This is a genomic window from Streptomyces shaanxiensis (assembly GCF_039537145.1).
Lineage (GTDB): Bacteria > Actinomycetota > Actinomycetes > Streptomycetales > Streptomycetaceae > Streptomyces > Streptomyces shaanxiensis.
Map to the genome: position 1 here is coordinate 75,407 of NZ_BAAAZY010000003.1, position 57,671 is coordinate 133,077.

The window sequence follows — 57,671 nt, forward strand, 5'->3', positions numbered from 1 at the left end:
TCGTGGTCGCGGCGCCGCGACCACGACAGGCCCACCCCGATCCGGGATCCGGTGACGTCGGACCCCGTACAGCACCAGGGCGACTCAGCCCCACACCGCACCGGGTTCCAGACAACACAGGGCCCCGGAACCGGCGCAGGGGTCCCGGGGCCCGGTCAGGGGGCGACGCCCTTAGGCGTCGCCCGCCGCAGCCGTCACACGCGGCGCAGCACGGCCACCACCTTGCCCAGGATGGTCGCGTCGTCGCCCGGGATCGGCTCGTACGCGGAGTTGTGCGGGAGGAGCCAGACGTGGCCGTCCTCGCGCTTGAAGCGCTTGACCGTGGCCTCGCCGTCGAGCATCGCGGCCACGATGTCGCCGTTCTCGGCGACCGGCTGGCGCCGGACCGTGACCCAGTCGCCGTCGCAGATCGCGGCCTCGATCATCGAGTCACCGACGACCTTCAGCACGAACAGCTCGCCGTCGCCGACCAGCTGCCGGGGGAGGGGGAAGACGTCCTCGACCGACTCCTCGGCGAGAATGGGGCCACCGGCGGCGATACGGCCGACCAGCGGGACGTAGGACGCGGCGGGCTTGCCCGCGGTGTCCGTGGGCTGCACGGAGGCGGCCTGGTCGGAGCCGCGCACCTCGTACGCGCGCGGGCGGTGCGGGTCGCGGCGCAGGAAGCCCTTGCGCTCCAGTGCCATCAGCTGGTGAGCGACCGAGGACGTGCTGGACAGGCCGACCGCCTGGCCGATCTCCCGCATCGACGGCGGGTAGCCGCGCCGCTGCACGGAATCCCTGATGACCTCGATCACGCGGCGCTGCCGGTCCGTGAGCCCCGAGCTGTCCGCCCGGATGCCCGGAGGTCGGCCCGGTAGGGAGCGCTTGTGTCCCTCGGGATTCATGGTCTCGTTCATCGCATGCACCGGCTCGAGTCGGCCCTGGGAGCGGTCCTGGGCAGTGATGGTGGCACTGTCTGCGGTGGTGGTCACGTCGGCCCCTCTCGATGGTCTCCCTGCTGCACAACGGTAGTTGCTTTCGAAAGGTTGCGCCAAACACACGTTCGAGTGAAAAATCGCGAATCGCCTGACGCGATCATGTGTCTGGGTGTATAGCTAACGCGCTTCCCGGCGGATAAAAGGGCCCATTGTTGTACTCTTCACCGTCGGTGAACGACCTCGTGGGTCGTTGCCCCAGTCTGCCATCCGGCATCGGATCGACCGTGGAGTGACCCCTATCTGTGCGGGAGTCCCACGTCCCCTCCGTGTGGCGCTCACGGTATCTCCGTATGTGTCGCAGCGATACGGCCGTGCACGCACGCGTGCGGCGCGGCGGTATGGCAGTACCGCACATAGCTGTGCGCGTGCGACACGCGCGTAGGGCGTGCGTGTATGAGCCAATCCCCACATCTAGTGGTTGGATTGCAGCAGCAGCCCAGAAGTTGTGGTCCCCCCGGTCTTCGGACGCTCGGAGATCGCCTATGCTTGGGGCTGCTTCGAGGGGCCCATGAGGCCCAGCGAGGCTATTGAGTCTGCTGTGAGGAGGGTTGGAGTAATGCACTGCCCCTTCTGCAGGCACCCCGACAGCCGTGTCGTCGACAGCCGTACGACCGACGACGGCACGTCGATCCGCAGGCGCCGCCAGTGTCCTGACTGCTCCCGTCGTTTCACGACCGTGGAGACTTGCTCGCTGATGGTGATCAAGCGGTCCGGAGTCACCGAGCCGTTCAGCCGTACCAAGGTCATCAACGGTGTGCGCAAGGCGTGCCAGGGACGGCCTGTCACCGAGGACGCGCTCGCCCAGCTCGGCCAGCGGGTCGAGGAGGCGGTGCGGGCCACCGGAAGCGCCGAGCTGACCACCCATGACGTGGGGCTGGCCATACTCGGCCCGTTGCAGGAGCTCGACCTCGTCGCATATCTGCGATTCGCCTCTGTCTACCGGGCGTTCGACTCGCTCGAGGACTTCGAGGCCGCGATCGTGGAACTGAGGGAGACGACGGGACGCCCCGCCGCGGACGACGACGACCGCGAAGGCGACGCAGAAGCTGTCGCGGGGGGCCGGGAAGACGATCGCGGGTCCGGCGGGGCTGCACAGGTCCCCGTGCCCGCCAACGCCGCCGACTGAGGGTGGGCCGGTTCCGGTCCTCGGACTCCGGATCCGGCCGCGAGGCGGCGACACAAGACCTGCTGCGGGTGGCGATCAGAGGGTGCCCGCAGCACCAGACAGAACACGTGCCACGGGGAACATCGGGGCACTTCAGGGCGTTTTGCCCGTAGAGGGAGGCGGCATGACAGAGACGGCGAGCGGTCCGGCACGGAGTTCCCGCGCCAAGGGCACCAAGGCGACCAAGGGACTGCGTATCGAGCGCATCCACACCACCCCCGGCGTACACCCGTACGACGAGGTGGCCTGGGAGCGCCGTGACGTCGTCATGACCAACTGGCGCGACGGCTCGGTCAACTTCGAGCAGCGTGGCGTCGAGTTCCCCGACTTCTGGTCGGTGAACGCGGTCAACATCGTCACCAGCAAGTACTTCCGCGGTGCGGTCGGCACCCCGCAGCGTGAGGTGAGCCTGAAGCAGCTCATCGACCGCATCGTGAAGACGTATCGGAAGGCCGGCGAGGACTACAAGTACTTCGCCTCGCCCGCCGACGCCGAGATCTTCGAGCACGAGCTGGCCTACGCCCTCCTGCACCAGATCTTCAGCTTCAACAGCCCTGTCTGGTTCAACGTCGGTACGCCGCAGCCCCAGCAGGTCTCCGCCTGCTTCATCCTGGCCGTCGACGACTCCATGGAGTCGATCCTCGACTGGTACAAGGAAGAGGGCATGATCTTCAAGGGCGGCTCCGGCGCCGGCCTGAACCTCTCCCGCATCCGCTCCTCCAAGGAGCTGCTGTCCTCCGGCGGCAACGCCTCCGGTCCCGTTTCCTTCATGCGCGGTGCCGACGCCTCCGCAGGAACGATCAAGTCGGGTGGTGCCACCCGCCGCGCCGCCAAGATGGTCATCCTCGACGTCGACCACCCGGACATCGAGGACTTCATCGAGACCAAGGTGAAGGAAGAGGAGAAGATCCGCGCGCTGCGTGACGCGGGCTTCGACATGGACCTGGGCGGCGACGACATCACGTCCGTCCAGTACCAGAACGCCAACAACTCGGTCCGCGTGAACGACACGTTCATGAAGGCCGTCGAGACGGGCGGCAAGTTCGGCCTGACGTCCCGCATGACCGGCGAGGTCATCGAAGAGGTCGACGCCAAGGCGCTGTTCCGCAAGATGGCCGAGGCCGCCTGGGCCTGTGCCGACCCGGGCATTCAGTACGACGACACCATCAACCACTGGCACACCTGCCCGGAGTCCGGCCGTATCAACGGCTCGAACCCCTGCAGCGAGTACATGCACCTGGACAACACGTCCTGCAACCTCGCCTCGCTGAACCTGATGAAGTTCCTGAAGGACGACGGCAAGGGCAACCAGGCCTTCGACGTCGAGCGCTTCGCCAAGGTCGTCGAGCTCGTCATCACCGCGATGGACATCTCCATCTGCTTCGCGGACTTCCCGACGCAGAAGATCGGCGAGAACACGCGCGCGTTCCGTCAGCTCGGCATCGGCTACGCCAACCTCGGCGCCCTGCTGATGGCGACCGGCCACGCGTACGACTCCGACGGCGGCCGCGCGCTCGCCGGTGCCATCACCTCCCTGATGACCGGCACCTCGTACAAGCGCTCCGCCGAACTCGCCGCGGTCGTAGGCGCGTACGACGGCTACGCCCGCAACGCCCAGCCGCACCTGCGCGTCATGAAGCAGCACGCCGACGCCAACGGCGTGGCCGTCCGCATGGACGACCTGGACACGCCGATCTGGGCCGCCGCCACGGAGGCCTGGCAGGACGTGCTGCGTCTTGGTGAGAAGAACGGTTTCCGTAACTCCCAGGCGTCCGTCATCGCCCCGACCGGCACCATCGGTCTCGCGATGTCCTGCGACACCACCGGTCTTGAGCCCGACCTCGCGCTGGTCAAGTTCAAGAAGCTGGTCGGCGGCGGCTCGATGCAGATCGTCAACGGCACCGTGCCGCAGGCGCTGCGCCGCCTGGGCTACCAGGAGGAGCAGATCGAGGCGATCGTCGCCCACATCGCCGAGCACGGCAATGTCGTCGACGCCCCGGGCCTCAAGCACGAGCACTACGAGGTGTTCGACTGCGCCATGGGCGAGCGCTCCATCTCCGCGATGGGCCACGTCCGGATGATGGCCGCGATCCAGCCCTGGATCTCCGGCGCCCTGTCCAAGACGGTCAACATGCCGGAGTCGGCGACCGTCGAGGAGGTCGAGGAGATCTACTTCGAGGCCTGGAAGCTGGGCGTCAAGGCGCTCGCCATCTACCGCGACAACTGCAAGGTCGGCCAGCCGCTCTCCGCGAAGACCAAGGAGAAGGAGAAGACCGAGATCACGGAGAAGGCCGAGGCCACCATCCGTGAGACGGTCGAGAAGGTCGTCGAGTACCGCCCGGTCCGCAAGCGCCTCCCGAAGGGCCGTCCCGGCATCACCACGTCCTTCACCGTCGGCGGCGCCGAGGGCTACATGACCGCCAACTCCTACCCGGACGACGGTCTCGGCGAGGTGTTCCTGAAGATGTCCAAGCAGGGCTCGACGCTCGCGGGCATGATGGACGCCTTCTCGATCGCCGTCTCGGTGGGTCTGCAGTACGGCGTGCCGCTGGAGACCTACGTCTCGAAGTTCACGAACATGCGCTTCGAGCCGGCCGGCATGACGGACGACCCGGACGTGCGGATGGCGCAGTCGATCGTCGACTACATCTTCCGTCGTCTCGCGCTCGACTTCCTGCCCTTCGAGACGCGCTCCGCTCTTGGCATCCACTCGGCCGAGGAGCGTCAGCGTCACCTGGAGACGGGTTCGTACGAGCCCGCCGACGACGAGGTCGACGTCGAGGGTCTGGCCCAGTCGGCGCCGCGCGCCCAGGAGCTGAAGGCAGTCGCCGCGCCGAAGGCCGAGGCCTCGGTGGCCAAGCCCGCTCCGCAGCAGGCCCACACCAGCGCCGAGCTGGTGGAGATGCAGCTGGGTATCCAGGCGGACGCCCCGCTGTGCTTCTCCTGCGGCACGAAGATGCAGCGGGCCGGCTCCTGCTACATCTGCGAGGGCTGCGGCTCGACGAGCGGCTGCAGCTGACCGCGGGCAGGGGCTTGGCCCCGATCGTTGGGTAGCCCTTGAGGTGACCTGACGGAAGGTCCCTAGGGAGGGGCGCCGATCACATGTCGGCGCCCCTCCTTGCTGTATGTCCCCGCGCGCGTGGAGCAGCGTGGCTCCACGCGCGCGGGGACATACAGCTACACGCGCGCGTGGAAGCGGCACTCACGGTTGGCGAGGCCTGCCCATGGTCGCCGTGAACGTCGCCGGATCGTCCTCGAATCCGAGGATGTCCGGGCGGAATTCCCATGTGCCCGAGTCCTGGCGTACGAACTCCGCGACCGTCGTCGCCGTCGAACCGAGCACGCCGCCGAAGTCGTCCTCGGCCAGGACGGTGTAGTCCTCGCGGATGCGCAGGGCCGGCTTGATGACGCTGACGAAGGTGCGCTTGGCAGGGCGTTGCTGTATCACCACTCCGACCATCACGCGCGCGTACCGGCTGTCGAGCCGGTTGAGCTCCAAGGTCATGACCTCGTCCCAGCCGAAGCCCTTGCCGTCCTTGCTGTCCCGGTTCAGATAGATGGTGCCGTCGGGAGAGCGGCTGTCGAAGTGCACCACGTAGGCGGGATCGCCGTACGGGTCGCTCGCGAGGTAGGTCGCGGCGACGATGTCCAGGTCGGTGGGCGGTTGCCCGGCTGGACTGGGATCCCACTTGACCGAGATCTCGACTTTCCGGATCCCCTTGTTGATGGCGCTCACCAGGCTTCCCCTTCCCCGTTTCGCGTATGCCCTCAGCCTGAACTGCCCAGCAGAAGAGGCCGGTTGTCCATCCTGCCACGCGCGAGGGATCGTGCGCCGGGATGCTCTGCGGTCGAGAGTGACCGACGCCACGCTCCGTGGCCTTACCATGGCGCGGTGCTGGTCAAGTGGATTCGCTGCACCGTGGTGGACCGCCGCGGCTTCGAGCGGGGGCAGCGAAAATGGGCGGGGCTTCTGGGGGAGCCGGGATTTCGGGGGCAGGGGGGTGGCTGGAGCCGGGGGCGCCAGGGGGTGGTGCACGTCTTCTCGTTCTGGGAGAGCCGTTCCTTCTACGACTCCTTCATGGCGCGCTCCCATGACAGGCTGGCGGCGGCCCAGTCGGGCACCTACAAGGACATACAGGTCAAGCTCTTCGACTACCGCTTCGACGTGAAGACCGGCTTCGAGCCGCGCTTCACCGACGCGGACCTCGTCAGAGTGGCGCACTGCCGTGTTCACGAGGATCGCGCCGAGCACTTCACGCTCATGCAGGAGAAGGTCTGGAACCCTGCGATGGCCGGCTCGCCCGGCATGGTGCGCGGACTGTTCGGCGAGGCGCCGGGCCACGAATTCCTGGTGCTGTCGATGTGGCACTCGGCCGCGGAGCACGGCAAGTACCGCACGGAGCGAGTGGAGCGACTGGCGCTGCGAGCCCAGACGGAGGCGGACGTCGCAGCTCTCACGGGTGACATCGTGGAGCTCGAACCCACGTGGACCGTTTGACTTCCGGACCTGTTGAGCGTGCTCCCTGACGGGGCCAGTGGTGCAGGAAATGTGTGACCTACGCCGTATAGGGCCCGTACGAGTGCTCGATCGGCCTTCACCCGATCTAGGGTTTTGGCATGGCACGACCACGGCGCATCGTCCTTGTCCGGCACGGCGAGTCAACGGGCAATGTTGATGACACCGTCTACGAGCGTGAGCCCGACCATGCGCTTGCCCTGACCGAGCGGGGCTGGCGGCAGGCCGAGGAGACGGGAAAGCGGCTGCGGGAGGTGTTCGGCCGTGAGCGCGTCAGCGTGTACGTCTCGCCCTACCGCCGTACGCACGAGACGCTGCGCGCCTTCCATCTGGACCCCGAGCTCATACGGGTGCGCGAAGAGCCCCGGCTGCGCGAGCAGGACTGGGGAAACTGGCAGGACCGTGACGACGTACGCCTCCAGAAGTCGTACCGGGACGCCTACGGCCACTTCTTCTACCGCTTCGCACAGGGCGAGTCCGGCGCCGACGTGTACGACCGGGTCGGCAACTTCCTGGAGAGCCTCTACCGCAGCTTCGAGGCCCCCGACCACCCGCCGAACGTGCTGCTCGTGACCCACGGCCTGGCCATGCGGCTGTTCTGTATGCGCTGGTTCCACTGGACCGTCGCGGAATTCGAGTCCCTCGCGAACCCAGGGAACGCGGAGATGCGGATGCTCGTTCTCGGGGACGACGGCAAGTACACACTTGACCGGCCTTTCGAACGCTGGCGGAATCCGGAACCGTACGGGATCACCGGATAGAGTGGCAGAGCGATGACCGCTGACTCCTCTACCGACGGGCGCCTGGAGCGCGCCCTAGCCAGCCTGCGCGCACTCGCGGTGGGGGACGCGCTGGGCTCGCAGTTCTTCGTGCCGGTGAACTACCCGCTGCTCAAGCGCCGCGAGCTGCCCTCCGGCCCCTGGCAGTGGACCGACGACACGGAGATGGCCTGCTCCGTGGTCGCCGTCCTGGCCACTCACCACCGCATCGACCAGGATGCTCTGGCCCACTCCTTCGCCGAGCACCACGACTTCGACCGGGGCTACGGTCCCGCCGTCAACCGGCTGCTGCGCCTGGTCCGGGAGGGCGGGGACTGGCGCGAACTCTCGGCCGCGCTCTTCAACGGACAGGGTTCCTGGGGCAACGGCGCCGCAATGCGCATCGCACCCCTCGGCGCCTGGTACGCCGATGACCCGGAGCAGGCGACGCACCAGGCCGAGATCTCGGCCTACCCCACGCATCAGCACCGCGAGGCCGTGGTCGGCGCCATGGCCGTCGCCGCGGCTGCCGCGCTGGCCGGCTCCCCTGGCGGTCCGCCCAGTCCCGAAGCGCTCCTCGACGACGTCATCGCCCTCGTCCCGAAGAGCGCGGTCGGAGCGGGTCTCCGGCGCGCCCGGGACATGCTCGACTACGGCGACGCGGGCACCGTCGCGGCCGTGCTGGGCTGCGGTCGGCGTACGACGGCCCATGACACCGTGCCCTTCGCGCTCTGGTCGGCCGCGAGGGCTCTAGGTGACTACCAGCAGGCCTTCTGGACGACCGCGCAGGTCGGCGGTGACGTGGACACCACGTGCGCCATCGTGGGCGGCGTGATCGGCTCCGGGAAGGCTGGGGCAGTGCCGACCGAATGGGTGGAGCGGACCGAGGCTTTCCCGGAGTGGATGCCGACGTCGGCGTAGCACGGCGCCTCGGACCTGGTGGAACCTCGACCTCCGGCGACTCTCGATAACTTTCCGTGCCCGCCGGGAACTCTGCGTGACCGTCAAGCCGTTGTCGTGGCAGTCGGTGTGCGACCGCTGGGGCCGCACATGCCAGGTGACACGCGAGGGGCGCGGGGGTGTGGAGTCATGGGGATCATGTCGGTGCTGGGTGCGCTGATCGTCGTGGCGGCTGCCGCGTGGGGCGGGCTTCGGCTTTCCTGCCCTGCCGTGGCCTGCCCGACGTCGGTCGCCGTGGGGGTGGTGCGGATGGCCGGCTCGTCGTCCTCGCCGTTCGTTCCCCGGACGCGATCCGGCCATCCGCTGCCCTTCGTGGGCCCGGCCGGGTCAGCCGGCCATCGGGCCCGCCGTTCCGGCGAGGGCTTCCAGGTCGCTCTTGCGGACCCGGATCACCAACCACGCGGTGACTAGAGCGAGCACGGCCATCACGGCGGCCGCCACGAAGCCCATCGAGATGCCCTGCGTGAGCACGTCGTGACCCCACGGGCCGGGCAGCTGCTGTGTCTTGGCGAACTCCGCCTTCTGCTCGGGCGACGCTTCGGCCAGGAACGCCGGAATCTGCTTCTCCGCCTCGTCCTTGCTGGCCGACCCGAACACCGTCGTCAGGATGGACAGTCCGAGCGAACCACCCACCTGTTGCGTGGCGTTGAGCAGCCCGGACGCGGCACCGGCCTCGTGCTGTGCGACGCCCGAAACCGCTGTGATCGTCAGCGTCACGAAGTTCAGGCCCATGCCGAAGCCGAACAACAGCATCGGCCCGAGCACCCCGCCGACGTACGAGCTGTCGGCGCTGATGAGGGTCTGCCAGGCCAGCCCGATCGCCGTGAGTGCAGAGCCCACCAGCATGAACGGCTTCGGGCCGAGCACCGGCAGGAAGCGCTGCGACAGGCCCGCGCCGAGCGCGATCACGACCGTCACGGGCAGGAACGCGAGACCGGCCTCGATCGGGGTGTACTGCAGCACGTTCTGCACGAACAGCACGATGTAGAAGAACATGCCGAACATCGCCGCGGCCAGGCTGAGCATGATCACGTACGTGCCCGAGCGGTTGCGGTCGGCGAACATCCTGAGCGGGGTGATGGGCTCCTTGGCCCGCGACTCGATGAACGCGAAGGCCAGCAAGAGGACCACCGCGGCGCCGAAGGAGCCGATGGTCAGGCTGTCCCGCCAGCCCTCGTCCGCCGCGCGGATGAAGCCGTAGACCAGGGACGCCATGCCCACTGTCGAGGTCAGGGCGCCGGCTATGTCGAAGCGCCCGCTGTGCCGTTCGGATTCACTGATGTACAGGGGGGTGAGCACGGCTATCAGGATGCCGATCGGCACGTTGACGAAGAGCACCCACCGCCAGTCGAGCCACTCGGTGAGCATTCCGCCGGCCAGCAGACCGATCGCACCACCGCCCGCGGATACGGCGGCGAAGACGCCGAACGCGCGGTTGCGTTCCGGGCCTTCGGGGAACGTGGTGGTGATGAGCGCGAGCGAAGTGGGCGACGCGATCGCGCCACCCACGCCCTGGAGCACGCGGGCGGCCAGCAACTGCCAGGGTTCCTGGGCGAGTCCGCCGAGCAGCGAGGCCAGGGTGAAGAGCAGGATGCCGGCCATGAAGACCCGGCGGCGTCCCAGGATGTCACCGGCGCGGCCGCCGAGAAGCAGCAGACCGCCGAAGGTGAGCGTGTAGGCGCTGACGACCCAGGTGAGGTCGGTGGTGCTGAACTTGAGCGCGTCTTGAATGTGCGGGAGTGCGATGTTCACAATCGTCGCGTCGAGTACCACCATGAGTTGGCAGGCCGCGATGACGGTGAGCGCGATGCCGGGATGCCCCTCCCGGCGGGCCGCACCTGGTTTCTGATCCTTGATCAACTGAGAGGTTGTCACTATGGGTCCCCCACAAGAGCCTTAGTGAACGCTCGCGTTCACTGTCGCGTCAACCGTAGTGAGTCCCCGGTAGTGAACGCAAGCGTTCACTCGTGTCGTCACCGCGCGGTGCGTCCCCCGCAGTTGCCGCATGGTGGTGGTCCCGTGTTCCCCGTAAGCTCCGCTTCCCTTGTTCGTTGGAGATGCTCAGATGGTTACCTCGCGCTGGACGGCCGCCCCCGCTCAGGCGGCCTCCCTCCGTCGGCGCGGCGCCGTACTCGAACGCGCGATCCTCGATGCCGCACTGGAGCAGCTCAGTACCGTCGGCTGGAACGGTCTCACCATGGAGGGTGTCGCCGCCGGTGCCCAGACCGGCAAGGCCGCCGTCTATCGGCGCTGGCCGTCCAAAGAGGACCTCGTCGCCGATGCGCTGCGTGCTGGACTGCCTCGCTTCGAGTCGGCTCCCGACCTGGGGAGCGTGCGCGAGGATCTCCTCGAGCTGTGTCGGCAGGCGCGGGAGGCGATGTACTCGCGCCCTGGTTTCGCGCTGCGCTCGGTGATTCACGAATGCGACAGCCTGCAGGCCGAGCGCTTTCATGGCGTGATCCTCAAGGGGGTCGTCGAGCCGACCATGGCCTTGCTCCGTGAGGTGATCACCCGCGGGATTGAGCGTGGGGAGGTGCGGGCCGATGCGGCGAACGGCTATGTCTTCGACGCCATCCCGGCGATGATGATGTACCGGTCAAAGATGTGCGCGAGCGAATGGGACGACCGGGATCTGGAGGAGATGATCGACCAGTTGATGGTTCCTCTGCTCCGTCCGACGGGATCCTGAGGCTCAGTCCGACGGTGCCCTGAGGCTCCGCCCGGCGGGGCCTTGACGCTCTGCGCGACGGCTCTGGGCGATCACTTCACCTGCCCGGAGGTTGCTTCGGTGGACCGGGGTGTCGAAGCGGGTTCCGGGCGGCGTACGCTAAGGGCGCCATGCCGTACGAACCGCCTACTCACACCGTCGAGCGCTCCCTTCGAGCCACGACCGGAGCGAAGATCATTGCCGGTGTCGACGAGGTGGGGCGGGGTGCCTGGGCCGGGCCTGTCACCGTCTGTGCGGCGATCACCGGACTGCGTCGACCTCCCGAGGGTCTCACCGACTCCAAGCTGCTCACCATCAAGCGGCGCACCGAGCTCGCCGGCGAGCTGCGGAAGTGGGTGACCTCGTACGCCCTGGGGCACGCCTCTCCGGAGGAGATCGACCAGCTGGGGATGACGGCCTCGTTGCGGCTCGCCGCGATGCGTGCTCTGGAGACCCTGCCGGTCCGTCCCGACGCGGTGATCCTCGACGGGAAGCACGACTATCTCGGGGATCCCTGGAGGGTCCGTACGGTGATCAAGGGTGACCGGTCCTGCGTGGCCGTCGCGGCGGCCTCGGTGATCGCCAAGGTTCAGCGCGACAAAATGATGGCCGAACTGGGTATCGACCATGCAGACTTCGGTTTTGCGGACAACGCCGGGTATCCGTCGCCCGTGCACAAGGCCGCACTGGCGGAGCGGGGACCCACCCCGCACCACCGGTTGTCGTGGGCGTATCTTGATGCGCTGCCCCAGTGGCGGCACCTCAAGAAGGTCCGCACCTGGGTGGAAGGAAGCGCTCCGGAGATCGAGGGACAGCTCGGCTTCGATTTCTGACGATTCCGATCGCACTTGTGTGCCACCCGCTCGTGCGAGTCGCACCAGCGTTTGATAAACATCAGCTCATGCCTCTCATTCCCGAGGAGCCTCAGATTCACGAGAGTGCCCAGGGTCCCCGCGCCACCCCGGCCAGCGGCCGCACCGCGCCGACCCCTCGTCCTGTACCCGGCCCCCGCCCCGCGGCTTCGTCGCGCCCCGGCCGACCCGGGCCCCCGCGGCCCGCGCCGCCGGTGCAACGTACGCCGCGCGACGTAGCCGTGACCAAGCCCGGCCCCTCGGGCCCGGCTGCCCTTGCCGCCTCCGCCCCCGCTGCGGCGGCTCCACAGATCCAGCTGATCCCGGCCTCGCCCGAGGGTGCGCTCGACGCTGCTGAGGAGGCTGTCGACCTGCTCCTGGAGTCCGGCCGCGCCCCCGGCGACGTACTGGTGATCACCACGGGCGAACAGCACCCGTGGGCCGCCCACGAGCTGTCCTTCGGCGAAGCCGCGTATTGGGCGCAGCACGATGCGGGCGACGACGTCTTCTACGCCGACGCCTCCGCCGTCGGCCGTGCCGCGTCGCGTCCCGTGGTCGTGGTCGCCGTCAACGGCGGTCCTGACACCGCTGCCGCGACCGCCCTGCCTCTGGCCCTCGGCCGGGCGAGTGCCCTGCTGATCGTCTGCGGCGACCCGCAGCGGATCAACTCGGTGCTGGGCGCGGGCGTCTGAGCCGGTTCCGGCTCGTCCGAGGGACATTCCGCAGGACACCAGGAGACGGGACGCCGCCGTGGCGTCGTCTGCACGGCGGGGGATTCGGTGTGCGCGGATGTACGGGGAAGGCGTGCGGGGCTCGCCGTGCGCGCTCCTTGGCGGAGGCCGTTGTGCGGTCCTCGTCGGAGTGGGACGCGGCTCCCGGACGTACGCGCGCACGCATGCGTCGTCATGGGAGGCGTTCGGACGCGTGACGGCTTCGGTCGTCGCGCCAGGGGCTGTCTCAGGTCGTCGCACCGCATGCGCAGGGCGCCAGGACCGCTCCCTCCGGGGCCGTGAACTCCTGTCGGTGTTCTCAGCGGGCCGCCGCGCGGCGCAGGACCTCCGAAGCCGCGCCGCCGGTGCGGGGCAGCGGGAGCGGTGCCTCGGAGGTGGCGAAGGGCTCCGGTGACGAGTCGGTGTTGGGGCGGCGGCCGCCGCGGCCCTCGCCGAGGACCTGCCAGCCGTCACGGGTCAGCGTGATGTACGCGCCACAGCGCAGGCCGTGCAGAGTGCAGGCGTCACGCAGGCCCCACATCCAGGCGCCGTCCTCCTCCGTCCAACGGGCGTCGCCCTCGCGGCAGTAGAGCAGCACCGCGGTCCGTACCGGGGTGCGGCGGCGAAGGTCGTGCGGGATGACGCGGCGCAACTGTGCGAGCAGGGCGTTGCGGAACATCCAGCCGTCGGCCGGGGCTTGGCGGCGGGTGAACGAGGCACTCGCCCGCAGCCGTTCCTCCGAGTCGAGTACGGCCACGATCGCAGTGGCCGGCTTGGGGTGGTGCCGTGAGTGCAGACCGCTCACGACCTCCCGCGGGTTGCGCAGCAGGGGGATTCCCGCGGCAGCCCACTCCGCGGGTTCGAGCATGCGGGCCAGAGGGTTGGCGGGTGCGGCGGACAGGTCGGCTGACGTCGACGTGGATGCCGCGGAGGACGGAGCGAATCCGAAGGTCACGGTCCTCCCTTCGGCTACGCGCCCACACTGCGGGCGGGGTCGGAATCGGGGGAGCGCACGCCGCAGCAGAGCCCTACCGGATCACGGGCGAGCCGTGCGGGGAGCGGACCTCAATTCTTCCTGGCGAACTGGAAAGCGGCAACGAGCAATTGGGGCCACCGTCCGATATCTAATGGTGTGCGGGTTATATCCCTACCCAGTGCGTCACTCGGCGACGCATGCGGCGACGGTGCACAACCGGGTCGTACGGCTTTGCTGCCGGAGGAACCCGGGGCGCGGCGGTGTGGGCCGGGACGTGTGCGGCACCGAGATCACGGTCGGGCGTCCCGTGCGGCCCCCGGAGGCCCGACCACTCGGTCCGTGGGCAGGTCGAGGATGGTCATGAGCAGGCGCTCCGTGTCGACGCGCGGGGTGAAGTGGCCGATTGTCAGTGCCGTCGGGTTGCATGGGGGCATGGACGTTCTGGAGCTGCGCGCTGAAGCCGATGCCATCCTCGCCGAGCTCGTCGGTGCCCCCGGTGGGTCGGCGCGGCTGCGGGAGGATCAGTGGCAGGCGGTGGCGGCCCTGGTGGAGGAGCGTCGGCGCGCCCTGGTGGTGCAGCGCACCGGCTGGGGAAAGTCGGCGGTGTACTTCGTGGCCACCGCCCTGCTGCGCCGGCGTGGCTCCGGGCCCACCGTGATCGTCTCGCCGTTGCTGGCGCTCATGCGCAACCAGGTCGAGGCGGCGGCGCGGGCGGGGATCCGGGCGCACACGATCAACTCGGCCAATCCGGAGGAGTGGGAGTCCATCCACGAGGAGGTGGAGCGGGGAGAGACCGATGTTCTCCTCGTGAGCCCGGAACGTCTCAATGCCGTGGATTTCCGCGAGCAGGTGCTGCCCAAGCTGGCCGCCACGACCGGACTGCTGGTTGTCGACGAGGCACACTGCATCTCCGACTGGGGCCACGACTTCCGTCCGGACTACCGGCGGCTGCGCGCGATGCTCGCTGAGCTGCCCGCCGGTGTGCCGGTCCTGGCCACCACCGCGACCGCCAACGCGCGCGTCACCGCGGACGTGGCCGAGCAGTTGGGCACCGGTGGCGGCGAGGCCCTGGTGCTGCGCGGCCCGCTGGACAGGGAAAGCCTGCGGCTCGGAGTGGTCCGGTTGCCGGACGCCGCGCATCGCCTGGGCTGGCTCGCCGAGCACCTGGACGACCTGCAGGGTTCCGGGATCGTCTACGCCCTCACGGTCGCCGCGGCCGAGGAAGCCACCGCGTTTCTGCGGCAGCGTGGCTTTCGGGTGGCCTCCTACACGGGGCGCACCGAGAACGCCGACCGACTGCAGGCAGAGGCCGACCTGCAGCAGAACCGCGTCAAGGCGCTGATCGCGACCTCGGCGCTGGGCATGGGCTTCGACAAACCGGACCTGGGCTTCGTGGTCCACCTCGGCTCGCCGTCCTCGCCGATCGCCTACTACCAGCAGGTGGGGCGCGCGGGGCGCGGCGTGGAGCACGCCGACGTGCTGCTGCTGCCGGGCAAGGAGGACGAGGCCATCTGGCGCTACTTCGCCGATACGGCCTTCCCGCCCGAGGCGCGGGTCCGCGAGACTCTGTCGGCTCTCGCCGGTGCGGGACGGCCGTTGTCCGTGCCGGCCCTCGAAGCCGTCGTCGACCTCCGGCGCACCCGGCTGGAGACCATGCTCAAGGTGCTTGACGTGGACGGAGCCGTCAAACGCGTGAAGGGCGGCTGGATCTCCACGGGAGAGCAGTGGGTCTACGACTCCGAGCGGTACGCCTGGGTCGCCCGGCAGCGGGCGGCCGAGCAGCAGGCCATGCGGGACTACGTGAGCACGACCCAGTGCCGGATGGAGTTCCTGCGCCGTCAACTGGACGACGAGGGGGCGGTACCGTGCGGCCGTTGCGACAACTGCGCGGGCCCTTGGGTCGATTCCGACGTCTCGGCGGAGACGTTGACGGGAGCGGTGAAGGAACTGGACCGCCCGGGCGTGGAGATCGAGCCGCGCCGCATGTGGCCGACGGGGATGCCCGCGCTGGGCATCGACCTCAAGGGGCGCATTTCGGCCAAGGAGCAGTGCTCCACCGGGCGTGCCCTGGGGCGGCTGTCGGACATCGGCTGGGGCAACCGGCTGCGCCCGCTGCTGGCCGAGAACGCACCCGACGGCCCGGTACCTGACGATGTCCTGCAGGCCGCGGTGGCGGTCCTCGCCGACTGGGCGCGCTCCCCGGGTGGCTGGGCGCCCGATGTCCCGGATGCCTCTGCCCGGCCGGTGGGAGTGGTCGCCGTACCGTCCGTGACCCGCCCGCAGTTGGTCGGTTCCCTCGCGGAGGGAATCGCGGCCGTCGGTCGGCTCCCGTTCCTCGGCACACTGACGTACGGCGGGCCGGGCGGCGCACATGCGGCACGCCGCAGCAACTCCGCCCAGCGGCTCAGGGGGCTGTTCGGCGCGTTCACGGTTTCCGAGGAACTGGCCGGTGCGCTGGCTCGATCTCCCGGCCCCGTCCTGCTCGTCGACGACTACACCGACTCCGGCTGGACGCTCGCGGTCGCTGCCCGGCTGCTACGCCAGGCAGGCGCTCAGCAGGTTCTCCCGCTGGTCCTCGCGGCCGCGGGCTGATCCTGGGGGTGGCCACGGAGAGGTGCCGGGCCTGAGGCCGTCGAGGGGGATGTGCGAGCGGCGTGCATCGATCCCTGTCCGTGCGCCCTGCTTGGTGGTGCATCCACGGATGACCGCCAGGCGTATGGAGCACCAGGCAGGGGGCAGGACCGGTGGGGCGACCAGGGTCGGGTTCACCTGGTTGAAGCCCGCTGCGGTAGGCCCGGCCATGGGCCATACCGACGTCGTGGCACGCCTCTTCCGGGTCCAGCGACGCTCCGGCCAAGGGGTTGTCGTGTCCCTGGTCGGACTTATCCACAGGCCAAACCGGAGCCTTGCGATCCGCGAGATCGTCTTCGCATGACGAATCACAGCGAAGCGACTGGATCTCCCGACGACAGGGCAGGCGACGACTCCGCCGGCAACGACGCCGTAGGCAGCGCACAGCATCGCCGCCCTGGGGCAACTGAGTCGAATGGCGTGCCTGAGGTACGCGAGGTGACTGAGGGATCCAAGGCGATTGAGGCATCCCGGACGCCTGAGGCCTCTGAGGTGCACGGTGTGCGGGGTGGGCACGACGAGCACCGAGGACGCTCGCGGGAAGCGGATCAACTCGACTGCACGTCGTACGACGGCCAGCCGGCCGAGCACCAGGTCACCCTGCGCACCCCGGACGAACTGGCCGACGCGCTGCCGTATCTCCTCGGGTACCGCCCCGAGGACAGCATCGTGCTCGTCGCCCTGCACGACAGGGATGGGCGTGGCCGGTTCGGCGGCCGTGCGCGGCTCGGCATTCCCGCGAGCGCGGACGACTGGGAGTCCGCCGCCAGGCAGTTGGCCGACGGACTGGTCAGGGGCAGCGAGCGCAGGGGAGCCCGGCCCGAGCAGATGGTCGCCTTCCTCTGTCAGGAACCGGTGAAGGGGGAGACGGGCCGACAGGTCATGGAGCGGCTGCGACCACTGGCGCAGAGGATGCGTGTCGCATGCGGCAGCTTGGAGGTGCCGGTGATCGAGGCCCTGTGCATCTCGGACGGCCGCTTCTGGTCGTACTGCTGCGACAGGGAGGAGTGCTGTCCGCGTGAGGGTCGGCCGATGGGCCTGCCGGGTACGTCCGTGCTGGCCGCAGCGGCCACGTACGCCGGAGTTCAGGTGCGCGGCACGCTGCGCGAGTTGCGGGCCAGGCTGCTGCCCTGGGAGACCGCAGCGGCCCTGGAGCAGGAGATCGCCCTGGATACGGCAGGGATGACGTTGGTCCCCAGCATCCTCGACGAAGCGACACGCACGGGCGTGGCAGAGGAGACGCTGAGGCTGGCCGAACGGCTCATGAGCCGGTTCGCCGCGGCACCTCCAATGTCCGGGACGCTCACCGCTGATCTCCGCGACGACGAGCTGCTCGGACACGACGAGGCCGCGAGGCTCATTCTCGGCTTGCAGGACCGCGCGACCCGCGACCGGGCGGCCGAGTGGATGGAGGGCGACGAGGCCGCTCCCGCCCTCCGGCTCTGGCGAGCGCTGGCTCGTCGCTGCGTCGGACCGTACCGCGAGCACGCCGCGGCGCCCCTCACCCTCGCCGGCTGGGTCGCCTGGTCCAGCGGCGACGACCTGGAGGCCCGAGAAGCCCTTGCCATGGCACTTGGCGCCGACTCCGACTACCTCTTCGCCCGTCTCCTGCACCAGGCCTGCAACGAGGGTTTGGACCCCGAGTCGATCCGCCGCTGCCTGCGCGCGGAGCGTTCGGGCCGCGAGCAGCCGGACGCCGGGCGGCTCGACAAGCCGGAGGTCGGTGTCGATCAGCCGGTACCCGGTGAGGCGGTGAACACCGGGCCGACGTCTGACGCGGGTGCCCGTCGCCGGGCTCGGCAACCTGGGGGTTCGGCGGGCAGCCTGCCTCGCTCTGCAACGGCTGCCGGCCGGGATCGGGTTTCCCGCGCCCCGCGCTCTCGCACGTCGGCGGGTTCGCACCTGGGTGCCCCGCGCCCGGGCAGCACGGCGTCGCGCACACCGAAGAACACGGCTCCGCGTACCCCGAAAAAGGGAGGCGGCGTGCGTCGGAGTGGGTCTCGTCCGGAAGGTGCGCGATCCAAGAACACTGGCGTCGAGGGGGATACGTGAGTCATCGGGGGCAGAGCCCTGACCGAGGTGCTCGAGGTGCTCGAGGTGGCGGGTGTTGGGGGCGGAGTTGCGAGGGAGGCGCTGGCGGAGAGGGATGCTGCGGGCGGGGCTGTCTGAGGGAGGCGGTCGCGAAGAGGGCTGTCGTCGGCGGAGCTTTGCGGGAGCGGGCCGGGGAAAGGGCTCTTGCGTGCGGATCGCTGAGGCATTCCATCGTGGTGACTGCCGTGGTGACTGCCGTGGTGACCGCCGTGGTGGGCAGGGCTCTGAATGGATGGGTTGGACGTGGCGGCCGTGGCCGGCGGAGCGTTGACCGGTGCAGGCACGGTGACCGTGGCGCGCAGCGCACTGACCGATGCCGTGCAGGAGGCAGTGGCTGCCGGGCGCGGCGTGGGTGCCGATCATGCCGCCGTGTCCTTGAACCGGGTCGCCACGAGCAACTCCCTGATCCGAGCCGACGCAAACAGCCAGGGCCGGTCGCAGAGCTGCGCCCCGATGCCCCGCACCGCCACCACCTGTCCGGCGAACACGCTGAACGCGGCTCCCCTTCGGCGGAGTTACCCCATACCGGGCGTGACCTGGAGGAGTCCCTCCCCGTTCACCTGAGTGGCGGAACGGCTGGACCGGCTGTGCCGCCGCACCGCCCCTGTCACTCCGGATCCCCCAGCCGGCGCCGCACCCGCCCGAGGCGCACTGAGCGCAGAGGAAGCCGCCCCATGCCACAGCCGACTCCGACCTCCCCGGCCGCCGACGATCGCACGGCGACCGATGTACCGGTGTCGCACCTCGGACTGGGTGAAGGGCAGCCTGTGGCCGGGTGCAGTTCGGGGCGGGGCGCACCCAGGTCTCCGAGCGATGCCGCTCGCAGTTCCCCATCGGGCGGCCGCGACTGGCCCTCTCCGGACGCGGTGGACCAGGCTCGATCCGCTGCCGGATCGGCGGACCAGGCCCCACCCCCTGTCCGGCGGCCGACGGCGGACCAGGACGGTCGCGCCTACCCGTGGGAAGTGCGGACTGAGCTGCCTGTTCAGCCGACCGGGCCGACGTGGCGCGCGAGGCCGACGAATCAGAGCCTGAGCCCCTCGCACTCATCGCCCCGGGGCCAGGACCCGACAGCGTCGCCGCACGCCGACACCACGAGGCTCTCCTGCCCGCCGTCCAGCCGGCCACGTGACGCCTCCTCGTCGGCTCGCTCGTCGGCCGCCTCTCCACCACCGTCATCGAGCTCCGTGCAGGCTCGATCGTCGGCTCGCCCGCAGGCATCGCAATTGGTCTCCTTGCCGACACAGTCATCGACGTCCGTGCCGACTCGGTCGTCGCAGCCCTCGCCGGCACCGCCCCGGTCATCCGCACCGACTCGGCCACCGGTCCCCGCACCGACTCGGCCACCGGTCCCTCCACCGGCTCGACCCTCGGCCCCCGCACCGGTTGGCACACCGGGCCCCGCACCAACCCGGCCCTCGGCCCCCTCACCAACGCCCCCCTCCCTCACACGCCGGCCTACCGACCTTCCTCCCACCCACGACGCATTGATCTGCGTCGCCCTCCCGGGCCTCGCCATCTCCACGGATCAGGGGCAGTTGACCGGCCGGGGACTCGACGGGTTCTACCGCGCGGGGCGGCGTGTGCTCTCGCGCTGTCAGGTGCGGGTGGCCGGCCGCGAACCGCTGGCGGTCCAGGCCCGGATGACCGCGGCCGACTGTGCCCGATTCGTGGGCACACTGCGCGCTTCACCACAGGCGGGCCCCGACCCGGACGTCGTCGTCGAGCGGACCCGTCGCGCGGACGGTAGTGAGCGGATCACGCTGCGCAGTGCGGCCGTTCGCCCCCTGCGTGTGCCAGTGGAGGTCGCCCTGGGGACGGACCTTGCCGACCTCGGTGCGATCGCGTCCGGCAATCCGGGGCCGGAACTGCCCGCCACTGTCCACGACTCCGGTCTGCGCTGGTCGTGCGTCAAGGGGAGCTCGGCGGTGACGGCCGACCCGCCGCCCGCCGACGCGCTGGCCTCCGCGGGGCTGCTGCGCTGGGAGTTCGCGCTGCCCCCGGGCGGCACTGCGAGCATCGAGCTGCGGGTGCGGCTGGACGGGGCGGGACCCGTCCGGGCCGTGGGCCGCGCGGCGACCAGCCCGCTGGCCTCCGCGTGTGTGTCCGGCGACGATCCCCGAGCGGAGGCCCTGCTGCGGACGAGCATCGAGGACCTCCAGGCGCTCCTGCTGCGTGACCCCGCCCACCCGTCCGACACCCACCTTGCCGCCGGGGTGCCTTGGCGCTGCGGTCCGGCTCCGGCCGACGCCCTGGCCGCGGCTCGGATGACCCTGTCCTTGGGTACCCGGCTCGCGGCGGGCACGCTGCGTACCCTCGCCCGCACCCAACTCCGGGGCCAGGGACCGCAGTCCGGCATGATCCCCGGGCCGTTACGGGACGCGGGCACGCATCTGCCTCCGGGCTGCACGGGTACGGAGGCCACGCTGCTCTTTCCCGCGCTGCTCGCGGAAGCCCGACGCTGGGGTCTGCCCGAGCCCGAGACCGAGGAGCTCCTCCCGGCGGCCGAGCGGTGTCTGACCTGGCTGCGGACCACTGTGGGTGACGGCACCTATCTGCGGGACCCGCACCCCGGCGGCCCCGTCCGCTGCGAGACCCAGGCGCACGCCCATCGTGCGGCGCTGCTCGGCGCCGATCTCCTCGACGCCTGCGGCAGACCGGGTGGCGCCGGGTTGCGGGAGTGGGCCGGGGCGATGCGGACGGCGTTCCGCGCGGACCTCTGGATCGACGACGTGGGCGGTGGCCGCCCTGCCGCCGCCCGGGCCCCGGACGGACGCCTTGTGCCGCATCTGGGCGCCGCCGCCGTCCATCTCCTCGACACCGGCCTGCTGGGTGGCGGAGAACAGGCGCCCGGCCTGCTCGACAAGGTGCAGACCGAACAGCTCGCCCGGCTGCTCGGCGCGCCGGCCATGGACTCGGGCTGGGGCCTGCGGGGGCTGGGTGCGAAGGAGGCGGGGTACAACCCGTTCGGTCACCGCAGCGGCGCGGTGCGGGTCCACGCGACCGCGCTCGCCGTCGCGGGCCTGGCCGCGGCCGACTACGAGAAGGAGGCGAGTGCGCTGCTGCGGGGCGTGCTGGAGGCGGCAGCGGCATTCGGCCACCGACTTCCCGAGATGTACGCGGGGGAGCAGCGCACCGACGGGAGCGCTCCACTCCCGCACCCCGCGGCCTGCCGCCCCGCTGCCACGTCGGCGGCGGCCGGGGTGCTCCTGCTGACCACGCTGGCGGGCATCCGCCCGGACGCTCCCGGACGGACGGTCACCATGCGGCCGATGCGCAGCGCCCCGCTGGGCGAGATCGTCCTGACGGGCCTTCGCGTCGCCGGCGCCCCCTTCTCCATACGCGTCAGCAGGCTGGGCCTCGCCATGGTGGAAGAGGCGGCCGACGGACTCCAACTGCGAGCGTGACCTCCGGCTGCGCGCCGCGGCACGGCATACGTGACCTTGGACCACACCGTGCGGCACGACGGACGTGACTTTGGCCGACACCACACGGCACGGCATACATGACCTTGGACGACGCCGTACGGCACGACGCACGTGACCTAGGCCGACACCACACGGCACCACGCACCTGACCTCGGCCGACACCCAACGGCGCGGCACACGCCACCCCGTGCGGCGCCGCACGGCAAGACATGCCGGAGGACCGTGAGGCGTATACCCGGCTGAATTGGATCAACGGTCGATGGGACCGGCGAAGGGAGTGTTTATCGTCAGGCAGACGACTATGATCGCCGCATGCCCTACGACCCGTCAGCCTTTCCGCCCTTTGCCGTCACCGTGGACCTGGTCGTGCTGACCGTGCGCCGCCACGCCTTGTGCGCGCTGGCGGTGCGCAGGGGCGAGCCGCCGTTCCAGGGGCGCTGGGCGCTGCCCGGCGGGTTCGTACGGGCCGACGAGGACCTGGCGCAGGCCGCGGCGCGCGAGTTGGCCGAGGAGACCGGGCTGCGGGCCCACGATCCGGCTGTTCCCGTGCAGGACAACGGTGCTCACCTGGAGCAGCTCGCGACGTACGGCGACCCCAAGCGGGACCCCCGGATGCGCGTGGTCAGCGTCGCCCACCTCGCGCTGGCCCCCGACCTGCCCGCACCCCGCGCGGGCGGCGACGCCAGCAATGCCCGCTGGGCGCCGGTCGACGAACTGCTGCAGCAGGGCGGCTACGGCCGCGACGGCGAACCGGTCGCGCCGCTGGCCTTCGATCACGCGCAGATCCTGGCCGACGGGGTGGAGCGCGCCCGCTCCAAGATCGAGTACTCGTCGCTGGCGACGGCGTTCTGCCCCACCGAGTTCACGGTCGGCGAGCTGCGCCGTGTCTACGAGGCGGTGTGGGGCGTGGCGCTCGACCCCCGCAACTTCCACCGCAAGGTGACGGGCACGCCGGGCTTCCTGGTCCCGACCGGCGGCACCACAACGCGTCAGGGCGGCCGCCCCGCCCAGCTCTTCCGGGCCGGCGGAGCCACGCTGCTCAACCCCCCGATGCTGCGCCCCGAGGTCTGACCGGAGCGCCTGAAGTGAGGCGCCCCGCCGGGGTCGGACACCATGGATCTGGGCGCTGAAATGGCCGGGGTAAAGGGCAAATGAGGGCGAATGTGGACGCACTCAGAGGAACAGGGATCCGGTCGAGTCGACTGTCGCCCGGGCTAAAGGCCTTGCGCTGCCCGGAAAAACGGACATAACGCGCTATCTTGCTAAGGGTGATCCAGGCCATCGGACTGACCAGCGACCCTCGCAAGCAGCTTCCTCCCGCTGTCGACGACGTGTCCTTCGAGGCGCGCGCGGGCCGTGTCACCGCGCTGCTCGGGGCGGCGGGAGCGGGCAAGACGACGGCGCTCCGACTCATGCTCGAACTCCAACGCGGCCGTGGGATCACCTACTTCAGAGGTCGTCCCCTGCACCGCATCGCCCATCCGTCGCGCGAGGTCGGTGTGCTTCTGGGTGATGTTCCCGGGCATCCGGCCCGCACCGTCCGCGGCCATCTGCGCATGTTGTGCGCCGCAGCGGGCGTCCCGGCGCGGCGCGCCGACGAAGTCCTGGAGGTGGTCGGCCTCGTCAGCCTGCGCGACGAACGCCTCGGCACCCTCTCGCGTGGCATGGACCGCCGGCTCGGTCTGGCCTGCGCGCTGCTCGCCGACCCGCACACCCTCGTGCTCGACGAACCCGCGGACGGGCTCTCGACCCGCGAGGGCCGTTGGCTGCACGGCATGCTGCGCGCGCACGCCACCCAGGGCGGCACGGTCCTGCTGACCACGGCCGACCCCAAGGAAGCCGCACGCACCGCCGACCGAGTCGTCACCCTGGAGCGGGGCAGACTCGTCGCCGACCAGGAGGCCGCCGACTTCTCCCGCACGCGGCTGCGCCCCCGCGTCGCCGTCCGCACCCCGCACGCCTCCCGCCTTGCCGCCCTGCTCGCCAGGGAGGCGCGCACCACTCGGCGCTCCGTCGAGGTCGTGCGTGAGAGCGGCAACCGGCTCTCCGTGTACGGCAGTACATGCGCAGCGATCGGCGAGACCGCATACCGCCACGGCATCCTCGTCCACCAACTCGCCGACGAGGTCGGGGACATGGGTCCGGACAACGCGGCGCGGCTCTCCGCGGAGCCGCGGGCCGACGAAGCGCCGCTGACGCCGGCCCGGGAAACGATCACAGCCCGTGAACACGAGCGCGCGGCCGCGCAGCCGGTGACGGTGCCGATGCGACACAAAGGGTCGGCCACAGCCGACGACCTCCCGGCGCCACGCGAGGCATCAGCGGCGCCGGACGGAAAGCCGGCCACGCCCCAGGCGTCCACCGGCGAGTCGAGACGGGCCGACGCACCCACCGACGACGACGGACCTTCCTCGCCGACCGCCCCACATGCCGCTGCCCCACATGCCGCCGATCCGCATGCCACCGCCCCGCCACTCGACGACTCGCGCTCCGCGGACTCCTCTCCCGAGCGCCTTCCCGATCTCCCACCCCCCATCTCCGTCCGACCCGCGCCCAGCCCCCTGCGCCCCCTCCGCTACGAACTCCGTCGCGCCGCCGGGGTCGGCACCGGGTTCCTCACCGCCGCCGTCGTGCTCGTGGTGTCCGCCCTTACCGCCGTACTGCTCGCCCGTGTCGGGCACACTCCGCATCCGCGCCTGCTGGTCGCGTGGCCGCGGGAGCTCCCGTTGCCGCCCGCGGCGCTCGGGGCCGGGCTGCTCGGCGCGATCGCGTTCGGCGAGGAGTTCCGCCACCCCGCCCTGGCGGCGGATCGCGGCACCGTCCCCCGTCGGCTGGGGCTGCTGGCCGCGAAACTCCTCGTCGCCTCCGCCACCGCGTTGGCGCTGGCTGTCCTCACCGTCGGCTGCGACCTCGAAGTGCTCTATCTCGTCTACGGACGGGAGCTCGCGGAGGTTCCCGCCGACTGGCTTGCGCTGAGCGCGAGTTGGATCGGGCTCGTGGTCGGTTGTGCCTGGGCCGGCGTGCTGGCCGCGGGTCTCTTCCGGTCGACCACGGCGGGGCTCGCGGCGGTGGTCGCCGTACCCGTTCTCCTCGTACCCCTCGTGCAGAAGGTCCTGGAAGGGCCTTCGGTGCGGACAGCAGCCGGATTTCCGCTGCGGCTGCGTGAGCTGCTGCTGTCGCAGTGGCCGTTCGGGGGAGAGCGATATCTGGCCGCGGCCGCACGCGTCATCGCACAACCCGTCGGCGGCGCACTGGCGTTGTCGCTGGCCGCATTGCTTGCCGCCTATCTGCTCACGACCACGCGTAGCAGGGTCCGATGACGACTGTTCCTGCTCGTCCCGGCCCTGTCCTGCACGCAACTCCCTGGGGAAAGCCCATTTCTTTCCGATAAGGCGTCAATTGCGACGGGGTGAGCGATCACCCTTTCGTGTGCTTTTCACCAAAGACCTCAAGGGAGTTGGGGACGGCGCCGACAAAGGATCCGTGAGTACCCTTGCGCACACCATGATGACCGCCGCCCGCTCCGCCGACTCCGGTCTGGCCGGCCCGGGCGATCTCGACCGCTACCCCTACGCCGAGGCCCCCGTCGCCGACCGCGTCGGAGTCCCCGCCTGGGAAGGCGCGGACCCGGATCTGGGCCGTGTCGGCAGGCGCGCCGCCGGCAGCCGCGGACGCGGGCTGCACGGCCAACTCGTCCAGCAGCTCGGCCAGATGATCGTCTCCGGCGACCTGGGCGCCGACCGTCCGCTCGTGCCCGAGGAGATCGGCCAGCGCTTCGAGGTCTCCCGCACCGTCGTCCGCGAGTCGCTCCGCGTCCTGGAGGCCAAGGGCCTGGTCAGCGCCCGCCCCAACGTCGGCACGCGCGTGCGTCCCGTCAGCGACTGGAACCTCCTCGACCCGGACATCATCGAGTGGCGCGCCTTCGGGCCGCAGCGCGACGATCAGCGCCGGGAGCTGAGCGAGCTGCGCTGGACGATCGAGCCACTCGCCGCCCGCCTCGCGGCCGGGCACGGGCGCGACGACGTCCAGCAGCGGCTCGCCGACATGGTCGAGATCATGAGCCACGCGATGGGTCAGGGCGACGTCCTCACCTTCTCCCGCGCCGACACCGAGTTCCACACGCTCCTCATCCAGGTCGCGGGCAACCGCATGCTGGAGCATCTGTCGGGGATCGTCTCGGCCGCCCTGCAGGTCTCCGGCGGCCCTGTCACGGGTTGTGACCGGCCGAACGAGGCGTCGCTGGCGCAGCACAGCAGGATCGTCGACGCCCTCGCCACCGGCGACGGCGCGGCCGCCGAGACGGCCATGCGTCAACTTCTCACCGTCCATCCCGAGGTGGAGCGTGTGGTGCCCGCACCCCGCGAGCACTGACCGCCCATCCCGGTCGCGCGGCTGAGGAAGGCGCCTCCCCCCTCCTGGGGTGCCACCCGGACCGCGCGTCCTCCCGTCGGACCCGCAGGATCCACCCCGGATCCTGCGGGTCCGACGGTGCGACGAGGCCGCGGAAATCGCCGTACAGTGCATGGGTCAAGGCTTCGGGTGACACCTTCTGTCAGAATTTGCCCGTTTTTGGTTGGTTACGGGATGTGACTCGGGCCACGCAGATTGGGCGTAACGCTCGGGGAAACAGCGCGATGACCTAAGAGGTGACAGCCGAGGAGGGAATACGGACGCCGCTCAAGGCGCTGTGCATCTTCCCGGCCCCCGCCCGCACCGTCGGCCCATCCCCAGGTCGGTGGTCGGCTCCTGTCCGCCGTGGACGGGGCCGGAAGCCGTTTTCCAACGTTCCGAGAGGTTGTTCGTGTCGGCCAGCACATCCCGTACGCTCCCGCCGGAGATCGCCGAGTCCGTCTCTGTCATGGCTCTCATCGAGCGGGGAAAGGCTGAGGGGCAGATCGCCGGCGACGATGTGCGTCGGGCCTTCGAAGCTGACCAGATTCCGGCCACTCAGTGGAAGAACGTACTGCGCAGCCTCAACCAGATCCTCGAGGAAGAGGGTGTGACGCTGATGGTCAGTGCCGCGGAGCCCAAGCGCACCCGAAAGAGCGTCGCAGCGAAGAGTCCGGCCAAGCGCACCGCCACCAAGACGGTCGCGGCGAAGACGGTGACCACCAAGAAGGCCACCGCCACCGCCACCCCGGCAGCGCCCGCCACCGAGCCCGCCGTCGAGGACGAGGCGCCCGTGAAGAAGGCCGCCGCCAAGAAGACGACGACCGCCAAGAAGGCGGCCGCGAAGAAGACCGTCGCCAAGAAGACGGCGGCCAAGAAGACGACCGCCGGCAAGGACGACGCCGAGGTCCTCGAGGACGAGGTGCTCGAGGACGCCAAGCCCGGCGATGAGCCCGAGGGCGCCGAGAGCGCCGGCTTCGTGCTCTCCGACGAGGACGAGGACGACGCGCCCGCGCAGCAGGTCGCCGCGGCCGGCGCCACCGCCGACCCGGTCAAGGACTACCTGAAGCAGATCGGCAAGGTCCCCCTGCTCAACGCGGAGCAGGAGGTCGAGCTCGCCAAGCGCATCGAGGCGGGCCTGTTCGCCGAGGACAAGCTGGCCAACGCCGACAAGCTCGCCCCCAAGCTCAAGCGCGAGCTGGAGATCATCGCCGAGGACGGTCGCCGCGCCAAGAACCACCTCCTGGAGGCCAACCTCCGTCTGGTGGTCTCCCTGGCCAAGCGCTACACCGGCCGCGGCATGCTCTTCCTGGACCTCATCCAGGAGGGCAACCTCGGTCTGATCCGCGCGGTCGAGAAGTTCGACTACACCAAGGGCTACAAGTTCTCCACGTACGCCACCTGGTGGATCCGTCAGGCGATCACCCGCGCCATGGCCGACCAGGCCCGCACCATCCGTATCCCGGTGCACATGGTCGAGGTCATCAACAAGCTCGCGCGTGTGCAGCGTCAGATGCTCCAGGACCTGGGCCGCGAGCCCACCCCGGAGGAGTTGGCCAAGGAACTCGACATGACCCCGGAGAAGGTCATCGAGGTCCAGAAGTACGGCCGCGAGCCCATCTCGCTGCACACCCCGCTGGGCGAGGACGGCGACAGCGAGTTCGGTGACCTCATCGAGGACTCCGAGGCCGTTGTCCCGGCCGACGCGGTCAGCTTCACGCTTCTGCAGGAACAGCTGCACTCCGTCCTCGACACCCTGTCCGAGCGCGAGGCGGGCGTCGTCTCCATGCGCTTCGGTCTCACCGACGGTCAGCCGAAGACCCTCGACGAGATCGGCAAGGTGTACGGCGTGACGCGCGAGCGCATCCGCCAGATCGAGTCCAAGACGATGTCGAAGCTGCGCCACCCGTCGCGGTCCCAGGTGCTGCGCGACTACCTCGACTGAGTCGCCCTCGTACGACACACAAGGCCCGGTCTCCCGAGTGGGGACCGGGCCTTCGCGCTGTTGCCGCAGGTGCGGGGTGCGGCCACCTGACTCACTCTGGGTTTTCCACGAGCACCCGAGAGTGAGGAGCGTCATGCGTCGTACCTTTGCCCGGGCGCTGGCCGGGCCGCTGGTCATGGCGGCCGCGGCAGCCGCCATACCGCTGGTGTCCGCTGCCCCCGCGGCTGCCGACAGTGTCGTCGTCGGCGGGTTCCCGGTTGATGCGTCAGTCAGTCCCTGGACCGTGGCGCTGTCCAGTCGTGACCGGTTCGGAGGTACGCGGGCCGGCCAGTTCTGTGTCGGGGTGGCGGTCAGTCGGTCCACCGTCCTCACCGCGGCTCACTGCATGAGCGAGGAGGTTCTCGGGACGGCGCCGCAGCAAATGCGCGACTTCAGCGTCATCGCGGGCCGTACGGACCTGCTGTCGAACCGTGGCCAGGAGATCCGAGTCCGCAACATCTGGGTGAACCCGGCCTACGACAGTGCCACCAACGCGGGCGACTTCGCCGTGCTCACCCTCGCCCAGCCGCTTCCCGCCGGCTCGGTGATCGGGATGGCAGGTGCGGGTGATCCCGCCTATGTGCCGGGAGGCGGGGCCCTGGTCTACGGGTGGGGGGACATCACGGGCGCGGGTGATTATGCGCGAGGGCTGCGGGCGGCGCGGGTGCATGTGCTGCCCGACGCTCTCTGCAGGAGGGCGTACCCGGGCGGTGGTGAAGGCACGTACATGGCAGACAGCATGGTCTGCGCCGGAGAGCCGCAGGGAGGGCGGGATGCCTGTCAGGGAGACAGCGGAGGGCCGCTGGTCGCTCGGGGGAAGCTGATCGGGCTGGTGTCCTGGGGTACCGGCTGCGGACGCGCGGGCAGTCCCGGCGTCTACACGCGGGTGTCCGAGATCGCACGGACTCTGCGGTGGGCCGTCCGGGCGGCTGACAGGGCCTGAGGGATCGCGGGCCATGAGCGCGGGCGGCCGCCCCTGACATCAGGGGCGGCCGCCCGTCAACCGGCCTGTGCCGGAGCTGGCTCGTCGTGGATGCGAGGTGTCAGCGCTCTTCTTCGGACGCCGATGCGGGAACGGACGTCAGCCGCTCCGTCTCGTCCTGTATCTCAGCGGCGATCTTCTTGAGTTCCGGCTCGAACTTGCGACCGTGGTGGGCGCAGAAGAGCAGTTCTCCGCCGCTGAGCAGGACGACGCGCACGTACGCCTGGGCGCCGCAACGGTCGCAGCGGTCAGCGGCCGTCAGCGGGCTCGCGGGGGTCAGAACAGTAGTCACGTCGCCTCTTCTCTAGCTCGACGAGCTGTCGTACCAGGGTCAACATCCAACCAGCCTCAAAACGTTCCCGCTCGTGGCTTCACCCAGAGTGAAATTTTTTCCGGGGCGGCCGGCTGCTGCCGGTTTGGCGGCGAATGTGCCGTATTGCGTCTCTGTCTTGCTTACGGTTTCGCACTGTCGGTCAAGGTCGGTCCTCCCGGCTGGCTTGCCGGTTTGTTCATGAGGACGTGCCCGGAGCCTATTTGGTTCATGCCTGGAAGGGAACGTGATATGTACTTCACCCCATCGAGGGATCGAACACGCATGCGACCCTGGACTAGTCTGTGTTTCGCACGAGGGTGGCGTTACAACGGCTCTACCAGGCCTCGGTACCCTCTTGACGGCGACCGAAGCCGCGCCCTTACCCATCAGGGCGTCATCTGAAATTCAGCGAGGAGCGAACCGCGTGACCGCCGAGACGTCCGTGCCGTCCACAGCGCTGCTGGCAGGAGCAGACCGGGACGGTTCCAACTACACCGCGCGGCACCTGCTCGTCCTCGAGGGGCTCGAGGCCGTGCGCAAGCGCCCGGGTATGTACATCGGGTCGACCGACAGCCGCGGTCTCATGCACTGCCTGTGGGAGATCATCGACAACTCCGTCGACGAGGCCCTCGGCGGCTACTGCGATCACATCGAGGTGATCCTGCACGACGACGGGTCCGTGGAGGTCCGGGACAACGGCCGGGGCATCCCGGTCGACGTCGAGCCCAAGACCGGCATGTCCGGCGTCGAGGTCGTCATGACCAAGCTGCACGCGGGCGGCAAGTTCGGCGGCGGCTCCTACGCCGCCTCCGGCGGTCTGCACGGCGTGGGCGCCTCTGTGGTGAACGCCCTGTCCGCGCGGCTGGACGTCGAGGTGGACCGCAGCGGCCACACCCACGCCATCAGCTTCCGGCGCGGTGTCCCCGGGGCCTTCGCCGCCGACGGCCCGAACGCGAAGTTCGATGCCAAGAGCGGCCTGCGCAAGACCAAGAAGATCCCCAAGACCCGCAACGGCACGCGCGTGCGGTACTGGGCCGACCGCCAGATCTTCCTCAAGGACGCCAAGCTCTCCCTGGAGAACCTGCATCAGCGCGCCCGCCAGACCGCGTTCCTGGTGCCCGGCCTGACCATCGTCGTCCGCGACGAGTTCGGCCTCGGCGATGGCGGCAGCAAGGGCGAGGAGTCCTTCCGCTTCGACGGCGGCATCAGCGAGTTCTGCGAGTACCTGGCCGCCGACAGGCCGGTCTGCGACGTCCTGCGCTTCTCCGGCCAGGGCACCTTCAGGGAGACCGTCCCGGTCCTGGACGAGCACGGCCAGATGACCCCCACCCAGGTCACCCGTGAGCTCGACGTCGATGTCGCGATGCGGTGGGGCACGGGGTACGACACGACCCTGAAGTCGTTCGTGAACATCATCGCCACCCCCAAGGGCGGCACCCACGTCGCGGGCTTCGAGACGGCCGTGACCAGCACCGTGAACGAGGTGCTGCGCGCCAAGAAGCTGCTGCGCGTCGCCGAGGACGACGTCGTCAAGGACGACGCCCTGGAGGGCCTCACCGCGGTCGTCACCGTGCGCCTGGCCGAGCCGCAGTTCGAGGGCCAGACCAAGGAGGTCCTGGGTACCTCGGCGGCCCGGCGCATCGTGAACACCGTGATCGCCAAGGAGCTCAAGGCGTTCCTGACGTCCACCAAGCGGGACGCCGCGGCACAGGCGCGCGTGGTCCTCGAGAAGGCCGTCGCAGCGGCCCGTACGCGTATCGCGGCCCGCCAGCACAAGGACGCGCAGCGCCGGAAGACGGCGCTGGAGTCCTCGTCGCTGCCCGCCAAGCTCGCCGACTGCCGCAGCGACGACGTCGACCGCAGCGAGTTGTTCATCGTCGAGGGAGACTCCGCGCTCGGCACCGCCAAGCTCGCCCGGAACTCCGAGTTCCAGGCGCTGCTGCCGATCCGTGGCAAGATCCTCAACGTCCAGAAGTCGTCCGTGACCGACATGCTCAAGAACGCCGAGTGCGGCGCGATCATCCAGGTCATAGGGGCGGGGTCCGGCCGGACCTTCGACATCGACGCCGCGCGCTACGGCAAGATCATCATGATGACCGACGCCGATGTGGACGGCTCGCACATCCGGACCCTGCTGCTGACGCTCTTCCAGCGCTACATGCGGCCGATGATCGAGGCGGGCCGGGTGTTCGCCGCGGTGCCGCCGCTGCACCGGATCGAGCTCGTCCAGCCCAAGAAGGGGCAGGACAAGTACGTCTACACGTACTCGGACCGTGAGCTGCGCGACAAGCTCATGGAGTTCGAGAGCAAGGGGGTCCGGTACAAGGACTCCATCCAGCGGTACAAGGGTCTCGGTGAGATGGACGCCGACCAGCTGGCCGAGACGACCATGGACCCGCGCCACCGCACACTGCGCCGGATCACCCTCTCCGACCTGGAGGCCGCCGAGCGGGTCTTCGATCTGCTGATGGGGAACGACGTGGCGCCGCGCAAGGAGTTCATCTCAAGCTCCGCGGCGACGCTGGACCGGTCGCGCATCGACGCGTAGCCGACGCGCTGGGCTTGGGCCGTGTTATCGGCCTCCGCTCCGCCTTCGGCCGCTGACTTGGGTACCCACCCGCACCGCTCGTGCGGCATTCGTCGCCGGGTGCGGGTGGCCTCAGTGGCGTGTTCTCGCCGTCGGCGGCCGTTGGCGGCTGCCGACGGACTGTCGGCGGTTATCCGGTATCGGGTCTTTGTGGGGTGCGTCACCTGATGGGGTGAAGCGCCCAAAGAAGAAGAGTCGGGGATCTTTCCGTTCTGTCCATGCTTGGTCATGCACTCAAGCGACGGTCGTCCCCGCGAAGCCAGAAGTGCGCGGCTCGACGATCCCTGGTACGACGCCCTCGCCTCCGGGTGGGGGGAGTGGGACGATACGGGCACTCCTGAGGCGACCCCGCCGACTGCGGGCGACGTGTACCTCGAGGTGCAGCGCAGTGCGGCCTTCCGGGAAGTGCGCAGCCGGTACCGGAGGTTCGTGGTTCCGGCGGTTGCCGTGTTCCTCTCCTGGTACGTGGCGTACGTCGTGGCCGCCACCGCCGCGCCGGGGCTGATGGCCCGCCCCGTCGCGGGCGCGGTGAACGTCGCGATGGTCGCTGGGCTCGGACAGTTCCTCAGCACCTTCCTGCTCACCTGGGCCTACGCGCGCCACGCGCGGCTGCGACGGGACCGCGCGGCGCTCGAACTGCGCTGGGACACCCAGGAGTTGACGCGCGTCACACACGGACGAGCGGCGGGCGGTGCCTCATGACGGGTGATCACCAGACCCTGGCGCTGCTGCTGTTCGGCGTGTTCGTCGCGATCACGCTGGCGATCACGACGTGGGTGAGCCGCAACCGGCGTGGTTCGGCCGAGGAGTTCTACGCGGGCGGCCGGCTCTTCACGCCCATGGAGAATGGTTTTGCCATCGCCGGTGACTACATGTCGGCCGCCTCCTTCCTCGGCATCTCCGGGCTCATCGCCCTGTTCGGTTACGACGGGCTGCTGTACTCGGTCGGCTTCCTCGTGGCCTGGCTGGTGGTGCTGTTCCTCGTCGCCGAACTGGTCCGCAACTGCGGACGGTTCACGCTCGCCGACGTGGTCGCCGCTCGGATGCGGGAGCGCCCCGTGCGGATCGCGACGGGAACTTCCTCGGTCACCGTGTCCGTTCTGTATCTGGTGGCGCAGATGGTGGGCGCGGGCACCCTGGTCGCGTTGCTGCTCGGGGGCAGGAGCGAGGCGGCGCAGGCCTGGACCGTCATCGGCGTCGGCGCGCTCATGGTGATCTATGTGTCGTTGGGAGGGATGCGGGCCACCACCTGGATCCAGATCGTCAAGTCGGTCCTGCTGCTCGGCGGCACCGTCGCGTTGACCGTGCTCGTCCTGCTGCGCTTCCACGGCGACTTCGACCGGCTGCTGCTCACGGCGGCCGAGCGCAGTGGTCACGGTGACGCGTTCCTGGCGCCCGGGCTCAAGTACGGCGGGGACTGGACAGCCCGGTTCGACTTCATCAGCCTGGGCCTGGCGCTCGTGCTCGGCACCGCCGGACTGCCGCACATCCTGTCCCGCTTCTTCACCGTGCCCACCGCCCGCGCGGCACGGCGCTCCGTGGTCTGGGCGATCGGGCTCATCGGCGGTTTCTACCTGATGACCATCGTCCTCGGCTTCGGCGCGGCCGCCATCCTCGGGTCCGAGGCCGTCCGCGGGTCGAACGCGGCCGGGAACACGGCGGTACCGCTGCTCGCGCTCGATCTGGGCGGTGGCGCGGACTCCACGGGAGGAACGGTTCTCTTCGCGCTTGTCGCGGCCATCGCCTTCGCCACGATCCTCGCGGTCGTCGCCGGCATCACGCTCTCGTCCTCGGCCTCCGTGGCCCACGACCTGTACGCCTCACTACGACGCCGGCGCGCCGAGCCCCGCAGCGAGGTGGCCGTGGCACGTGTCGCCGCGGTCGGCATCGGCGTGGTCGCGATCGCCCTCGGACTGCTGGCCCGCGACCTCAACGTCGCCTTCCTCGTGGGCCTCGCCTTCGCCGTCGCCGCGTCCGCCAACCTGCCGGTGCTGCTCTACTCGCTGTTCTGGCGGGACTTCACCACGCGCGGTGCCGTATGGGCCGTGTACGGCGGTCTGATCCCGGCCGTGGTGCTCGTGTTGCTTTCGCCGGTGGTGTCGGGCAGCCCCGACTCACTGTTCCCCGGAGTCGACTTCCAGTACTTCCCCCTGCAGAACCCCGGCCTCGTCTCGATCCCGCTGGGCTTCGTCACCGGCTGGCTCGGCACCGTCACCTCGGCCGAGGTCCCCGACGCGGCCAAGCACGCGGAGACCGAGGTGCGGTCGCTGACGGGGGCGGGGGCGGTCTAGGAGGCGGCTTCCGGCCCATGCCGGGGTCGCGGACCGGCACTGGAGGGCGCCTTCACCGCCGTACGTTTCACCGGACGGCTGACGCTTGGGCGGCCCGCATCCGTATGAAGGGGTGGCACGGTTCCTTCCCCCGCCCCCACGGGCCGTGCCTCAGGCGCGGGTCGCCCACACGTATCGGTGTTCCGGGCGGCCCGCGTCCCCGTACTTCAGGGTGAGGCGGGCCCGTCCCGTGCGTTCCAGGAGCTTGAGATAGCGCTGGGCGGTCTGCCGGCTCACCCCGGTCCGCTCGGCGATCTCCTGGGCCGACAGGGGGCCTTCGGCGTTCATCAGGGAGCGGCGCACGAGTTCCGCGGTCGTGGGGGAGTGGCCCTTGGGCAGGTCGGGCTCCGAGGGGGCCGACAGGGCGCCGAAGATACGGTCCACTTCGGCCTGTTCCGCCTCGCCGCCGCCGTCGAGGGTGCGGCGCAGCTCCGCGTACGCCTCCAGCTTGGCGCGCAGGCCCGCGAAGGCGAACGGCTTGACCAGGTACTGCAGCGCGCCGTACCGCATCGCCGCCTGTACCGTCGTCACGTCCCGCGCCGCCGTCACCATGATCACATCGGTCTGGTGGCCGCGTCGGCGCATCTCCTGGACGACCGAGAGTCCCGTTCCATCGGGTAGATAGTGGTCCATGAGGACCAGGTCCAGCTGGGGCAGCTCCTCCACCTGGCGCAGGGCCTCCGCCACGTTGTGCGCCTCGCCCGCGACGTGGAAGCCCGGCACCTTCCCGACGTAGGCGGCGTTGACGCGCGCGACGCGCGTGTCGTCGTCCACGACCAGGACCTCGATCATCGCGACTCCTCCTCGGCGACGGACTGCGCATCTGACGGCACGGTGAGGGCGGGCTCCAGGTCCGGCTCGGTCAGCGCCTCGGGCAGGACGACGGTGAACTCCGCGCCCCCGCCGGCCGCCTCGTCCACCACCGCACTGCCACCCTGCCGTTCGGCGAGCCTGCGCACGAGGGAGAGGCCGATGCCGCGCTCGCGGTGGGCCGGGCGCTTCTTGGTGGACCACCCGTCGGTGAAGATCAACTCGCGTTGTTCCTCGGGGATTCCAGGCCCCGTGTCGCGCACCCTGAGGATCGCGGTACGCCCCTCGGCGCGCAGTTCGACCTCCACGCGCGCGTGCGGCGTGCCCGCGACGGCGTCCAGCGCGTTGTCCACGAGGTTGCCGACGATCGTGACGAGCCCCCTGGGGTCGATCAGCCGGTCCGGGAGCCCCGTACGGTCCGCCAGACGCAGCGCGACACCGCGCTCGGCCGCCACGGTCGCCTTGCCCACCAGCAGGGCGGCGAGCAGCGGGTCCTGGATCTTCTCGGCGACCTGCTCCGCGGTGGCCCGGTGATCGCCGACCACCTCGCCGACGAACTCCACGGCGTCGTCGTACATCTCCAGTTCGAGCAGACCGAGGAGGGTGTGCATACGGTTGGCGTGCTCATGGTCCTGGGCGCGCAGGGCGTCGATCAGGCCGCGCGTCGAGTCGAGCTCCCGGCCGAGCTGCTCCAGCTCGGTGCGGTCGCGCAGCGTGGCGACGGCGCCGCCGTCGTCGGTGGGCATGCGGTTGGTGACCAGGACGCGCTGGCCGCGGACCGTGAGCAGATCGGTGCCGGTCACCCGGCCTGCCAGTACGTCGGTCGTACGGCCCTCGCCGAGCGCCTCGTCGAGGGACCGGCCGACGGCCTCGTCACCGATTCCGAGCAGCCGCCGTGCCTCGTCGTTCAGGAGACGGATACGGCCGCCGCGGTCCAGGGCGACGACGCCCTCCCGGATGCCGTGCAGCATCGCCTCGCGCTCCGCCAGGAGCGCCGAGATGTCGGAGAAGGCCAGGTCACGGGTCTGCCGCTGGACCCGGCGGGAGATGAGCCAGGCGGCCAGCGCGCCGACCGCCAGGGCGCCGCCCGCGTACGCGAACAGCCCCGGGATGGCGTGCAGCAGCCGGGCCCGCACGCTGTCGTACGCGATACCGACCGAGACGGCGCCGATGATCTTCCCGTCGCCGTCGCGCAACGGCACCTTGCCGCGCGCGGTGCGGCCCAGGGTGCCGCTGTCGATCTGCATGACCTCGTGGCCCGCGAGGGCCTGGCCCGGGTCGGTCGACACGATCCTGCCGATCTCGCTCGACGTGGGATGGGACCAGCGCACCCCGCGCCGGTCCATCACGACGACGTACTCGGCCCTGGTGGCCTCACGGATCCGCTCCGCCTCCCGCTGGACCGGCCCGCCGGCCGTCGCGGGACTGTTCGCCAGGTCCTCGGCGATCTGCGGCTGGGCCGCGGTGGTCTGCGCGATCGACAGCGCGCGGCGCATCGCCTGGTCGTCCAGCTGGTCGCTGAGCGGGGCGAGGAACAGGCCGGTCGCGAGCACCGCCACTCCCGCGGCGATCGCCACCTGCATCAGCAGCACCTGCGCGAACATCTGCCGGGGCAGACCGAGGCGCAGGCGGCGGGCGGGGGGAGTGGGGCTCATACCCATGACGGTACGTGGGCGCGTGGGATGTCCCGTAGAGGGGTGTGGCGTGGTTCTCGTGATCGATGTCGGGTTGCGGGTCGGTCGGGAGGGGGTGGCTGGTCGTCGTGGGGGCCGGCTTCCCTGAGAGATGGCGTCGGCCGGCCGGTCCTCCTGGGGGCATCGCGGGGAGCCGGCTCACCGAAGGCGGGGTAGGGCGGCCGGTCCATGCGGGAGTGGCATGCGGCGGTCCGGCCACCTGAGGGGGAGGAGCCGGCATCGGGTGGCCCGGTCTCCGGCGGCGGCATCCGGCGCGCGGTGCAGGTGGGCCACCGGCGCGTCCGGGGTCAGCTCGCGAGCGCCGCCGTCATCGTCAGCTCGCGCACCGCCACCACGTCCATCCGTGCGGGCGAGCCGAGCACCGACCCGCAGCTTTCGGGGCGGGGCGGCAGGGAGGCGCCCTGAGCCACGTGGACCCGCCAATGACGGCCGTCCACGTGGGCGACGGTCACCTCCCACCGCGGGGCCGCGCCGTCCGTCCGTACGACGCTCAGTGCCTCCGCGGCGTCCTCGCCGGTGGCCCGTCGCACAGCCAGCTCGGCGGCCTGGCCCGGCCGCTCCCAGGCCGAGTTCCCGCGGCAGCCGTCGACGACGATTCGGCCGTCCTGGACGCTGTGCAGGACCTCCTTGACGGCGTGGGCCTGAGCCCGGCCGTACGCATAGCCGTACGGCAGCACGAGCAGCGTCGGTGAGAACCGGTGTCCACCCAGATGGGTGACCTCCCAGACGCCATCGACGCCGGACGTTGCGAGCTCGGCCGCGAGAGGGCGGCCCAGGAGGGCGCAGCAGCGGTCCCGCTTGCCGTTGGTGCAGACGAGGGCCAGCGGGTCGCCTGTGTGGGGACGCCCCTGGAGGACCGAGTCGAAGGTGTGGGGGTCACCCATGCCCAGCGCGGCGAAGTCCAGGTCGAGCAACTGCTGTGGGTCATGGGTCGCGGCGGCGTGCAGCCATACGTTGCCGGGCACGGTGTGGGCCACATAGACCTGGCGCTCGGCAGAGGTCCCGCAGTCGGCGTGCCGGCCGGGGCGGCGGATCAGCGCGACGCGTACGCCCGTGCCCTTCGCGGCTTCCTCCAGGGCGCGGCCCAGCGCGGGGTCCAGGTGGCTCTGGGTGAGCGCCTTGGCACCCCACGGACCGGACTGCTCCAGCAGCAGCCAGGTCGTCGCGGTCGCCGCGGTCCCCGCGATGGGCTCGTCGAGGTCCAGCGAGACGGTTGAGCACGTACTCACAGAGGTGAGCCTAACCTGACTTGCGTCGGGGTGACTTCCCGAGGGGCTCCTGTGCCGACTCCCGAACTGTGCGCCACTGCCCTGTCCCGGTAGGGCCGCAGGCCTACTCGGGCAGTGGCTGCGGCGGCTTCGGACCTGTGTAGTGCCCGCTCGGACGCATGCGCAGCGGTCGCTCCCCGTACTCCTCCAGCGCGTGGGCGATCCAGCCTGCCGTGCGGGCCACGGCGAAGATCGTCTCGCCGGCCGTGGAGGGCATGGCGGAGGACGCCGTGAACACGGCCAGGGCCAGGTCGACGTTGGCGTGAAGGGGGGTGTGGCGGGCGGCGGTGGCGACGATGTCGCGGGCCGCGGCGAGGGCGGGCGCGGAGTGGGGGAGCTCCTCCAGGAGCTCGAACAGGACACGCGCGCGTGGGTCCTCGCCGGAGTAGAGCCGGTGACCGAGCCCCGGAATGCTCCGGCCGGCCCGCAGCTCCTGCGCGATGACGGGCCCGGCGTCGCCCCGGTCGAGCACCTCCATGATCAGCTTGTGGGCGAGGCCGCTCGCCGCGCCGTGCAGGGGACCCTCGATCACGCCGAGCCCGGCGGAGACGGCCGCGTAGGCGTGCGCGCGAGCCGACGCGGCGACCCGCACGGCGAGTGTCGAGGCGGCCAGGTCGTGATCCACGAGCAGGGCGAGGGCCGTGTCCAGGACCTTCAGCGCCGCCTCGTCGGCGGGCCGTCCGCTCAGCCGGTCCCACAGGCGCTGTGCGATCGAGCCCTCGTCGCGATAGGTGAACCCCGCAGGTGTGAGCGCGGCGACCAGGGTCGGGATGAGGACGCGGGCGGTGCCGAGCACGGCCTCCTCGGACAGGTCGAAGCGCAGCGGGTCCGTTGCGGCGGCGGCGATCGCCGCGACCCGCAACCGGTCGGTGGGGTCGGCGTGTTCGGGCAGGGAGTCGACGGCACGGCGGGCCGCGGCGACGCAGGCCTCGGGGGCGGTGAAGGTGACGCCGCGGCGCAACCGGCCGGTCCACAGCCACTCGGCGACCTCTTCGTAGGAGTGCCGGGCGGCCAGTTCGGTCGCGTCCACGCCCCGGAAGTAGTAGCGGTCGGTGTCGATGAACGTCAGGCGGGTCCGCACCGACAGCTCGCCGCCCGATGCCGAACCGCCCGCACTCTCCCGCTTGTTGCGCCGGGCGAGCGTCTCCACCTCCTTGGCGTCGAAGGTGCTGCCCCGGCCGCCGGGCAGGCGGCGGCTGCTGAGGTGACCGCGGCTCACGTACGCGTACACGGTCTCGGGCTTCACGCCGAGCAACTCGGCGGCCTCCTGGGTGGTCAGCCGCCGTTCGGCGGGACCGGGGCCGGGTTCTTGATCGCGCATGGGGTCACCGTATCCAGGGTGCTGGACATTGATCCTCATATTGATTGGATCAATATTGACAGGAAATGAGTCAAGCATGGACAGTCGAATCAAGTCCAGGGAGGAATCATGTCCGTCAACAGGTCAGCAGCTGTGCTCGTCGAGGTGCCACGTGGACTCGCGGGTGTCGTCGTCACCGACACCGAGATCGGCGACGTCCGGGGGCTCGAGGGCTTCTACCACTACCGCCAGTACTCGGCCGTCGAACTCGCGCAGACCCGCCCCTTCGAGGACGTCTGGCATCTCCTGGTCCACGGCGAACTGCCGGACGCCGAACGTGCCGCCGCGTTTGCCGCCGAGACCGCGGCGCTGCGGCGGCTGCCCGACGACGTGCGCGCGGCTTTGCCCGCGATCGCCGCGGCGAGCAGACGGTCCGGCCCGCTGGCCGGCCTGCGCACCGCGCTCTCCCTGCTCGGCGCGGCACAGGGCTTCCAGCCGGTGTACGACATCGACGCCCACGAGCGCCGCCGGGACGCCCTCCTCGCGGCCGCGGTCGTACCGACGCTGCTCACCGCACTGCATCGGCTGGGCAAAGGGCTTGACCCTGTTGAGCCGCGCGAGGATCTCTCGTACGCGGCGAACTACCTGTACATGTTGACCGGCTCGGAGCCCGATCCGGGGCGGACGCGGGCGATCGAGCAATACTTGATCTCAACCATTGACCACGGATTCAACGCGTCAACCTTCACGGCCCGGGTCATCACATCCACGGGTGCGGACATCGCGGCCTGCCTCGTCGGAGCCGTGGGCGCGCTGTCGGGGCCGCTGCACGGCGGTGCGCCCAGTCGTGCGCTGGACACGCTGGACGCCATCCGTACCCCCGAGCGCATCGACCCCTGGATCCGCGAACGCGTCGTCGCCGGCGACCGCATCATGGGCTTCGGCCACCCGGTCTACCGCACGGAGGACCCCCGTTCGCGGATGCTCCGCGAGATCGCCCAGAACTTCGGCGGCCCGCGCGTCGAGTTCGCCGTAGAGGTCGAACGCCGCGTGGAGGCGATCCTGGCCGAACTGAAGCCCGGCCGCGAGCTGCACACGAACGTCGAGTTCTACGCGGGCGTAGTCATGGAGCTCTGCGGTCTGCCGCGCGAGATGTTCACGCCGACATTCGCTGCGGCGCGGGTCGTGGGATGGAGCGCCAACATCCTGGAACAGGCACAGGACTCGAAGATCATCAGGCCGGCGGCGCGGTACGTGGGGCCGGGGGCGCCGGTGCGGGTGCCGGAGGCGGCCTGAGAGCGGCCCGAGAAACGCGTGTGGCCTGGAGCCGTTCTGGCGCCAGGCCTCATCGGTGGTGATCGAGCAGTGACGGGGTACCGGCTGCTCGCCGGGTCGGTGCCCGGCTCGCTCAACGGTTGCGCGCGGCCGGGGGAGTGTGACGGTACGGGTCTGGGGTGGACGCGTGCTCGTGCGGTGGGTTCAGGCGTCGGGGATGTCTGCCTTGGCGCGGATCAGAGTCTCTCTGCTCACAATGACGATGCGTTCGTAGTCGGCGCGAGCAGCGTCTGCGGGCAGTTCCGGCTCAAGCGCCTCGGTGGCCTCGGTGCCGATCACGGCGAAGTTACCGTCGCTGAGTTCGAACACGTCCGGGCAGGTAGCTCCTGAACTACTGCCTCGGGCGCTGGGAGGCACACCGATGCGGCGCACGATCTTCAAAGGTACCGGTCCTTACAAAACAAGGGGTAGGCATACTGGGTGGGGAGCAGGCTACTGGTGTTTCTGAATCCCTAGTGGCTGGATGGCAAAAAGTCACCCAGTTGCTCGCCCGTGCAGCTGTGGGGTTGACCCATGTGGCGTTGCGTGTGCTCTGCCATCCGGTCAGCACGCATCGTCAGGCCACTGCCGAGTTGACCGCTGCGCCCGCAGGCTCCAGTCAGTCAGTCGGCGGATCGCCGACGACCCACCACTCGTCGGTGTCGGATTCGTCGAGGTCCCGGACGAGTCCATCGACCATGTGTCCCAGCTGGGCTTCCACGGACGACTCCTTGAGGCTGGCACGCATGTGTCGCGAGGCCTCCCAGTACTCCCGGAAGACCGGGCTCTGGAAGAACTCCCGCAGGCGTGTGTACAGCTCCTCCCGGTCCAGGAGTTCGGCCTGGTAGAGGTGGTAGAGGTGGGCGTACCAGGCGTTGGCGTAGAAGAACTGCCGTCGCCTCTCCGCCGGGATGCTCTGGTCGTAGGTATCGATCACTGCGGCGAGGGAGGGGTCGTCGATCGCCCTCGCGAGCAACTCCCAGTGCATGCGCTGCTGATGGGCCAGCGTTGTTCGCCGGATCGCCAGCTCTTCGAGTTCCAGCCGTCGCTCATGCAGGCGTGCCTGCTCCGACCGCCATTGACGCGCTGCCAGCGTCGCGGTGGCGGTGGCGGCCAAGAGAGTGAGCGCGGCGGAACCGAGCCTCCGTGCAGAACATTTCCGTGTGGCCATGTCAACCCCCGAATCAGGCGGCCGTCCGCCGGTCGTCGGGGTGCGGGTCGACTGGAGGGGACCGGCGAGCGGTGGGCGGCGCTTGCCGTCTCCCAGAGTGCCGAGCGGCTCTGATCGGCGGGGAGGCGGAGAGGAGGCGCACGGAGGGAAGCGAGGGTCGCACGCTCCGGTGCCTTGACGAACGTCTGCCCGGCAAGTGCTGCTAACAATCGTTCACTTCGCAGTGATTATTCCGGCTCGTATCCTGGGTCGGCATTCAATCTTCGTGCGTGCGCCGAGCCGTGAGCCGGTGCACCCGTCGGCGTGAGAAAGGTCGCACGTTGAGTCAGCCGAGCCCTGGTCCGCAGCAGATTCCGGTCGTCGTACTCGCCGGATTCCTAGGCTCCGGCAAGACCACGCTCCTCAACCACCTCCTCCACCGCAGCGGAGGCACCCGCATCGGCGCCGTCGTCAACGACTTCGGCGCCATCGAGATCGACGCCATGGCCGTCGCCGGCGCGCTCGGCGACTCCACCGTCTCCCTCGGGAACGGCTGTCTGTGCTGCGCGGTCGACGCAAGTGAGCTGGATGTCTATCTCGAGCGGCTCGCCCGGCCCTCCACCGGCATCGACGTCATCGTCATCGAGGCCAGTGGACTCGCCGAGCCACAGGAACTCGTGCGCATGGTGCTCGCCAGTGAGCACCCGGGCATCGTGTACGGCGGACTCGTCGAGGTCGTCGACGCCGCCGAGTTCGACGACACGCGCGCGAAGCACCCCGAGATCGACCGGCACCTCGCCCTCGCCGACCTCGTCGTGGTCAACAAACTCGACCGGGCGGCGGACGGTGAGCACGTTCTCGGGGTGGTGCGCGAGCTCACCGACCGCGCCGCCGTCGTCCCCGCCACCTACGGCCGGATCGACCCCGAGTTCCTCTTCGAGTGCAGGCCCAGCGAGGAGCGCATCGGGCAGCTGTCCTTCGACGACCTGGACCATCACCACGAGCCGCACGAGGACCACGAGGGGCACGAGGACCACTCCGGCCATCTGCACACCGGCTACGACAGCCTGTCCTTCACCTCCGAAGTCGCCCTCGACCCGCGTCGGCTGATCGCTTTCCTCGACACCCGGCCCGAGGGGCTGTACCGCATCAAGGGGTACGTCGACTTCGGGCCGTACGACGTCCGCAACCGCTACGCCGTTCACGCCGTCGGCCGCTTCCTCCGCTTCTACCCGGAGCCCTGGGCGCCCGCCGACGCCCGCCTCACCCAGCTCGTGCTCATCGGCTCCGGTATCGACGCCTCCGCTCTCGGCAAGGAGCTGGAGGGGTGCAAGAGCGACGCCCCACATGCCGATGAGCAGGGCATGTGGGGCGTTCTGCGCTATGTGCGGGACCCGGAGGAAGCGGCCTTCGAGGAGGCCTAGAACGCCCCGGCCACCACCGCCACCGTCTTCGGCAGTGACACACCCGAGCCGTCGCGGCGCGGGTCCATGTCCGGGAGGTCCGCCGGAGTGCCGTTCTTTTGCGCGGCGCGTGCCGGGGCGGGGCCCGCCCAGGCCACGGACAGGCAGTCCTCGCCCTTCAGGAAGCGCTGGCAGCGGACGCCGCCGGTGGCGCGGCCCTTGCGCGGGTACTGGTCGAACGGGGTCAGCTTGGCGGTCGTCTGGACGGAGTCGTCCAGCGTGCCGCGCGAGCCCGCGACCGTGAACACCACCGCGTCCGCGGCCGGGTCGACCGCAGTGAAGGAGATGACCTTCGCGCCCTCGGTGAGCTTGATGCCCGCCATACCGCCGGCGGCGCGGCCCTGCGGGCGGACCTGCGAGGCCTGGTAGCGCAGCAGCTGGGCGTCGTCGGTGATGAAGACCAGGTCCTCCTCGCCGGTGCGCAGCTCGACCGCGCCGACGATCCGGTCGCCCTCCTTGAGGGTGATCACCTCCAACTCCTCCTTGTTGGTCGGATAGTCGGGCACGACACGCTTGACGACGCCCTGCTCCGTGCCGAGCGCCAGGCCTGGGGAGGACTCGTCGAGCGTGGTCAGGCAGACCACAGCCTCGCCGTCGGTCAGGGAGAGGAACTCCGACAGCGGTGCGCCGCCCGAGAGGTTGGGTCTCGACGCCGTCTCCGGCAGCTGGGGCAGATCGATGACGTTGATGCGCAGCAGGCGGCCCGTGGACGTCACCGCGCCCACCTCGCCGCGAGCCGTGGCCGGCACGGCCGAGACGATCACGTCGTGCTTGGAGCGCTTCGCCTCGGCGTCCTCGGCGAACGGATCGCCGTTCGCCGTACGGGCCAGCAGACCCGTCGAGGACAGCAGCACCCGGCACGGGTCGTCCGCCACCTGGAGCGGCACGGCGGAGACCGGGGCGCCCGCCGACTCCAGCAGGACCGTACGCCGCTCGGTGCCGAACTTCTTGGCCACCGCGGCCAGTTCGGAGGAGACGAGCTTGCGCAGCTCCGCGTCCGAGTCGAGGATCCGGGTCAGCTCGGCGATCTCCTCGTTGAGCCGGTCCTTCTCCGCCTCCAGCTCGATGCGGTCGTACTTGGTCAGACGGCGCAGCGGAGTGTCGAGGATGTACTGGGTCTGGACCTCGCTCAGCGAGAAGCGCTCCATCAGGCGCTGCTTCGCCTGCGCGGAGTTCTCGCTGGACCGGATCAGGCGGATGACCTCGTCGATGTCCAGCAGGGCCGTGAGCAGGCCCTCGACCAGGTGGAGGCGGTCGCGGCGCTTGCTGCGGCGGAACTCGCTGCGGCGCCGTACGACCTCGAAGCGGTGGTCGAGGTAGACCTCCAGGAGCTCCTTGAGGCCGAGGGTGAGGGGCTGGCCGTCGACCAGCGCGACGTTGTTGATGCCGAAGGACTCCTCCATCGGCGTCAGCTTGTACAGCTGCTCCAGGACCGCTTCCGGCACGAAGCCGTTCTTGATCTCGATGACCAGGCGCAGGCCGTGCTCGCGGTCGGTGAGGTCCTTGACGTCGGCGATGCCCTGGATCTTCTTCGAGCCGACCAGGTCCTTGATCTTGGCGATCACCTTCTCCGGGCCGACCGTGAAGGGCAGCTCGGTGACGACCAGGCCCTTGCGGCGGGCGGTCACGGTCTCGATCTCGACCGTGGCGCGGATCTTGAAGGTGCCGCGGCCCGTCTCGTACGCGTCCCGGATGCCGGCGAGGCCGACGATCCGGCCGCCGGTGGGCAGGTCGGGGCCCGGCACGTGCTTCATCAGGGTGTCCAGATCCGCGCCCGGGTAGCGGATCAGGTGGCGGGCGGCCGAGATGACCTCGGCGAGGTTGTGCGGCGGCATGTTCGTGGCCATGCCGACGGCGATGCCCGACGCGCCGTTGACCAGCAGGTTCGGGAAGGCGGCGGGCAGCGCCACCGGCTCCTGCTCCTGGCCGTCGTAGTTGGGGGTGAAGTCGACCGTGTCCTCGTCGATCGACTCGGTCATCAGGCTCGTCGCCTGGGCCTGCCGGCACTCGGTGTACCGCATGGCGGCCGGCGGGTCGTCGTTGCCCAGCGAGCCGAAGTTGCCGTGGCCGTCGACCAGCGGGACGCGCATCGAGAAGGGCTGGGCCATGCGCACCAGGGCGTCGTAGATCGACGCGTCGCCGTGCGGGTGCAGCTTACCCATGACCTCGCCGACGACGCGGGCGCACTTCACATAGCCGCGGTCGGGGCGCAGGCCCATCTCGTTCATCTGGTAGACGATGCGACGGTGCACCGGCTTGAGGCCGTCGCGGGCGTCCGGCAGGGCGCGGGAGTAGATGACCGAGTACGCGTACTCGAGGAAGGAGCCCTGCATCTCGTCGACGACGTCGATGTCGAGGATCTTCTCCTCGTACGAGTCGTCGGGCGGCGGGGTCTTCGTGCTGCGGCGGGCCATCGCTGCCGGCTCCTTGCTGAAGCGTTGACGGGATCTGACGCGGACCATTGTGGACCGAGGCACTGACAACCACCGACCAGGACCCGATGTTGGGCTCCGGCCCGGCGCGTGAGAAGTGTCCCCGACGCCCGGCCCCGTCTGCGAGCGGGGGGACTCATCGGGTACCAACCGCCCCGGTCAAAGCGGGGCTTGCCACCGGAACGACAACGCGTCCGACGGAGTTTCCCGGCGACCGGCGACCGGCGACCGGCGACCGGCGACCGGCGACCGGCGACCGGCGACCGGCGACCGGCGACCGGCGACCGGCGCACCCCCGTCGTCGGGACCGAGCACCGGTCGGCGAGCGCCTCGCGAGTGCCGCCCCGGGCAGATGCCTCCCCCGCATGTGCCGCCCTCGCCCCTCCCAGGCCGCCCGCACGGGCGCTCCGCCCACGGCGGCAAGCTCGCGCCGCGCGACCGTTCACTCGCCGGAGTGATCGACGGGCAGCCGGGCGAGACAGCCGAAGGGACTCGGCGCCGCCGCACGCGCCCGCATGGCGGGCGCGGGTCCCGGGGTGGCGGCGTCACCCGGCACGAGAGGTGACGCGACGGGCGCAGGCCCAGCGGGTGAGAGCGACGGACGCATACCCAGCGGGTGAGAGCGGCGGACGCGGGCCCAGCGGGCGAGAGCGGTGGCCGCCCGCCGATCCGCGCGTCGAGGCGAGGGACAACGGGCCGTCCCGCGGGGCGCCCCCGGCTCGTGACAGCGCCCTGCACCCAGCCGCGCAGCCAAGGCGTTCTGACCGGGAACTTCGCCGACCCTTCGGACGCTGCATACAGTGGCAGGAACTTAAGCCGAACTGCTCGGCACAACGCAGTGCACGCGACCGGAAGGACACCTTGCCCATGGGTCACACGGCCACACCGGAGGCACAATCCGGCGGCCTCACCGCGACGGAGCACCGCCTGGCCAACGGCCTGCGCGTGGTGCTCTCCGAGGACCACCTCACGCCGGTCGCCGCGGTCTGCCTCTGGTACGACGTCGGCTCCCGCCACGAGGTCAAGGGCCGTACCGGACTCGCCCACCTCTTCGAGCACCTGATGTTCCAGGGATCGAACAGTGTGAAGGGCACGGGCCACTTCGAGCTCGTCCAGGGCGCGGGCGGCTCGCCGAACGGCACCACCAGCTTCGAGCGCACCAACTACTTCGAGACCATGCCCGCCCACCAGCTGGAGCTCGCGCTGTGGCTGGAGGCCGACCGCATGGGCAGCCTCCTGGTGGCGCTCGACGAGGAGGGCCTGGAGAACCAGCGCGACGTCGTCAAGAACGAGCGCCGCCAGCGCTACGACAACGTCCCGTACGGCACGGCGTTCGAGAAGCTGACCGCGCTGTCGTACCCCGACGGACACCCGTACCACCACACGCCGATCGGCTCGATGGCCGACCTGGACGCGGCCAGCCTGGAGGACGCCCGTGCGTTCTTCCGGACGTACTACGCGCCCAACAACGCCGTCCTGTCCATCGTCGGCGACATCGACCCCGAGCAGACGCTCGCCTGGGTCGAGAAGTACTTCGGCACCATCCCGGCCCACGACGGCAAGCCCGAGCCGCGCGACGGCTCGCTGCCCGAGATCATCGGAGAGCAGCTGCGCGAGGTCGTCGAGGAGAACGTCCCCGCGCGCGCGATGATGGCCGCCTACCGTCTCCCGCAGGACGGCACGCGCGAGTGCGACGCGGTCGACCTGGCGCTGACCGTCCTCGGCGGCGGTGAGTCCTCCCGCCTCTACAACCGGCTCGTACGACGTGACCGTACGGCCGTGGCGGCCGGCTTCGGCCTGCTGCGCCTGGCCGGGGCGCCCTCCCTGGGCTGGCTGGACGTGAAGACCTCCGGCGACGTCGAGGTCCCCGTCATCGAGGCGGCCGTCGACGAGGAGCTCGCCCGCTTCGCGGCGGACGGCCCCACCGCCGAGGAGATGGAGCGCGCACAGGCCCAGCTGGAGCGCGAGTGGCTGGACCGGCTCGGCACCGTCGCGGGCCGCGCCGACGAACTGTGCCGGTACGCCGTCCTGTTCGGCGACCCGCAGCTCGCGTTCACCGCCGTACAGCGCGTCCTCGACGTCACCGCCGAGGAGGTCCAGGCGGTCGCCAAGGCCCGCCTGCGACCCGACAACCGCGCGGTGCTCGTGTACGAGCCGGTCGCCGGCGAGGCCGAGGACCTGGAAGCCGACGGGGCCGGACCCGCCGGGACCACCGACGAGAACGAGGAGTCGGCGCAGTGACCGAGCTCGCCAGCATGGAGTTCCACCCGCAGCCTCAGGCCGGCGAGGCCCGGCCCTGGGCGTTCCCGGCGCCCGAGCGCGGCAAGCTGGACAACGGCCTGACGGTCCTGCGCTGCCACCGCCCCGGCCAGCAGGTCATCGCCGTCGAGGTGCTCCTGGACACGCCCCTGGACGCCGAGCCGAAGGGCCTCGACGGCATCGCCACGATCATGGCGCGCGCCTTCTCCGAGGGCACGGACAAGCACACCGCCGAGGAGTTCGCCGCCGAGCTGGAGCGCTGCGGCGCCACGCTCGACGCGTACGCCGACCACCCCGGCGTCCGCGTCAGCCTGGAAGTGCCCGTCTCCCGTCTGCCCAAGGCGCTCGGCCTGCTCGCCGACGCCCTCAGGGCGCCCGCGTTCGACGACGCCGAGGTCGAGCGCCTGGTGCGCAACCGCCTCGACGAGATCCCGCACGAGATGGCCAACCCCTCGCGCCGGGCCGCCAAGGAGCTCTCCAAGGAGCTGTTCCCGGCGACCTCGCGCATGTCCCGTCCGCGCCAGGGCACCGAGGAGACGGTCGAGGGCATCGACTCCGCGGGCGTACGCGCCTTCTACGAGCGGCATGTCCGCCCGGCCACCTCCACCGTCGTGGTCGTCGGCGACCTCACCGGCGTGGACCTCGACGCCCTGCTCGGTGACACCCTCGGCGCCTGGACCGGCTCCTCGGCCGAGCCGCGGCCCGTCCCGCCGGTCACCGCGGACGACACCGGCCGTGTCGTCATCGTGGACCGCCCCGGCTCCGTCCAGACGCAGCTGCTGATCGGGCGGATCGGCGCAGACCGGCACGACCGCGTGTGGCCCGCGCAGGTGCTCGGCACGTACTGCCTCGGCGGCACCCTCACCTCCCGGCTGGACAAGGTCCTGCGCGAGGAGAAGGGCTACACCTACGGTGTGCGCGCGTTCGGGCAGGTCCTGCGCTCCGCCCCGGACGGCACGGGCGCGGCCATGCTGGCCATCAGCGGCTCCGTCGACACCCCGAACACCGGTCCCGCGCTGCAGGACCTCTGGACGGTGCTGCGGGGCGTCGCGGCCGAGGGCCTCACCGACGCCGAGCGGGACTTCGCCGTGCAGAACCTCGTCGGTGTCGCGCCCCTGAAGTTCGAGACCGCCGCGTCCGTGGCGGGCACACTGGCCGACCAGGTCGAGCAGCACCTGCCCGACGACTACCAGGGCACGCTGTACCAGCAGCTCGCCGCCACCGGCACGGTCGAGGCCACCGCCGCGGCCGTGAGCGCCTTCCCGGCGGACCGCCTGGTGACGATCCTCGTCGGTGACGCGGCAGCGATCCGGGAGCCCGTCGAGGCCCTCGGTATCGGCGAAGTCACCGTGGTGGCGGCCGAGTAGACGGCTGCACCCGCCACGCGCGGTGGGGGCCCTGGTGACGAATGAGTCACCAGGGCCCCCTTATGCCCGAATTGGGGGAGAGGTTGCCTGTCTGGCCTGTGGGATGCGCTACAAAAGCCGGGATCCGTTTGGGGATTGAAAGACGTCCCGCTTAGCGTCTTCCGGGCTGTCCGTCAGGCAGTGCGCCGCGCCCGCGGCACCGGACAGTCATCGCCGAGTCCCCGTACGGCGCGAGCCAGGGGAGCCGGGGACCCACCGTAGTCCCTGGGGTGAATCGGACGCCCGCGCGAAGGCGAGGGGGCCCGTAGGAGACCTTCCTGCTCCGAACCCGTCAGCTAACCCGGTAGGCGAGAAGGAAGGAAAGGACCAGCCACTTCATGGCGTTCAGCTGCGCCACCGGGGCGAATCGTCCCACCGGGAAGCACCGTCGTCCCAGCCGGATCGAGCGCTCCACCGCCCGTGCGGCCGGCGTCGCCGCCCTCACCGCCACCGGCGTCATAGGCACCCTGGCCGCCCCCGCGCTCGCCGCGGAACCTGCCGCCGAACAGACTGGCCTCATCCCCGTGATCAGCGTCGACAACTCGATCGCCGACCAGATCGACGCCCAGGCCGCCGCTCAGGAGCAGGCCGCCAAGGAGGCCGCGGCCCTGAAGAAGGCCGCCCAGGAGGCCGCGCGCAAGAAGGCGGCCGAGAAGGCCGAGAGGGAGCGCGAGGCCAAGGAGCGCGCTGCCCGCGAGGCCGAGCGCAAGCGCCTGCTGTCCTACGTCTCCCCGATCTCCGGCTCGTACGTCTCCACGGGCTACAAGGCCGGCGGCGCCGTCTGGTCCTCCGGCAGCCACACGGGCGTCGACTTCCACGCCGCCAGCGGCACCTCCGTCCACGCGGTCGCCTCCGGCACCGTCGTGGAGGCCGGCTGGGGCGGGGCGTACGGCAACCAGGTCGTGATCAAGATGAACGACGGCACGTACACCCAGTACGGCCACCTGTCGTCCATCGGCGTCTCGGTCGGCCAGACGGTCACCCCGGGCCAGCAGATCGGCCTGTCCGGCGCCACCGGCAACGTCACCGGACCGCATCTGCACTTCGAGGCCCGCACGACGGCGGAGTACGGCTCCGACATCGACCCCGTCGCCTACCTCCGCTCGCACGGCGTGAACCTCTGACACCTGCCACGCGCGCGTACGACGCTCACCACCCCGTGATCGTCCGACGCCTTCCACGCACGCGTGCCGCGCTCGCCGCTGCCCCCGTGATCGTCTGACGACAGACACTCCGCTCCCGAAGCCCCGGCTCCCCCAGCCGGGGCTTTCGGCGTTTCGCACGACCCGCTGTCCAAAAAATATCCATGGATTCCGGCCCGCCGTCGGAAATTCCGGCCGGTTGCAATAGAGTCACTGAACACACGTCATTCGTCGACGTTTCACGGGGATTAAGGCGGAGGTCGGTCATGCGTATTCCGGCGCATTCGGTGTGCACGGCGATCCGGGACGACATCGTCGCCGGTGTCTACGAGCGTGGCGGCCGGCTCACCGAGGAACTCCTCGCGCGCCGCTACGGCGTCTCCCGCGTCCCCGTCCGGGAGGCCCTGCGCACCCTGGAGGCGGAGGGCTTCGTGGTGACCCGGCGGCACGCGGGCGCGTGCGTCGCCGAACCGACCGAGCAGGAGGCCGCCGACCTGCTGGAGATGCGCACCCTGCTGGAGCCGCTCGGCGCCTCCCGGGCCGCCCAGCGGCGCACCGAGGCCCATCTCAAGGTGCTGCGCGGCCTGGTCAGGCTGGGCCAGGAGCGGGCCAGGCGGGGAAACAGCGAGGACCTGCGCTCCCTGGGTGGCTGGTTCCACGAGACGCTGGCCCAGGCCTCCGGCAGCCCCGCCCTGACCTCGATGCTGACCCAGCTGCGCCACAAGATCGCCTGGATGTACGCCGTGGAGTCGCCGGTCAACCCCGTGGAGTCCTGGACCGAGCACGGCGCGATCGTGGACGCGGTGGCGCGCGGCGACGGCGAACGCGCCCGCGCGATCACGGCGCTGCACACCGAGCGCTCGCTGTCCGTGCACCGGCTGCGGTTCGGCTCCGGCGGCGACCGCGCGGAGCGCGTGAGGAATTCGCAACATCCCGTAAACATGCCGAGCCTGCGGCATTAACAAGGGCGCCGTATACAAAGAGGAGTAATTCGGTGGCGGGTAATTTCCGCTGCCCTTTTTCAGGTGCGCAGGTAATTCCCGTGGTGCCTGCCCGAAAACAGCGAAGCCGCGTCGGCCGGAAAGACCGACGCGGCTTCACCGCATGTGCGGAGATCCTTCAGACGGTATTAGACCGTCTCGGGCAGCTCCTCGAGGCCCTCGGAGACCAGCTTCGCGAGGCGGTCGAGGGCGGCGTCCGCACCCTCGGCCTCGGAGGCGAGGACGATCTCCTCGCCGCCCTGGGCGCCCAGGCCCAGAACAGCCAGCATGGAGGCCGCGTTGACGGGGTTGCCGTCGGCCTTGGCGATCGTCACCGGGATACCTGCGGCCGTGGCGGCCCGGACGAAGATGGAAGCGGGGCGGGCGTGAAGACCCTCGGCCCAGCCGACGTTGACGCGGCGCTCAGCCATGTGATGCTGCCCTTCGGTGTTCAGGGTTGTCTAGACCAGTTTCCCACACCCGTGAAGCATGCCGGGAGGGACAAAACGCTCCTCCTGAGGTGACCGTCGGGTCGCGGCCTCGACCCGACATACGTCCTCCACAGACTGCCTCGCGCCGTTGTCGTACGCGAGCCGTACTCTGGGCCCCATGCAGAGCGCCTCGGACCGGCACGAGTACCCCGCCCACTGGGAAGCCGACGTGGTGCTGCGCGACGGCGGCACCGCGCGCATCCGCCCCATCACCGTTGATGACGCCGAGCGCCTGGTCAGCTTCTACGAGCAGGTGTCGGACGAGTCGAAGTACTACCGCTTCTTCGCGCCCTACCCGCGACTGTCCGCGAAGGACGTCCACCGCTTCACGCACCACGACTTTGTGGACCGGGTGGGACTCGCGGCCACGGTGGGCGGCGAGTTCATCGCAACCGTACGCTACGATCGGATCGGCGCCGACGGAATGCCCGCGTCGGCACCCGCCGACGAGGCCGAGGTCGCCTTCCTGGTCCAGGACGCCCACCAGGGGCGCGGCGTCGCATCCGCCCTGCTCGAACACATCGGCGCGGTCGCGCGCGAGCGTGACATCCGCCGGTTCGCCGCCGAGGTGCTGCCCGCCAACACCAAGATGATCAAGGTGTTCACGGACGCCGGATACACCCAGAAGCGCAGCTTCGAGGACGGCGTCGTCCGCCTGGAGTTCGACCTGGAGCCGACCGACCGCTCGCTCGCCGTGCAGTACGCGCGCGAGCAGCGCGCCGAGGCCCGCTCCGTGCGGCGGCTCCTGGTGCCCGGCTCCGTCGCCGTCATCGGCGCCGGCCGCACGCCCGGCGGGGTGGGCCGCGGTGTCCTGGGCAACATCAGGGACGCCGGGTTCACGGGGCGGCTGTACGCCGTGAACAGGGCGTTCCCGGCGGACCTCAAGGAGCTCGACGGAGTGCCCGCGCACCGCTCCGTGGGGGACATCGGGGAGCATGTCGACCTCGCGGTGGTCGCCGTGCCCGCCGAGTACGTCCCCGAGGTGGTCGCCGAGTGCGGCGAGCACGGCGTGCAGGGACTGGTCGTGGTCTCCGCCGGGTACGCCGAGAGCGGGCCCGACGGGCGCGAGCGGCAGCGCGAACTCGTACGGCACGCGCGCGCGTACGGCATGCGCATCATCGGGCCGAACGCCTTCGGGATCATCAACACCTCGGCCGACGTACGGCTGAACGCCTCACTGGCACCCGAGATGCCCCGCCCGGGCCGGATCGGTCTGTTCGCTCAGTCCGGCGCGATCGGGATCGCGCTGCTGTCCCGGCTGCACCGGCGCGGCGGCGGTGTGACCGGGGACACGGGCGTGTCGACCTTCGTCTCGTCCGGCAACCGGGCCGACGTGTCCGGCAACGACGTCCTTCAGTACTGGTACGACGACCCGGACACCGATGTCGTCCTGATGTACCTCGAGTCCATCGGCAACCCACGCAAGTTCACCCGCCTCGCCCGGCGTACGGCAGCGGCGAAGCCGCTGGTCGTGGTGCAGGGCGCGCGGCACGGTGGCGCGGCGCCGCAGGGGCACGCCGTCCGGGCCACGCGGCTGCCGCACACCACGGTGTCCGCGCTGCTGCGGCAGGCCGGCGTGATCCGGGTGGACACGATCACCGAGCTGGTGGACGCGGGGCTGCTGCTCGCCCGCCAGCCGCTGCCGACCGGACCGCGGGTGGCGATCCTGGGCAACTCCGAGTCGCTGGGGCTGCTGACCTACGACGCGTGCCTCTCCGAGGGCCTGCGGCCGCTGCCGCCACTGGACCTGACGACGGGGGCGTCGGCGGCGGACTTCCACGCGGCGTTGTCGCGCGCGCTCGCCGACGAGACGTGCGACGCGGTCGTCGTCACCGCGATACCGGCGATCGGCGATGCCACGACCGGGGACGCCGAGCTGGCGGAGGCCCTGAGCTCGGCGGCCGAGCGAGTGCCGGGAAAGCCGGTGCTGGTGGTGCACGTGGAACTCGGCGGGCTCGCGGAAGCGCTGTCGGCCGCGGCCAGTACCGCACCACAGGCGGGCACGACGGCGCCCGCAACCGCGTTCCGTCCCCACCCCTTCCGCCCCCTGGACTTCCCGGCCCAGGCACCGCCGGAGCAGTCGGACCCCTCCGAGAGCACCTCACGCCTCATCCCCGCCTACCCCGCGGCCGAGCGCGCCGTCCGTGCCCTCGCCGAGGTCGTCAGGTACTCCCAGTGGCGCCGCGAGGCCGCCGACCCCGGAAAGGTGCCCGAGTACGAGGACATCGACGAGAAGGGTGCCGCCCAGCTGATCGACGGGTTGCTCACGCGCGGGCAGGGACTCACGCTCGGCACGGACGAGACCTGCGACCTGCTCGGCAAGTACGGCATCCAGGTGCACCGCGCCCTGCACGCACCCACCCCCGACGCCGCGGCCGACGCCGCCCGCACCCTCGGCTACCCCGTCGCCCTCAAGGCCACCGCCCCCCACCTGCGACACCGCGCCGACCTCGGCGGCGTACGGCTCGATCTCGCGGACGAGGAGCAACTGCGGCGGGCGTACGCCGAGTTGACCGCGCTGTTCGGCAAGGCGGAGGAACTGCGTCCGGTCGTGCAGGGGATGGCACCGCGCGGCGTCGACACCGTCGTACGGGCCGTGATCGACCCGGCGGCCGGGGCCGTGCTGTCCTTCGGGCTCGCCGGAGCGGCCTCCCAGCTGCTCGGGGACATGGCGCACCGGCTGATCCCGGTCACCGACCGCGAGGCGACCTCGATCGTCCGGTCGATCCGGACGGCACCGCTCCTGTTCGGCTGGCGCGGCTCCGCTCCCGTGGACACACCTGCCCTGGAGGAACTGCTGCTGCGGGTGTCGCGGCTGGTCGACGACCACCCGGAGGTCGTCGCGGTCACCCTGGAGCCGGTCGTCGTCGCCACCCACGGCCTGAGCGTGCTCGGCGCCTCCGTACGGCTCGCGCCACCGCCCGCCCGCGACGACCTCGGGCCGAGGACCCTCCCGACGTACTGAGACCGCCGTGAGCGGTGCCTCGCAGTCAGTGCGCCCCCGTAGGATGGGCCTCATGGCCAAGACCAGTACGACGACCCAGGGGCTGCGAGCGGCGATCGAGCGCAGCGGCTACTACCCGGCCCTCGTGGCCGAGGCGGTGGAGGCCGCCGTGGGCGGCGAGCCCATCCGGTCGTACCTGGTCCACCAGGAGACGACGTTCGACCAGAACGAGGTGCGGCGGCACGTGACCGTGCTCGTCCTCACCGGCAACCGCTTCATCGTCAGCCACACCGACGAGCAGGCCGCGGACAACACCTCCCCGACGCCGTACGCCACGACGTCCACGGAGTCCGTGAAGCTCGGCCGGATCTCCTCGGTCGTGGTCAGCCGTGTCGTCGCCAACCCGGAGCAGTACGCCCCGGGCACGCTGCCCCGCGAGGTCGTGCTGACCATCGGCTGGGGCGCCGTCTCCCGCATCGACCTGGAGCCCGCCGCCTGCGGCGACCCCAACTGCGAGGCCGACCACGGCTACACGGGCAGCTCGACGGCGGACGACCTCAGCCTGCGCGTCAGCGAGGCCGGTGACGGCCCGGAGACGGTGCGCCAGGCGCTCGTCTTCGCGCAGTCGCTCTCCGAGGCGACCGCGGACGTCACCCGCTGAGATGATCCAGTCCACCGCCTGGGACTCCCACCCGGAACCTCTCGCCGTCGACTCCGCGCCTCCCCCCGAGTACGGCAGCGGCTCGCTCGCCGACCTGCTGCCCACCCTGGCCGCCGGCATGGCCGTACCGGACATGACCGCCGCGATCACCGAGCTCACCCCCGCCGACCGGAACTGCGTGTTCCTGATCGACGGCCTCGGCTGGGAGCAGCTCAGGGCGCACCCGGAAGAAGCTCCCTTCATGAGCTCGCTGCTCGGCAGCTCCCGCGGTGGCACCGGACGCCCGATCACCGCCGGCTACCCGGCGACCACCGCGACCTCCCTCGCCTCCGTCGGCACCGGCCTGCCGCCGGGCGCGCACGGCCTGCCCGGGTACACCGTGCGCAACCCGGAGACCGGCGGGCTCATGAACCAGCTGCGCTGGCAGCCGTGGACGGCGCCGGGCGTCTGGCAGCCGTACCCCACCGTCTTCGAACTGGCACACCGGGCGGGTGTGCACGCCGCCCAGGTGTCGTCGCCCACCTTCCAGAACACCCCGCTGACCAAGGTCGCGCTCAGTGGAGGAACGTTCCTCGGGCGGCTGACCGGCGAGGACCGCATGGACCTCGCCGCCGAGCAACTGGCCGCGGGTGACCGCTCCTTGGTCTACACGTACTACGCCGAGCTGGACGGCGCCGGCCACCGCTACGGCGTCGACTCCGACACCTGGCGCGGCCAGCTCATGTACGTCGACCGCCTCGTCCAGCGCCTCGCCGAGCAACTCCCGCCGCGCAGCGCGCTCTACGTGACCGCCGACCACGGCATGATCGACGTGCCCTTCGACGAGCAGCACCGCATCGACTTCGACGAGGACTGGGAGCTGCGCGCCGGCGTCGCCCTGCTGGGCGGCGAGGGCCGGGCGCGGCACGTGTACGCGGTGCCCGGCGCCGCGAGCGACGTCCTGACCTGCTGGCGCGAGGTCCTCGGGGAGCAGTTCTGGGTGGCGTCCCGGGACGAGGCGATCGAGGCGGGCTGGTTCGGGCCGCGGATCGACGAGCGGGTGTACGACCGCCTCGGCGACGTGGTCGCGGCCGCTCGGGACGACGTCCTGATCATCGCCTCCGAGCGGGAGCCGAAGGAGTCGGCGATGGTCGGCAACCACGGCTCGATGACCCCCGCCGAGCAGTTCGTCCCCCTGCTCGAAGTACGCTCCTGACGCCGCCCTCAGTCCCTCCCGTCCCCTCCGTTGCCGAAAGGTGCTCAACTCAACATGCCCGAGCTGGTGTTCTTCTCCGGAACGATGGACTGCGGGAAGTCGACGCTGGCGCTGCAGATCGCGCACAACCGGTCGGCGCGGGGACTGCAGGCTCTGATCTTCACTCGGGACGACCGGGCGGGTGAGGGAAAGCTCTCTTCACGCCTCGGCCTGGTCACCGACGCGGTCGAGGCAGTGCGGGGCATGGATCTGTACGCCTACGTCGTGGACCGGGTGTCGCAGGGCGGCAGGGTCGACTACTTGATCGTGGACGAGGCGCAGTTTCTCGCGCCGGATCAGATCGACCAACTTGCGCGCGTGGTGGACGACCTGGACCTCGACGTCTACGCCTTCGGTATCACGACCGACTTTCGCACGAGGCTCTTCCCGGGCTCGCAGCGGCTGATCGAACTGGCGGACCGGATAGAGACGCTCCAGGTCGAGGCGATGTGCTGGTGCGGCGCGCGAGCCACGCACAACGCCCGCACGGTGGGCGGCGAGATGGTGGTCGAAGGCGAGCAGGTCGTCGTCGGTGACGTGAACCGTCCGGCCGAAACGGAGGTCGGTTACGAGGTGCTGTGCCGCCGCCATCACCGCCGTCGCATGACCGGCGCCTCGGCACGTGCCGGCGTCCTGTCGCCGGATGTCCTGCCGGTCGCCTCTGCCTGAGTGTTGTCCCCCGGCGTCCACAGCTACAGTCGAGGTGGCTGATCGACGGGAAACTGGGGGCAGTTGTGCTGTCGGAGGACATCGACGACGCAGACA

The 57,671-nt window shown here is 70.5% G+C and carries 44 protein-coding genes and 1 riboswitch (1 of these 45 cut by a window edge); of the genes, 30 read left to right on the forward strand and 14 right to left on the reverse strand.

From position 1 onward, the window contains the following. Nucleotides 1-194 precede the first annotated feature (194 nt). Complete coding sequence (gene lexA / locus ABD932_RS02575; RefSeq protein ID WP_345008421.1) at nt 195-974, reverse strand: transcriptional repressor LexA; 780 nt, start codon at nt 972-974, stop codon at nt 195-197. A gap of 562 nt (nt 975-1,536) precedes the next feature. Between lexA and nrdR the strand changes: the two genes are divergently transcribed. Together nrdR and ABD932_RS02585 are read left to right on the forward strand one after the other, a co-directional pair. Next, nucleotides 1,537-2,106 (forward strand): transcriptional regulator NrdR, encoded by a 570-nt coding sequence (gene nrdR / locus ABD932_RS02580; RefSeq protein ID WP_345008422.1) that lies wholly within the window; start codon nt 1,537-1,539, stop codon nt 2,104-2,106. Between the two features lie 163 nt (nt 2,107-2,269). Beyond that, nucleotides 2,270-5,164 carry a vitamin B12-dependent ribonucleotide reductase gene (locus ABD932_RS02585; RefSeq protein ID WP_345008423.1) on the forward strand — a complete coding sequence of 965 codons (2,895 nt, stop codon included), beginning with the start codon at nt 2,270-2,272 and terminating at the stop codon, nt 5,162-5,164. Nucleotides 5,165-5,347: 183 nt separating this feature from the next. On the opposite strand, the gene ABD932_RS02590 is transcribed toward ABD932_RS02585, so the two are convergent. After that, nucleotides 5,348-5,881: a TerD family protein gene (locus tag ABD932_RS02590; protein ID WP_345008424.1), complete on the reverse strand. Its 534-nt coding sequence runs from the start codon at nt 5,879-5,881 to the stop codon at nt 5,348-5,350. Between the two features lie 156 nt (nt 5,882-6,037). Here ABD932_RS02590 and ABD932_RS02595 point away from each other — a divergent pair, with 156 nt between their 5' ends. The 3 genes from ABD932_RS02595 to ABD932_RS02605 all read left to right on the forward strand — a co-directional run bounded on the left by ABD932_RS02595 (nt 6,038) and on the right by ABD932_RS02605 (nt 8,340). After that, entirely contained in the window at nt 6,038-6,643 is a 606-nt protein-coding gene (locus ABD932_RS02595) for a YdbC family protein (RefSeq protein WP_345008425.1), read from the forward strand. 119 nt (nt 6,644-6,762) lie between these two features. After that, the gene (locus tag ABD932_RS02600) at nt 6,763-7,422 is read left to right on the forward strand and encodes a histidine phosphatase family protein (RefSeq protein ID WP_345008426.1); all 660 of its coding nucleotides are present in this window, start codon (nt 6,763-6,765) and stop codon (nt 7,420-7,422) included. A gap of 12 nt (nt 7,423-7,434) precedes the next feature. Continuing rightward, nucleotides 7,435-8,340, forward strand: coding sequence for an ADP-ribosylglycohydrolase family protein (locus tag ABD932_RS02605; protein ID WP_345008427.1), 906 nt, complete (start codon nt 7,435-7,437; stop codon nt 8,338-8,340). Nucleotides 8,341-8,706: 366 nt separating this feature from the next. On the opposite strand, the gene ABD932_RS02610 is transcribed toward ABD932_RS02605, so the two are convergent. Continuing rightward, nucleotides 8,707-10,254 carry an MFS transporter gene (locus tag ABD932_RS02610; RefSeq protein ID WP_345008428.1) on the reverse strand — a complete coding sequence of 516 codons (1,548 nt, stop codon included), beginning with the start codon at nt 10,252-10,254 and terminating at the stop codon, nt 8,707-8,709. 190 nt (nt 10,255-10,444) lie between these two features. Between ABD932_RS02610 and ABD932_RS02615 the strand changes: the two genes are divergently transcribed. From ABD932_RS02615 to ABD932_RS02625, 3 genes are all read left to right on the forward strand, one after another. Further along, nucleotides 10,445-11,068: a TetR/AcrR family transcriptional regulator gene (locus tag ABD932_RS02615; RefSeq protein WP_345008429.1), complete on the forward strand. Its 624-nt coding sequence runs from the start codon at nt 10,445-10,447 to the stop codon at nt 11,066-11,068. A gap of 149 nt (nt 11,069-11,217) precedes the next feature. Further along, nucleotides 11,218-11,919, forward strand: coding sequence for a ribonuclease HII (locus ABD932_RS02620; protein ID WP_345008430.1), 702 nt, complete (start codon nt 11,218-11,220; stop codon nt 11,917-11,919). A gap of 68 nt (nt 11,920-11,987) precedes the next feature. Beyond that, nucleotides 11,988-12,629, forward strand: coding sequence for a hypothetical protein (locus ABD932_RS02625; protein ID WP_345008431.1), 642 nt, complete (start codon nt 11,988-11,990; stop codon nt 12,627-12,629). A 337-nt stretch (nt 12,630-12,966) separates the two neighbouring features. Here ABD932_RS02625 and ABD932_RS02630 read toward each other — a convergent pair whose 3' ends face one another. Then, entirely contained in the window at nt 12,967-13,602 is a 636-nt protein-coding gene (locus ABD932_RS02630) for a hypothetical protein (RefSeq protein WP_345008432.1), read from the reverse strand. A 453-nt stretch (nt 13,603-14,055) separates the two neighbouring features. On the opposite strand from ABD932_RS02630, the gene ABD932_RS02635 reads away from it, so the two are divergent. After that, entirely contained in the window at nt 14,056-16,215 is a 2,160-nt protein-coding gene (locus tag ABD932_RS02635; protein ID WP_345008433.1) for a RecQ family ATP-dependent DNA helicase, read from the forward strand. A gap of 339 nt (nt 16,216-16,554) precedes the next feature. Next, the gene (locus ABD932_RS02640) at nt 16,555-18,306 is read left to right on the forward strand and encodes a DUF4192 domain-containing protein (RefSeq protein WP_345008434.1); all 1,752 of its coding nucleotides are present in this window, start codon (nt 16,555-16,557) and stop codon (nt 18,304-18,306) included. A gap of 398 nt (nt 18,307-18,704) precedes the next feature. On the opposite strand, the gene ABD932_RS02645 is transcribed toward ABD932_RS02640, so the two are convergent. Beyond that, nucleotides 18,705-18,833, reverse strand: a complete 129-nt coding sequence (locus tag ABD932_RS02645; protein ID WP_345008435.1) for a hypothetical protein — start codon at nt 18,831-18,833, stop codon at nt 18,705-18,707. A 1,002-nt stretch (nt 18,834-19,835) separates the two neighbouring features. Here ABD932_RS02645 and ABD932_RS02650 point away from each other — a divergent pair. The 6 genes from ABD932_RS02650 (at nt 19,836) to ABD932_RS02675 (ending at nt 29,089) form a co-directional block, all read left to right on the forward strand. Continuing rightward, nucleotides 19,836-21,752, forward strand: a complete 1,917-nt coding sequence (locus ABD932_RS02650) for a glycogen debranching N-terminal domain-containing protein (protein ID WP_345008747.1) — start codon at nt 19,836-19,838, stop codon at nt 21,750-21,752. Between the two features lie 333 nt (nt 21,753-22,085). Continuing rightward, a complete protein-coding gene (locus tag ABD932_RS02655) occupies nt 22,086-22,844 on the forward strand; it encodes an NUDIX hydrolase (protein ID WP_126395568.1) in 759 nt (252 codons plus the stop codon). Between the two features lie 197 nt (nt 22,845-23,041). Then, nucleotides 23,042-25,093, forward strand: a complete 2,052-nt coding sequence (locus tag ABD932_RS02660; protein ID WP_345008436.1) for an ABC transporter ATP-binding protein — start codon at nt 23,042-23,044, stop codon at nt 25,091-25,093. A gap of 163 nt (nt 25,094-25,256) precedes the next feature. Further along, a complete protein-coding gene (locus tag ABD932_RS02665; protein WP_345008437.1) occupies nt 25,257-26,144 on the forward strand; it encodes a FadR/GntR family transcriptional regulator in 888 nt (295 codons plus the stop codon). Nucleotides 26,145-26,574: 430 nt separating this feature from the next. Beyond that, nucleotides 26,575-28,107: an RNA polymerase sigma factor gene (locus ABD932_RS02670; RefSeq protein ID WP_345008438.1), complete on the forward strand. Its 1,533-nt coding sequence runs from the start codon at nt 26,575-26,577 to the stop codon at nt 28,105-28,107. Between the two features lie 133 nt (nt 28,108-28,240). Continuing rightward, complete coding sequence (locus ABD932_RS02675) at nt 28,241-29,089, forward strand: serine protease (RefSeq protein ID WP_345008439.1); 849 nt, start codon at nt 28,241-28,243, stop codon at nt 29,087-29,089. A gap of 100 nt (nt 29,090-29,189) precedes the next feature. On the opposite strand, the gene ABD932_RS02680 is transcribed toward ABD932_RS02675, so the two are convergent. Continuing rightward, nucleotides 29,190-29,420: a DUF7455 domain-containing protein gene (locus ABD932_RS02680; RefSeq protein WP_030945102.1), complete on the reverse strand. Its 231-nt coding sequence runs from the start codon at nt 29,418-29,420 to the stop codon at nt 29,190-29,192. A gap of 445 nt (nt 29,421-29,865) precedes the next feature. On the opposite strand from ABD932_RS02680, the gene ABD932_RS02685 reads away from it, so the two are divergent. From ABD932_RS02685 to ABD932_RS02695, 3 genes are all read left to right on the forward strand, one after another. Then, on the forward strand, nt 29,866-31,989 hold the full coding sequence (locus ABD932_RS02685; protein ID WP_345008440.1) for a DNA gyrase/topoisomerase IV subunit B: 2,124 nt from the start codon (nt 29,866-29,868) through the stop codon (nt 31,987-31,989). 267 nt (nt 31,990-32,256) lie between these two features. Next, the gene (locus ABD932_RS02690) at nt 32,257-32,730 is read left to right on the forward strand and encodes a DUF485 domain-containing protein (RefSeq protein ID WP_345008441.1); all 474 of its coding nucleotides are present in this window, start codon (nt 32,257-32,259) and stop codon (nt 32,728-32,730) included. Then, a complete protein-coding gene (locus ABD932_RS02695) occupies nt 32,727-34,319 on the forward strand; it encodes a solute symporter family protein (RefSeq protein WP_345008442.1) in 1,593 nt (530 codons plus the stop codon). Before ABD932_RS02690 ends, ABD932_RS02695 begins: the two co-directional genes overlap by 4 nt. 150 nt (nt 34,320-34,469) lie before the next feature. On the opposite strand, the gene ABD932_RS02700 is transcribed toward ABD932_RS02695, so the two are convergent. The 4 genes from ABD932_RS02700 to ABD932_RS02715 form a co-directional block, all read right to left on the reverse strand. Then, on the reverse strand, nt 34,470-35,150 hold the full coding sequence (locus tag ABD932_RS02700) for a response regulator (protein WP_345008443.1): 681 nt from the start codon (nt 35,148-35,150) through the stop codon (nt 34,470-34,472). Continuing rightward, nucleotides 35,147-36,823, reverse strand: a complete 1,677-nt coding sequence (locus ABD932_RS02705; RefSeq protein WP_345008444.1) for an ATP-binding protein — start codon at nt 36,821-36,823, stop codon at nt 35,147-35,149. Before ABD932_RS02705 ends, ABD932_RS02700 begins: the two co-directional genes overlap by 4 nt. 326 nt (nt 36,824-37,149) lie before the next feature. Beyond that, nucleotides 37,150-38,091: a ferredoxin family protein gene (locus ABD932_RS02710; protein ID WP_345008445.1), complete on the reverse strand. Its 942-nt coding sequence runs from the start codon at nt 38,089-38,091 to the stop codon at nt 37,150-37,152. A gap of 103 nt (nt 38,092-38,194) precedes the next feature. Then, nucleotides 38,195-39,451 (reverse strand): citrate synthase, encoded by a 1,257-nt coding sequence (locus ABD932_RS02715; RefSeq protein WP_345008446.1) that lies wholly within the window; start codon nt 39,449-39,451, stop codon nt 38,195-38,197. 108 nt (nt 39,452-39,559) lie between these two features. Here ABD932_RS02715 and ABD932_RS02720 point away from each other — a divergent pair, with 108 nt between their 5' ends. Continuing rightward, on the forward strand, nt 39,560-40,726 hold the full coding sequence (locus tag ABD932_RS02720) for a citrate synthase/methylcitrate synthase (protein WP_345008447.1): 1,167 nt from the start codon (nt 39,560-39,562) through the stop codon (nt 40,724-40,726). A gap of 183 nt (nt 40,727-40,909) precedes the next feature. Here ABD932_RS02720 and ABD932_RS02725 read toward each other — a convergent pair whose 3' ends face one another. Both ABD932_RS02725 and ABD932_RS02730 read right to left on the reverse strand, forming a co-directional pair. After that, nucleotides 40,910-41,146: a hypothetical protein gene (locus tag ABD932_RS02725; protein ID WP_031486357.1), complete on the reverse strand. Its 237-nt coding sequence runs from the start codon at nt 41,144-41,146 to the stop codon at nt 40,910-40,912. A 217-nt stretch (nt 41,147-41,363) separates the two neighbouring features. Then, a complete protein-coding gene (locus ABD932_RS02730; protein WP_345008448.1) occupies nt 41,364-41,861 on the reverse strand; it encodes a DUF6082 family protein in 498 nt (165 codons plus the stop codon). A gap of 374 nt (nt 41,862-42,235) precedes the next feature. Here ABD932_RS02730 and ABD932_RS02735 point away from each other — a divergent pair, with 374 nt between their 5' ends. After that, on the forward strand, nt 42,236-43,318 hold the full coding sequence (locus ABD932_RS02735) for a CobW family GTP-binding protein (RefSeq protein ID WP_345008449.1): 1,083 nt from the start codon (nt 42,236-42,238) through the stop codon (nt 43,316-43,318). Here the strand turns inward: ABD932_RS02735 and ABD932_RS02740 are convergent. After that, nucleotides 43,315-45,771 (reverse strand): DNA gyrase/topoisomerase IV subunit A, encoded by a 2,457-nt coding sequence (locus tag ABD932_RS02740; RefSeq protein ID WP_345008450.1) that lies wholly within the window; start codon nt 45,769-45,771, stop codon nt 43,315-43,317. The genes ABD932_RS02735 and ABD932_RS02740 overlap by 4 nt on opposite strands. A gap of 885 nt (nt 45,772-46,656) precedes the next feature. Between ABD932_RS02740 and ABD932_RS02745 the strand changes: the two genes are divergently transcribed. The 4 genes from ABD932_RS02745 (at nt 46,657) to ABD932_RS02760 (ending at nt 51,558) form a co-directional block, all read left to right on the forward strand. Beyond that, nucleotides 46,657-48,030, forward strand: a complete 1,374-nt coding sequence (locus ABD932_RS02745; RefSeq protein ID WP_345008451.1) for a M16 family metallopeptidase — start codon at nt 46,657-46,659, stop codon at nt 48,028-48,030. Continuing rightward, nucleotides 48,027-49,415: a M16 family metallopeptidase gene (locus ABD932_RS02750; protein WP_345008452.1), complete on the forward strand. Its 1,389-nt coding sequence runs from the start codon at nt 48,027-48,029 to the stop codon at nt 49,413-49,415. The genes ABD932_RS02745 and ABD932_RS02750 overlap by 4 nt, the downstream gene beginning before the upstream one ends. Nucleotides 49,416-49,616: 201 nt before the next feature. Further along, nucleotides 49,617-49,779, forward strand: a riboswitch (cyclic di-AMP (ydaO/yuaA leader). Between the two features lie 13 nt (nt 49,780-49,792). Then, nucleotides 49,793-50,578 (forward strand): M23 family metallopeptidase, encoded by a 786-nt coding sequence (locus ABD932_RS02755; protein WP_345008453.1) that lies wholly within the window; start codon nt 49,793-49,795, stop codon nt 50,576-50,578. Nucleotides 50,579-50,862: 284 nt separating this feature from the next. Beyond that, nucleotides 50,863-51,558, forward strand: a complete 696-nt coding sequence (locus tag ABD932_RS02760) for a GntR family transcriptional regulator (RefSeq protein WP_345008454.1) — start codon at nt 50,863-50,865, stop codon at nt 51,556-51,558. Nucleotides 51,559-51,725: 167 nt separating this feature from the next. On the opposite strand, the gene ABD932_RS02765 is transcribed toward ABD932_RS02760, so the two are convergent. After that, nucleotides 51,726-52,007 (reverse strand): HPr family phosphocarrier protein, encoded by a 282-nt coding sequence (locus ABD932_RS02765; protein ID WP_126395589.1) that lies wholly within the window; start codon nt 52,005-52,007, stop codon nt 51,726-51,728. 178 nt (nt 52,008-52,185) lie between these two features. On the opposite strand from ABD932_RS02765, the gene ABD932_RS02770 reads away from it, so the two are divergent. The 5 genes from ABD932_RS02770 to ABD932_RS02790 form a co-directional block, all read left to right on the forward strand. Continuing rightward, nucleotides 52,186-55,032, forward strand: coding sequence for a bifunctional acetate--CoA ligase family protein/GNAT family N-acetyltransferase (locus ABD932_RS02770; protein WP_345008455.1), 2,847 nt, complete (start codon nt 52,186-52,188; stop codon nt 55,030-55,032). Nucleotides 55,033-55,084: 52 nt separating this feature from the next. Then, nucleotides 55,085-55,672, forward strand: coding sequence for a DUF5998 family protein (locus ABD932_RS02775; protein WP_126395591.1), 588 nt, complete (start codon nt 55,085-55,087; stop codon nt 55,670-55,672). A 1-nt stretch (nt 55,673) separates the two neighbouring features. Continuing rightward, nucleotides 55,674-56,867: an alkaline phosphatase family protein gene (locus tag ABD932_RS02780; RefSeq protein ID WP_345008456.1), complete on the forward strand. Its 1,194-nt coding sequence runs from the start codon at nt 55,674-55,676 to the stop codon at nt 56,865-56,867. Between the two features lie 54 nt (nt 56,868-56,921). Beyond that, entirely contained in the window at nt 56,922-57,575 is a 654-nt protein-coding gene (locus ABD932_RS02785) for a thymidine kinase (protein ID WP_345008457.1), read from the forward strand. 95 nt (nt 57,576-57,670) lie between these two features. Next, a protein-coding gene (locus tag ABD932_RS02790; protein ID WP_345008458.1) for an SseB family protein crosses the window boundary here: on the forward strand, nt 57,671 shows a 1-nt sliver of it. The gene runs 359 nt beyond the window's last position; a 1-nt sliver of its 360-nt coding sequence is all that appears in the window; the start codon is cut by the window's right edge — 1 of its three bases falls inside, at nt 57,671; its stop codon lies off the right edge, out of view.

Excerpts from the sequence above, each read along its gene's own strand:
- nrdR (WP_345008422.1), top strand. The coding sequence starts at position 1,537 with ATGCACTGCCCCTTCTGCAGGCACCCCGACAGCCGTGTCGTCGACAGC.
- ABD932_RS02585 (WP_345008423.1), top strand. The coding sequence starts at position 2,270 with ATGACAGAGACGGCGAGCGGTCCGGCACGGAGTTCCCGCGCCAAGGGC.
- ABD932_RS02600 (WP_345008426.1), top strand. The coding sequence starts at position 6,763 with ATGGCACGACCACGGCGCATCGTCCTTGTCCGGCACGGCGAGTCAACG.
- ABD932_RS02605 (WP_345008427.1), top strand. The coding sequence starts at position 7,435 with ATGACCGCTGACTCCTCTACCGACGGGCGCCTGGAGCGCGCCCTAGCC.
- ABD932_RS02615 (WP_345008429.1), top strand. The coding sequence starts at position 10,445 with ATGGTTACCTCGCGCTGGACGGCCGCCCCCGCTCAGGCGGCCTCCCTC.
- ABD932_RS02620 (WP_345008430.1), top strand. The coding sequence starts at position 11,218 with ATGCCGTACGAACCGCCTACTCACACCGTCGAGCGCTCCCTTCGAGCC.
- ABD932_RS02625 (WP_345008431.1), top strand. The coding sequence starts at position 11,988 with ATGCCTCTCATTCCCGAGGAGCCTCAGATTCACGAGAGTGCCCAGGGT.
- ABD932_RS02635 (WP_345008433.1), top strand. The coding sequence starts at position 14,056 with ATGGACGTTCTGGAGCTGCGCGCTGAAGCCGATGCCATCCTCGCCGAG.
- ABD932_RS02640 (WP_345008434.1), top strand. The coding sequence starts at position 16,555 with ATGACGAATCACAGCGAAGCGACTGGATCTCCCGACGACAGGGCAGGC.
- ABD932_RS02655 (WP_126395568.1), top strand. The coding sequence starts at position 22,086 with ATGCCCTACGACCCGTCAGCCTTTCCGCCCTTTGCCGTCACCGTGGAC.
- ABD932_RS02675 (WP_345008439.1), top strand. The coding sequence starts at position 28,241 with ATGCGTCGTACCTTTGCCCGGGCGCTGGCCGGGCCGCTGGTCATGGCG.
- ABD932_RS02690 (WP_345008441.1), top strand. The coding sequence starts at position 32,257 with ATGCACTCAAGCGACGGTCGTCCCCGCGAAGCCAGAAGTGCGCGGCTC.
- ABD932_RS02695 (WP_345008442.1), top strand. The coding sequence starts at position 32,727 with ATGACGGGTGATCACCAGACCCTGGCGCTGCTGCTGTTCGGCGTGTTC.
- ABD932_RS02700 (WP_345008443.1), bottom strand. The coding sequence starts at position 35,150 with ATGATCGAGGTCCTGGTCGTGGACGACGACACGCGCGTCGCGCGCGTC.
- ABD932_RS02705 (WP_345008444.1), bottom strand. The coding sequence starts at position 36,823 with ATGAGCCCCACTCCCCCCGCCCGCCGCCTGCGCCTCGGTCTGCCCCGG.
- ABD932_RS02715 (WP_345008446.1), bottom strand. The coding sequence starts at position 39,451 with ATGCGCGATCAAGAACCCGGCCCCGGTCCCGCCGAACGGCGGCTGACC.
- ABD932_RS02720 (WP_345008447.1), top strand. The coding sequence starts at position 39,560 with ATGTCCGTCAACAGGTCAGCAGCTGTGCTCGTCGAGGTGCCACGTGGA.
- ABD932_RS02740 (WP_345008450.1), bottom strand. The coding sequence starts at position 45,771 with ATGGCCCGCCGCAGCACGAAGACCCCGCCGCCCGACGACTCGTACGAG.
- ABD932_RS02745 (WP_345008451.1), top strand. The coding sequence starts at position 46,657 with ATGGGTCACACGGCCACACCGGAGGCACAATCCGGCGGCCTCACCGCG.
- ABD932_RS02755 (WP_345008453.1), top strand. The coding sequence starts at position 49,793 with ATGGCGTTCAGCTGCGCCACCGGGGCGAATCGTCCCACCGGGAAGCAC.
- ABD932_RS02760 (WP_345008454.1), top strand. The coding sequence starts at position 50,863 with ATGCGTATTCCGGCGCATTCGGTGTGCACGGCGATCCGGGACGACATC.
- ABD932_RS02765 (WP_126395589.1), bottom strand. The coding sequence starts at position 52,007 with ATGGCTGAGCGCCGCGTCAACGTCGGCTGGGCCGAGGGTCTTCACGCC.
- ABD932_RS02770 (WP_345008455.1), top strand. The coding sequence starts at position 52,186 with ATGCAGAGCGCCTCGGACCGGCACGAGTACCCCGCCCACTGGGAAGCC.
- ABD932_RS02775 (WP_126395591.1), top strand. The coding sequence starts at position 55,085 with ATGGCCAAGACCAGTACGACGACCCAGGGGCTGCGAGCGGCGATCGAG.
- ABD932_RS02780 (WP_345008456.1), top strand. The coding sequence starts at position 55,674 with ATGATCCAGTCCACCGCCTGGGACTCCCACCCGGAACCTCTCGCCGTC.
- ABD932_RS02785 (WP_345008457.1), top strand. The coding sequence starts at position 56,922 with ATGCCCGAGCTGGTGTTCTTCTCCGGAACGATGGACTGCGGGAAGTCG.